The sequence below is a fragment of the Pseudodesulfovibrio halophilus DSM 5663 genome (assembly GCF_059568665.1).
In genome coordinates this window covers 1-48,344 of sequence record NZ_JCANTV010000005.1, presented here as the reverse complement: position 1 = coordinate 48,344, position 48,344 = coordinate 1, and the positions used below count along the sequence as shown (strand labels likewise).

Below are 48,344 nucleotides of genomic sequence, written 5' to 3'. Positions count from 1 at the left end.
GTCGCCTTGGAGCACCTGAGCAACCTGAAGCAGCGCAAGACTGGCAATGCGGCCAACAAGGACCGGAAAAACCTCGTCGCAGCTTGGCACTGGGGGATAAAGTACCACAATATGAACCGGGTCAACCCCTTTCAGTTGGTGGACAAGTTCCCCGAAGAGCGTCATCCAAGGTATGTCCCGCTCTTCGTCGATTTCAAGGCTGTGGTGGATCTCGCGGACGAATACGAACGCTTAGTGCTCCTGACCACCTTCTTCACCGCAGGACGCAAGTCCGAAATCTTCCGTATCAAGTGGGATGAGGTCGACTTTGACCGCAAAACCGTTGGCCTCTGGACCCGCAAGCGAAACGGCGGTGACTGGGAATATGACCTGATTCCCATGGCCGATTCGCTTCGGGTCGAGTTTGCAAAACGCAAGCTGCAAGCCGGGAAAGCGGAACATGTCTTTGACCAGACGCATAAAATGGTCAAAGACACTCACAATCGCTGGCTTGGCAGACTCTGCAAAAAAGCAGGCGTGAAGAGGTTCGGCTTCCATGGTGTCCGTCATCTTGCAGGCAGCATCGGTATTCAAGCCGGCGCGAACATTCTGGATATCCAGCAATTGCTCCGCCATGTATCCAAACGCACCACCGAGCGATACATCCACCGGCTTACCCAGAACAACCGAGCTGTGGATGCTTTGAACAAAAGCATGCAGACGCTGGCAGACGGCCAGTCCCCTTGGGACAAGGTCGAAGGCGAAGACTGACGGCTGGCGCAGGGTCCCGAGATTGAGGCTACAGCCCTGCGCATGACCTGAAGCCACAAACACGAGCCACCGAAAAGAAAAATGGTCCGAGCAGAGGGTTGCCTGACATGGTAACCATTTGATTTTAAAGAACCACACCGCACGCCTCCAGCCGGGTGCCTCCGGCGGGCAGGGGCTCCGCCCCTGCACCCCGGCAAAGGGGCGGGCCCCCTTTGCAATCCCTGGTTTGTCAGCGGGGTTGCAGCTACACGATTCATGCGGCCGCAGAACTCGCGTCACAGCTGCAACCCCGCTGACGGGGATTTTGGTGCCTTGCGTCTTGGCTGAGGGAGATTCATGTGTGAACTTCTTGGATCATCAGCTCTCCCCCTAAGCGCTTCCCGCCACTTACGACCGGCAACCGCCATTCGTCCCCGCCAAGCCGCCTACGCGCCAAGGCTTTCTGAAAGCCTCAAAGCGGCTTGGCAGGCCAAAGGTTTTTGGGAGATTCTTAAGAACCCTTTTGCAAAAGGGTTCTTAAGCCCCCGGAGGGCCCTCGAAGAGCCGCCGGAGGCACTGATCAGGCGATCATATTGATGATGTGACCGGTCATTTCTTCCTGGGCTCGGACGACGGCCGCGTTGGCTCCCACCATGTGCTCGTTGCGCATGAGTCCTATCATTTCGCGTGCGACGTTGGTGTTGGAGCCTTCGGTGCCGCCGACCATGGGACCGGGGGAGTTATCCTTTCGGATGTCGGACACCTGCACTCCTGCGCTTCGGTTTTCTTCGAAGACGGTTGAGGAGGCCTTGAATTCGTCCGTATTGACGTTGGCGAGGTTGTTTGCATTGACCTGCTGGGCCGTGGAGGCCGCAGAGATGGCCGATGCTGCGGTATCGATAGCCATGATTCGAGTTAATCACATTGACTGGTTTGATGCAAATGGACTTGCGGTGTTGCTTTGGGGCGGTTGTGGCGATACATTGCCTGCATGAAAATACAGGTAAAATGTTTTGCGACCTTGGCAAGCCGTCTGCCTGAGAATTCGGATGATTTTCCGATTGAGGCGGGTGAGACTGTTGCGTCTGTGGTGAATCGTCTGGGCATTGACGAGGATGAGGTCCACCTGATGTTCGTGAACAGCGCTCGCGAGGGGCTGGACACGGAACTCGGGGACGGCGATCGCCTCGGGCTGTTCCCGGCGGTGGGTGGTGGCTGATATGGACGAGTCCGCCATTCTCGATGCGTTGCGAACCGGTGCGCGCGAGGACGACACGCCGAACGGCCGGGCGCCTGTTGTATCGCATGAGGCTATCGCGGGGATCGCGACACGTTTCGGGACCGTAGGCTGGCAAATCGAGGCGCTTGCGCTTGAGAACGGAATGTATCCTCGGCGATATCTGCGTGGCATGAACGGTATCAGCCGTTCGGATCAGATCGGGCTGCTTCGCGGCAGGGTTTCGCAGGTGGGTCTCGGCGGGCTTGGCGGGCTGATGATGGAAACATTGGCGCGCTCCGGTGTGGGACGTATCCGCGCTGTGGATGGCGATGCGTTCGAAGAATCCAATCTCAATCGACAGGCGCTTTCCGAAATGAACATGCTCGGCAGAGACAAGGCCGAGGCCGCCGTCCGGCGTTGCCGTGACGTCAACCCTTCCGTGGAGTTCGATGCAGAAGCCGTGTTTCTGGACCGTTCGGGATTCACGGAACTGCTCCGAGACTGCGACGTGGCCGTGGACGCGCTTGGCGGACTCAGGGACCGCCCGGCGTTGCAGGAGGCCGCGTCCGATCGGGGCGTTCCGCTCGTGACGGGCGCTCTGGCGGGGTGGACCGGATACGTGGGCGTGGTCATGCCGGGACAGCTCGGCCCGGGGGACATCATGGGCACGGACGACTCGGCCGAGGACAGGCTCGGATGCCCCGCTCCGACCGTCAACCTCGTCTCCTCGGTCATGGCGCGAGAAGTCCTGCGCATTCTCGCCGGAAAGAAATCTCCGCTCGCCGGCAGCATGCTCATCATCGACATGGACGGCCCCACCTTCGAGACTGTCTCCCTTTAGCGGTGTCAGACCGTTAGTATTATGTCCGTGTTGACTTAATTCTCGCAATCAGGCAATCCTGCCCTAACTGCGAAAACTGGACGGTGACAATGAGTGCCAAGCGATCGAAACCAACGCTTCGACTTCGGGTCTGGATCGAAGAGGATCAGGAACTTTACATCGGCATCGGCAGCACCCTGCTGCTGAGAAAGATTGATGAACTCGGCTCGCTCAAGCGGGCGGCCGAGGAGCTGGGCATGAGCTATCGCCGTGCCTGGGGACGCCTCAAGAAGACCGAAAAGCGTGTTGGGACGAAGCTTGTGACCAAGACTCCCGGCCAGGGACAGCGGTTCGGACTTTCGGATGAGGGTCGGACCCTCATGGAACGCTTCACGGCCTTTTACGCGGACGTGGAGCAGTATGCCCGTAAGCGGGCGTCGGAAGTCATGGGAGAAGAGGTTCTGCCGAGCCACGAGTTCGGCCTTGATGACACGGAATGACAACCAACGAGCGGAGGTACCCTGTGAAATCCCTGAAAATCGCCCTTGTCTGCCTGATGCTGACCGCCTTCATGGCCGGTTCGGCCCTTGCGGAGAGCCTGATGATGGCCACCACCACCAGCACCGCCAACACCGGCCTGCTGGATGAACTCATCGCCCCCAAATTCCAGAAGGACACCGGCATCGAACTCAAGTTCGTGGCTGTGGGCACCGGCAAGGCGCTGAAGATGGCCGACAACTGCGACGTGGACATCGTGCTCGTGCACGCCCCGGCAGCCGAACAGAAATATGTCGACTCCGGCGCCCTCGTGGACCGCAAGGAACTGATGTACAACGACTTCGTCATCATCGGCCCCGAATCCGACCCCGCCGGCATCAAGGACATGAGCGTGGTCGATGCCATGCAGGCCATCGCCGGTGCCAAGGCCGAGTTCGCTTCCCGCGGTGACGACTCCGGCACCAACAAGAAGGAAATTTCCCTGTGGAAGGCCGCCGACATGGCCGTTCCCGACAAGCAGGACTGGTACATCCAGACCGGTCAGGGCATGCTGCCCACCATCACCGTTGCCACCGAGAAGGGCGCCTACACCATGACCGACCGCGGCACCTTCATCAAGTTCAGCGCCAACCACGACGGCAACCCGCCGCTGAAGGTGCTGGTGGAAGGTGACGAGGTGCTCTTCAACCAGTACAGCGCGCTGGCCGTGAATCCTGAAAAGTGCAAGAAGGCCGAGTACAAGCTCGCTACCAAGTTCATCGAATGGATGGCTTCCCCCGACGTGCAGAAGGCCATCGGCGACTTCCGCCTGCTCGGCAAGAAACTCTTCATCCCCAACGCCAAGTAACCGCAGAAACTCGCAACGACGCGCGGCGCAGAAAACAACTCTGCGCCGCGCTTTTTGCACGGACGGGCCATGGACTACCTGCTGAACGGGTTTATCAGAGCCTTCGGGCTGCTTTTCGGGGGCGACCCCGAGACTTTTTCCGCCATCTGGACCACCGTCGCGGTGTCCACGCTTTCCATCGCCGCATGTCTGGCCGCGGGCATCCCGCTGGGGTTTCTTCTCGGCCACAACGACTTTCGCGGCAAGAAGGCCCTGCGAACCATCGTGGATACCCTGCTCTCCTTTCCCACCGTGGTCATCGGGCTGGTGGTGTACGCCTTCCTTTCCAACCGTGGCCCGCTGGGCGATCTTGAACTGCTCTTCACCATCCCCGGCATCGCCATCGGCCAATTCATGCTGGGCATGCCCATCGTGGTGGCCATGACGGCCAACGCCGTGGAGTCTCAGGACAGGAGGCTCAAACCCACGCTCATCACCCTCGGCGCGAGCAAGCGTCAAATGCTTACGGCAACCATTCTGGAAACCCGGTACAGCCTCATGCTCGCCGCTGTTGCGGCCTACGGACGGATCGTCTCGGAGGTGGGCATCTCCATGATGGTCGGCGGCAACATCAAGTGGCATACCCGGACCATCACCACAGCCATCGCGCTGGAAACCGGCAAGGGCGAGTTCGACACCGGCATAGCGCTGGGCATGGTGTTGCTGGCAGTGGCGTTCGCCGTGAACATCGGCGTTGCCACGCTCAAGCGGAGGGCCGGACAGTGAGCCGTCCCATCTGTGAACTTTTCGAGATCCGCCAGCAGTACTGCGGGCGAGACGTGCTGGACATCCCCTACCTTTGCCTCGAACAGGGAAGCATCACCGGCCTGAGCGGTCCAAACGGCTGCGGCAAGTCCACCCTCCTGCGCATAATGGCCCAGCTCGAGGCCCCGGCCCTCGGCACGGTACTTTTGAACGGGGAGCGCACCGACGCCGCGTCCGCCCCGGGGCACCGTGATGTGTCGCTTCTTCTTCAGGAGCCGTTCCTGCTCAAGCAGAGCGTCTTCGCCAACGTGGCCTTCGGACTCCGGGCGCGAGGCATCGAAGGCGAAAAGGAACGGGTTCACGAGGCACTGCAACTGGTGGGACTCGACCCCGTCGCATTCTGTCAGCGGAAGTGGTATGAACTCTCCGGCGGAGAGGCGCAGCGCGTGGCGCTGGCGGCCCGTCTGGCGTTCCGTCCGGCCCTGCTGCTTCTGGACGAACCCACGGCAAGTCTCGACGAAGCCAGCGCCGCGACCATCCGCGAAGCCGCGCTCTCCGCAAGGTCGCGCTTCGGCACCACCCTGGTCATCGTCAGTCACGACATGAAGTGGCTGCACGCGGTGAGCGACACCGTCATCTGCATGGAGCGCGGCAGCATTGTGAAACAGAAGACCACACAGGGAGAAAACGCATGAAGGCGGTATCCATCGTCGGCCCCAAGAAAGCCGGAAAGACCACTCTCGGCCTCGCACTCTGCGCGGAACTGAAACAGCGCGGCATCCGCGTTTCCGCCGCCAAGCATTCCAATCACGGCTTCGACCGTCAGGATACGGACACCGCCCGTTACGCCGAACACTGTACCGGCGTCCTCGGCTTTGGCCCGAACGAAGCTTTTGCCCTGTGGCCCAAGGTACGTCCGCTGGCCGACCTGTTGCCCCTGATGGACGCGGAGTTCATGGTGGTCGAAGGCGGCAAATACCTCGGCTGGATGCCGCGGGTGCTGGTGCTGGACGAGGAGCCCGCCGAAGGCCTCGACTGGCTCTCCCCGGAACTGGCCGTCGCGGTCTACGGAAAGTACGAAATCCCCGGCATTCCGAACACCTCTGACCCGCGGGAACTGGTGGACATCGTGCTTGAACGCGGCTTCGTCCTGCCCGCACTGGACTGCGAGGCCTGCGGAAGGGAAAGCTGCAAGGCCCTCGCCGCGGAAATCGTTTCGGGACAGGCCTCGGTGAACGACTGCGTTTCCCTTGAAAGCGCCGCGGAGATCAGCATCAACGGCACGCCGCTCGGCACCAACCCGTTCGTGGAAAAGATGATCGCGGCAACGGTTCGCGGCATGCTCAGCACCCTCAAGGGGTTCGCCCCGGGCAAGGCCGAAATCAAGGTGGACGTCTAGCGGTTTCGCGGCTATTTTGCCGCGCATGAAGATCGTCCTTTACGAACCGGAAATTCCGCCGAACACCGGCAACATCGCGCGCCTGTGCGCCGCCACCGGCACCCCGCTGCATCTCATCGAGCCGCTGGGGTTCTCGCTGGAGGACAAATATCTCAAGCGCGCCGGGCTGGACTACTGGCCGCACGTGGACGTGACCGTGCACCCTGACCTCGACCATTTCCTCCAATCGCACGAGGGCGGCGTGGTCTGTTCAAGCGCACGCGGCGGTACCCTGCTGCACGACTTCGCCTTTGAACCGGATGACGCCATCCTGATCGGCCCGGAGACACGAGGCATTCCCGCCGAGGTGCTGGACCGCTTCACCCGTCACGTGCGAATCCCCATTCGCGACGCCGTTCGCAGCCTGAACCAGTCCACGGCCACCGGCATCCTTCTCTATCAGGCGCTTGGCCGGACCGGCCTGCTTCCGGCATAAGCGCGCTTGTCATTTTTCCGGGCTGCCTGTATTGATTGGGACGATTCCCGGCACCCAGATAAACAAGACTTCTCAGGACCGATACATGAAAATTCTCGTCACCGGCGGCTGCGGATTCATCGGCACCAACTTCATCCGCATGATGCTCCGGAAGCATCCGGACTGGCAGATCGTCAACCTCGACAAACTCACTTACGCGGGCAACCGGCTGAACCTTCTGGATCTTGAACAGAACGAGCCGCGTTACTCCTTTGTGCAGGGCGACATCTGCGACCGCGACCTGTGCATGGAACTGATGAAAGACCCGCACCTGGACGCCGTGGTCAACTTTGCTGCCGAGTCCCATGTGGACCGATCCATCAACGACCCCTCCCCGTTCGTGACCACCAACATTCAGGGCGCACAGAACCTCATGGAATGCGCCCGGCAGAACGATATTTCCCGCTTCGTGCACGTCTCCACCGACGAGGTCTACGGTACGCTGGGCCCGGAAGGAAAGTTCACGGAGGACACCCCTCTGGCTCCCAACAGCCCATACTCGGCCAGCAAAGCATCGGCAGACATGATGGCTCGGGCCTATTTCGAGACTTACGGCATGCCCATGGTGGTAACTCGCTGCTCCAACAATTACGGCCCCTATCAGTTTCCGGAAAAGCTCATCCCGCTCATCTACCTCAGGGCCAAGTCGGATCAGCCGCTGCCCGTCTACGGCGACGGCATGAACGTGCGTGACTGGATATGGGTGGAGGATCACTGCCTCGGCGTGGAACTCTCACTGCTCAAGGGCCGTGACGGGCAGGCCTACAACTTCGGCGGTGACGCGGAGGAGACCAACCTCGACGTGGTGCGCACCATCCTTTCCATCCTCGGCAAACCCGAGTCGCTGATAACCTTCGTCAAGGACCGGCCCGGGCACGACCTGCGCTACGCCATGGACTTCAAACTGGCCCGCGAGGAACTCGGCTTCGCCCCCACTACAGGATTCCGCGACGGGCTCGTGAAAACTCTCGAATGGTATGACGGTCATGGCGACTGGCTGAAACAGGTGCAAAGCGGTGCCTACCGCAATTTCATGGACCAATGGTACGAGGATCGGACGTAATGCAAACTCAGGGGATGAGAGCCGTCGTCTTCGGCGGAAGGACCGGACTGCTGGGACAGGCGCTTTCCGCGCGACTGCGGGAGGAAGGCGCCGAGGTGCTGGCGCTCTCGAGCGAGGATGTGGACGTCCTCGATCAGGCCGCAGTGGCCGGGATTCTGGGTGAATTCCGACCCGATGCGGTCTTCAACGCCGTGGCCTACACGCAGGTGGACACCGCAGAGGACGAGGAAGAGAAAGCCTTCGCGCTCAACGCGACGGTTCCGCCGCTTCTGGCCGCGCAGGCCTCTCGCTTCAATGCCCTGTTCGTACACTTCAGCACGGACTTCGTCTTCAAGGGCAACGCCAACATGCCGTACCTCGAAACGGACCGCCCCGGCGCGGTGTCCGTCTACGGCATCAGCAAGGCCGCCGGAGAGCAGGGGCTGCTCGATCTGGATTACAAGCATACGCTGATCATCCGCGTTGCATGGCTCTTCGGCCCCGGAAAAATGAATTTCGTCCAGCGAATACTGGAACTTGCCGCCGAACGCGACCAACTCAAGGTCGTGGCGGACCAGACCGGCTCCCCCTCCTACACCCCGGACCTCGCGGAAAACACGCTGCGACTCGTGGAACGTGACGCTACCGGCGTCTACCATCTCACCAACTCCGGAACCGCCACATGGCACGACCTCGCCTCCGCCGCGGTCGGCATGTCCGACATCCCGTGCGAGATAACTCCCATTTCCTCCTCCGAGTGGCCAACGCGCGCGGTTCGCCCGGCCTATTCCGTCCTCGACACCTCCCGCTTCACCGAAAAAACGGGCGTCACGCCAAGACACTGGCGCGACGCCCTGAGAGAGTACGTCGAGACACTGGACTAAATCAGCTCGCGTCCCCGTAAATTTGCGTCCGAGAGGCGGTCCGAAAGCAGGTTGATGAGATAGCGGTCAAGCGCGGTAGCCAGTTTGGGGACCTTGCGCTCCACTGCACGGAGCTTCTCGCTCGTCAAGATGTACAGCACGGTCCGCTCGGCGGCCTTGACCGTGGCCGTTCTTGGGGCCTCCGTATAGATGCCCATCTCGCCCACCACCGCGCCGGGGCCGACCTTCTTGAGCCTGAACCGCCTGCCGTCTTTCTGCAGCTCCACTTCGAGCGATCCGCTTTCCACGAAGTACATGGTGTCCGAGGGATCTCCCTGCCGGAAGAGGACGTCCCCGTCACTGGCCTCGATGCGTTTCATGACCTTGACCAGAGCCTGCGCATACCGCTCGTCGGCAAAAGCCGGTCCCAGCATCTGCACAAGGGTTCCCTGCGCCTTCGAGGTCATGCCCTCGGCTTCGAGCAGTCGCTCTTCACACCACTCCAGCGCGTAATCGAGATTGATGAAAATGCGAAATGACCCTTCCATGTCGTTGATGGCGAACCCGCTCTTGGCAAGGTACTCCTCCAACTCGAACGGGACTCGCGTAAAGATGACGTTGAGCTCCTCGTCGAGTGCGAGATTTCGCAGCATCCCGAAACCCAGATTGGAAAACGAGGCGAAGCCGGAGACTTTGCCGAAATCGACAATGAGGTACTCCACGTCCAGCTTTTCCTGATCGAGAATGCGTTCGCGGATGCGTTCCACCATGTCCTGCATGGTCCCGAGAAACACGAAGCCGCGCAGGCTCACCACGTGCACGTGCTCGCCCACCTCGCGCAAAACCCGCGCCTGAGCCGGAGAGCGGTCCACGTTGCTGTGAAACACCGAGCCGGAGAGCTCGCCCCGCACGCCGCCGTCTCGGCTGTAGCGCCGGATGCTCATGAGCGCGCCGAAAGCCACCCCGAAACCGATCCCGATGACCACTCCGAGCAGGATGGTCATGAAAAACACCAGCATCATCACGAGGGTATCGTCACGACGATAGAACGCGGAGCGCACCTTGAACATCCAGTCGCGAATCAGCGCTAGGCCAAAGAAAATCAGCATTCCCTCAAGCGCGAATCGAGGCAGAAATCCCACGGGCGCGTCTCCGGCAAGGTAGAGCCCGCCGCAGATCAAAGAGGCCAGCACACCAGCCAGCGCTCCCTTGCCGCCTATGGCGAGGCTACCGAGGCTGCGTCCCCGCGAAAAGGAAACGGGCATGCCTCCGAGCACTGCCGAGCCGAAATTTGCCAAACCCACTGACTCGAAATCGCCCACGCCTCCCTCGGAAGGCGAGACCTCGGCCTCCAGAAGCGTCCCCCGGTAGGTGACCTTGATGAACGCGATGGCCATCAGCGCGCCGATGAAATAGGCGTTGTCCAGTATGACCTGCCACTGTACACGGTCCCAGAAGCCGAGACTCAGCACTTCGGCGTGGAACGCCTCGGCATTCACCGGGATTCCGGCCGGGATCAGCAGGATGCGCGTCCAGAGGCCGCCATGCCCCCAGATCTCCAGCGCCTGCACGCCGATCAGAGTTGCCACCAGCACGCACAGCAGCCACAGGCTGTTTCGGAAGCGTCCGGACAGAATATAGAGGAAAAAGCCGAAAAGGATCGGCGGGAGCACCCGCATGGGGTCGGCCGTGGCAATGCGCTCCCAATCCATGAACTGGAAGACCGAAAGCCCCGCGTGCGGTACGCTACCATCTCCCGTCATGAGAGACAGCGCCGCGAGCACGATGAAAAATCCGATACCGCCGACCACGCCGCCGATGACCTGCACCGGCGTGTAGCGGACCCAGACGCCGGCCCCCACGCGCCCCAGGATGTAGAGCGTGAACCCTGTGCAGAGCCCGGCAGCGAGGATGCCCGCGGTCAGAGTCGGAACCACTGCATCGGCCGGACCGGACTCCAATCCGGAATACAGTGCCCCGGCATAAAGAAAGGTAACGCCGCACAGGACCGACTCGGGGCCGGCCAGCGCAAAGGGAATCCTGCTTCGCAGGGAAAAGAGAAAACCCCCGACACTGGCGGAAACGAGCGCCATGGCGGCGGCATTGGGCAGAAAAACGCCCCCGTCGGCCTGCGAGCCGACCAGGAGCGCCATGCACAGGGCCGAAATGTACCCGAGCAGGCCGGATACGATCCCGGCGAAGAGATTGGGAAACACGCCTCCGGCGAGGACTCGCCCACGCTGCTCCACGCGCGCTCCTGCCCGAACGTCCTCAAGCCCCTCCGGATCATCCGGGTGCTCGCCGGGTTCCCACGGTTTGCCGGATTCGTCCACGAGGTCGCTCAGGTCCACGGAGGTGTCATCCGGGTCGGGCAACTCCGGTTCTTCTTCATGAACGACACACACGGGGCCTCCGCACTCCGGACAAGCGCCGGGCCGATCACACACGCCCAGCGCAGCGCCGCAATCGGGGCAGATATCCTCGGGGGCGGCGATTTCATCGAACTGCCCCGCTCCCTGATCGATGTTGAGATCAAGGCTTTCCCCGGCAACCGAGACTTCGGCGCAGACAGGACACCGTACCGCCCGACCCTCGAGATCGTCGGCAACGCGTTTCTCGAAATCGCAATCGGGACACTTGAAGACCGCCACGGCATCCTCCGTCGAATTATCACAGTTGCCAACCATCCGAAGAGACAGCTTCTTTTCACTTATACGCAAACCCGCAAGGCGTGGCAACCCGCACTGCCATTTCATAAAAAGGATTTTTTTCATCCCCGCCCTAAAGAATACCCTCCCTGCGCCGATAAGACGGTCACGAAGAAGCCGAATTGCGCACATGGACGTGTCGCAGGCAAAACCCACGGAAGGGTTCGGACATGAGAGGAAGCCCCAGAGCCTCACTGATCATAACGCTCGCCGAGGAGCATGTCTTCCTGCCCCGCGCCCTACAGTCGGCCGCAATGCAGAATGAAGACTCCGGCCGTGCGGAACTGATCGTGGCCGCGCCGGAGCCCCTGCTCGAAAGCGTTGGGGTATGGGAAGTCGCCCTCGACATGCCGATCAAGACCGTCCCCACGGCTGACGAAGCCACCGTGTCCGCCATGCGAAACGCCGCGGCCGACAAGGCGGAGGCGCCGCTCCTGAGTTTCCTGCACCCTTCGCATAGGCTCGACCGTCACTATCTGGACGAGGTGCTCGACGCCAGCGAGGACGTCCCGGAAGCGGACTTCATCTACACCGACTATGTGCGCATGTCGCAAAAGAGCGGCCGGGGAGCTTCCGGGCTGATGCGACTGGCACCCTTCGACGAGGAAGCGATCCGCAGGACCGACGTTCTCGGCCCTTCGGTGGTGGTCAAGAAGGAGACCTTCGATGGACTGGAACGGTTCCGCGAGGACTTCATTTATTCGGAGTGGGATCTTCATGTGCGTGCCGCCCAGTCCGGATGCGCATTCCTTCACATCGCCTACCCGCTGCTTACCGCTGTTGAGCGCAAGATAGGATTCCGCGAACGTGCGCTCGACGGACGCGGCAAGGCACTCGTGGTCATCGCCAACCCCGCCTACTTCCATGGGCACACCCTGCGCTGGGCGCTCTCCTACCTCCGCGGCGAAGCGTGGGCCGAGGCATGGACATTCCGCACCATCCCCACCGCCGTGGAAGTCAGCCACATGCTCAACGCACACACGATCAATCAGGTGAACAGGACTGATGCGGCCGAGGAAGCCGTGCGCCAGTTCGCCGACAACGTGATCCCCTTCACTGCATGACTATTCCCGCCCCGGCTCGGCACGCAGCCGAACTCCGGCGCACTCCATATCAGCAGCAATGAATCTGCGCCTCCAGCATGTAGTCCAATAGTCCCGAATGACGAAGATTCTCGATACACTTTCGTGAACGGCCACCACGGGATCCCCGGAGAATCATAAAAACCCGGACAAACCTGTTGACAGCCGAGCCGTGCTTTGTTTAATTGAAAACGAATCTCAATATCAACACAGGGAGACCATCATGTGCGCAGCACTCGTAGGCGGAATGGACAGACTGAAAAGGGAATACATGAACGAAGCCAAGAAGCAGGGCATCAAGCTGAAGTTCTTCACCGGGAAGGAACGCAACATAAGCGGCGGCGTAGGCGGTGTCGACCTGGTGGTCATGTTCACGAACAAGATTTCCCACAAGGCCCGCAACGAAGTCATGGGCGTGGTCAAAAGCAAGGACATCCCTATGGTCATGCATCACTCCTGCGGAGTGAGCTCCCTGAGGCGCTGCCTGAACGAGAACAGGGGAATCTAGCTCAGGAACGAGCCGCTTTGTCCGGATCCCATTCCTGTATGAGCCGGATAACCCGGGAGGTCAGCTCGTCGAATTCGGGCTTGGTCACCTGATCGTCGGCCTTGACCGACTCGCCCTTGTGGCGCAGGCCCTTGGATATGAGCGACGAGAAGAGGCAGACGGGAATGACTTTGAGGACGGGGTCTTCCTTGATCTTGCGGGTCAGTGTGTACCCGTCCATCTGCGGCATCTCGATGTCGGAGACGACAACGTCGACATATTCCAACGGACTGCGGTTTTCCTGACGGCTGCGTTCCCGAATCTTCTCCAGCCGGGACCAGGCCTCTGCGCCGTCGCCCACCACCTCTGCCTCGAAATTGGCTGAGGCAAAGTTGTTGCTGAGCAGCGCCCTCACGGATGTGGAGTCATCCGCCACCAGAGCGCGGTAGCGGGTCGCTGAACGCTCCACTTCTCCCGTTCCGGTCTGGCTGCCGGAGCCGTCGAGCTCGGACAGAACCTGTTCAAGGTCCAGCATGAGCGCGAAGCGGTCCTGAATCTTGACCGTGCCGGTGATGCAGTTGGTATCGAAGCTCGCGACATAGCGCGGGGGAGGCTCAACGTCGCGCCAGTTGACGCGGTGAATCTGGGTAACGCCGGAAACACGGAACCCGGTCACGGCGTTGTTGAACTCCGTTACGATTATCGGCTCGTTTTCCTCGGCGTCTCGCTCCATGTCGAGCCAGACGCTCAAATCGATGACGGGCAGGATGAGGTCCCGAAGCGGGATTGTTCCGAGAAAGCTCGGATGCGGGGCGGCCTCCGACCCTTCCAGGCCGTCCGGAGCCTCCACCACCTCCAGAACCTTGGCGACGTTGACCCCGAAATAATGCGTGTGACGCTCTCCGTCCACACTCTCGTGAACAAAGAACTCAATTATTTCAAGTTCATTGGTACCTGTCTCAAGCAGAATATCCTGTTCCGCGCTCATGGAAGCCCTCCTGGACGCATCGGGTGCATTTGGAGAACCTTAGCGCAACAGGCGCAAAACGTGAATACGAATCAGACGGTTGACGACAAACTATAATGGTTGCCGCCTTCCCGTCACGATCCGCGTTCCCGATCTCAATACCGCGCGCTCGCCGCCTCGAGGGTTTCGCCGTCGTGCTTCTCGAGCATTTCCCACTGTACGGGCTGCTCGTGCTTCACGCTGTGGCGCAGCACGCCGCCGACCACCTCGTCCCAGTACATTGGCGACACCCCGGCGCGCGGGCAGCGAGTGGTCAGGTCCGCCGAAGTCACCACGTGACCGGCAGGCAGGTCGCGGGAAAAGACGATGCACTTGCGCAGCTTCTTGGCCGCCGACTGCTCCTCTGGGAAAACGATCTTGCCACGCACCTGCATGGCCTTCTCGGTCTCGCGGATCATGGTCACCAGCGCCTCGAGGTCTGCGGGCTCGAGGGAGACCTGATGGTCCGTTCCCTTGAGCGTCTTGTCGAGGGTGAAGTGCCGCTCCACGACGTGTGCGCCAAGGGCCGCGGCAGCCACGCTCGGTCCGAGGCCGCGTTCGTGTCCGGAGTATCCCACCGGTACGCCGAAGCGCTCGGAAAGGGTTTCCATGACGGGCAGGCCGATGCACTCCTCGGGGCACGGATACGTGCTGTTGCAGTGCAGCAGGATCAAATTGTCATGATAGGAGCGGATGACGTCCACGGCCGCTTCGATCTCCTCGAGGGAGCTCATGCCCGTGGAAAGGATGACCGGGACGTTCGCGGCCGCATATTTGGCGACCAACGGAAGGTTCACCAGTTCTGCGGAACTGATCTTGAGCAGTTCCACGTCCAGCGAGAGGATCTCGTCGAGGCTCGGGTCGTCCCATGCCGAGGCGAAGAAGACCAGCCCGAGGGACTCGGCGAGCTTCTTCAGCTCGCCCATCTCCTCAATGGAAAGCTCCAGCGCATCGCGATGCTCCCCGTAGGTGGGCCCGAAGCTGTTGCAACCGGTATAGGCCGCGGCGCGTCCCTCACGGGTGAGCAGCGATTCGGTATGCCGCTTCTGGAATTTGACCGCCTGCGCCCCGGTACGGGCGGCTTCCCTGATCATTCGCGCGGCGATTTCGGGATCGCCCTGATGGTTGTTGCCGATTTCCGCGACGACAAAGCAGGAATGACCTTCGCCGATCGTGACTCCGGACCGCAGCGTGACGCTCTTGACCTGTTCCATAATCAGAATCTCACAATGTCTATGCCCTTCTTTCGAGCCAGAGGCTCTACTTGGGCGTAAATCTCGTCCTGCCTTCCGAACGAGGTGATCACCACGGCGTCGAAATCCAACTGCTCCATGAGCACCGGGGAGGAAACAACGTAACCGTGAAACAATTGACCGTATTTATTTGAATTGTTGTCGACCAGAGCCACAACCTTGAACGGGCTGTCCTGCAGGGTGGAGAGCACCACCTCGCAGGTCTCGGATGCCCCGAACAGCGCCAGCCGCAGCAGGCCAGCCTCGCTCAGCGGGGAGAGACGTTCACGAATGAATTCCTTGACGGTGGTATAAATGCGCACCGTCTCCGAGGAATAATCGGCCAGCATCCTGCGGCGTCTGGCGACGCCCCTCTCGGTCAACTGGTACCGATAGCTCTTGCCGTTGACGGGCTCGTACTCAACCAGACCGTCGGCCTGCATCTGCCGCAGGTACTGGTTGACCATCGCACCGGAAAGACTCAGCCTTTTGCCCAGCTCAAACTGCGAAAGTCCGCAGTCGATCGAGAGCGCATCCAGCATCGCGAGGATGCGGGTATTCTTGCTCGGCTTCAGGTAGTTCCCTTCCGAGATGAGCTGTTTGACGATCCGGTTTTCACCGGCTGGTGCTTCCATACCGTTCATATACTCAACATTTCTCCGGCTCGATGGGCATTTTCACAACTCTTGCGGTTCTAGCCGCGCCTGTCCCGCATGTCAATTAAACCGCCGCCTGAAGCGCATATTCCCCTACGGTTGGGCGGAGTGCACTTGGATCAAAAACCGTCTACACAATGAATAATCGGTTAGGTAAACGATCGGCTTTACCCCGTGTCGAGATGTTGGCGGTTTTTTCCGTCTCGATTCCTTTATCAAGAACCGTGCCCATTCATCCGAACACGGCCTGAGGTTTCTGCGCGCCTCTTCGTTTAATACATATACCTCCGACAACTAGGGGATTTTCCCGGTCAGAACATGGGAGGTCCCTATTGTTTTTTACCCCTGCGTGAACCATAAGTGTTCCTGCCACGTTTTGTGGCGCCATGCTATACGTCCCGCCCGAGAGGCCCCGGTCCCGTCCGACCGGGGCCTCACTGGTTTCAGGGGGAGGCTTCCCAATGTTGACCCCCCTCGCCCCTCTGGTATACCTTCCGCCGAACCGTTTTTACCGCCAATAATCGTTTCGAAGGATATATCATGGACAGCTTCCACCGCCCCTGGGTCGAATCGTACGATGCCGAGGTGCCGCCAAATCTGGATTACGAGCGTCTGCCGATGCACGAATATCTGGATAGGGCCGCCAGAAAGTGGCCCAACCGCAAGGCCATCATCTTCCAAAACTGGTCGTGCACCTACGCCAAGCTCAAACAGCTCAGCGGCGTCTTCGCCGCCAATCTCAAGAAACAGGGGCTCAAGCGCGGCGACCGCGTCGCCCTGATGCTGCCCAACCTGCCCCAGACGCTCATAGCCTACTGGGGCACCCTGCGCGCAGGCGGCGTGGTGACCATGGTCAACCCGCTGTACATGGAAACGGAAATCGTTCACCAGTTCAACGATTCCGGCGCGCGATTCCTGGTCGCCCTGGACATGCTCTGGCCCAAGCTGGAAAAACTCATGCCCGAGCTGCCGACCGAGAAATATTTCTTCACCTCCATCGCAGACTCTCTGCGCTTTCCGTTGAACCTGCTCTACAGGGTCAAGACGGCCCGGGAAGGCAAGAAACCGGCCATCCCCTTTGACGGCAAGAAGGTCCAGCCGTTCAAGCCGCTTGTCTCCGGTCGCAAGACCTACACCTGCGACGACATCGACCCGGACGAGATGGCCATGCTCCAGTACACGGGCGGCACCACCGGCATCGCCAAGGGGTGCGTCCTCTCGCACTTCAACCTCGGGGCCAACGTCCAGCAGTGCAGCGCCATGCTCAGTGAGCTTTCCAAAAACCCGCAGATATTCCTCGGCGTGCTGCCCTATTTCCATATATACGGGCTGACCACCTGCTGCACGTGGCCCATCTCCATAGGCGCAACGCTCATCCCCTTCCCCCGCTATGTGCCGCAGGACGTACTCAAGGGCATCCACAAGCACCGACCAACGGTCTTTCCCGGAGCCCCTTCCGTTTACATTTCGCTGCTGCAACAGAAAAACGTCGCCAAATTCGACCTCAAGTCGATTCAGTACTGCGTTTCCGGCTCGGCGCCCATGCCGGTGGAGTACATCGAAAGTTTATACAAGATGGCCGGGGCGAAAATTCTTGAAGGATTCGGCCTCACCGAAGCCTCGCCGGTCACACACCTGAACCCGATCCGGGGCGAGCGCAAGAACGGCTCCATCGGCCTGCCTTTTCCGGACACCGATGCCAAGATCGTGGACATGGAGGTTGCGGGCGACCCGTTGCCCGTGGGCAAAATGGGCGAACTGGTGATCCGGGGGCCGCAGGTGATGAAAGGCTACTACAACCGGCCCGACGCCACCGCGGACGTGCTGCGCAACGGCTGGCTCTTCACCGGCGACATCGGATACATGGACGAGGACGGCTACTTTTTCATTGTCGACCGCAAGAAGGACCTCATCATCTCCGGCGGGTACAACATCTACCCGCGCGAAGTGGACGAAGTGCTCTACGCGCATCCGGACATCCGCGAGGCCGTCACCGTGGGCATCCCTCACCCCCAGCGCGGGGAAATCGTCAAGGCCTACATCGTCCTCGAGCCGAACACGAAGATGTCCAGGTCGGACGTGATCAGCTTCTGCCGTGAGAAGCTGGCCAACTACAAGGTCCCCAAACAGGTCGAGTTCCGCAAGGAGCTGCCCAAGACCATGGTCGGCAAGGTTCTCAGACGCGCCCTCCGCGAAGAGGAGATCGAAAAGGCTGAAAAAAGAAAGGAAAAAAAGTCGAAATAAAAATCGACAATTTTGCACTAAGATTCCGCATGAAGGCCCACCCCGGTGGGCCTTTTTCTATGCCTTTTTCCAAGAGCAGAACCTTGCGCCTGTGACTGCGCATCAACCTCTTTTTCGATCAAAAAATCATCAAAAATTCAAAAAACGAACTTCGGTTGGATTTTTACAAAATTAGAACACTATCAAAGGAGGCCAAACCTCTTTAAACATCATTGCAAATATAGCTGCTTTAAAAGTCCACTTTTAACCGATTCTGAAAATCACATTGTCTTTTTTGTTAAAATATGACCTCTTTTCTTTCGAGAAGCAATCGGGTAAGCCTGATCGAACTTGAGGGTTTTCCGTATTGTCTTTCACAATCTGAGGAGGAAGAAATGAGTCATTGCTTCAGCAAACTGGGCGCGCTCGTCCTGAGTCTCGCCGCCTGCCTGTGTCTGGCCACCGCTGCCGTGGCGAACGAGCCCATCAAGATCGGGTTCAACCTGCCGCTGACAGGGGACATCCCCGAAGTTGGCGAGGGGTCCAAGAACGCTGCCGAGATGTATCTCGAGGACATCAACGAGGCCGGCGGGCTTGAAGTCGGCGGCGAACAGTATCCGCTGGAATTCATCTACATGGACAACGAGTCCAAGCCGGACTCCGCGGTCAACGCCGCCCTCAAGCTCATCGAGCAGGAAAGCGTCGTCGCGGTCATCGGCCCCAACTCCTCCAACCAGGCGGTTCCCGCCGGCGGCACATGCAACGACAACCGCGTCCCCATGATCTCCCCGTGGTCCACCAACGTGAACACCACCCTTGATCGCCCGTGGGTATTCCGCGCAGCGTTCCTCGATGATTTCCAGGGCGTCGTTGCAGCCAACTTCGCGTCCTCCAAGTTCCAGGCCGCCAAGGCCGCGGTCATCTTCGACATTTCCAACCCCTATTCTGACGGTCTCGCCAACGTGTTCAGAGAAGCATGGGAAAAGAAACACGGTGAAGGCTCCGTCGTCGCGTTCGTGTCCCACGGCGCCAAGGATCAGGACTTCTCGGCACAGCTGACCAAGATAATCGCCGCCGACCCGGACTTCATCTTCGTGCCGGACAACTACAACCAGACCGCCCTGATCATTCCGCAGGCCCGGGACCTCGGCTATCAGGGTCCGTTCATGGGTGCCGACGCATGGGGCACCCCCGACCTCATCAAGCTCTGCGGAGAGGACTGCTACGGCCAGTATTTCTCCACCCACTACGCAGCGGCAGGCGCCACCGGTGCCACCAAGGAATTCATCGACCGCTACAAGGAAGCATACGGCTCCGTTCCCGCCGACTACGCGGCCCTGACCTGGGACGCCATCGGCCTCATGCTGCAGGCCATCCAGAACGCCGGAACCGTGGAGCGCAACCCCCGCAAGATGCGCAAGCTCGTGCGCGAGGGCCTCGCCTCCATCAAGTCCTTCCCCGGCATCACCGGCGACATGAAGTTCGACAAGCAGGGCGATCCCATCAAGTGCGCCGTGGTCGTCGAGATCGACGATCAGGGAGACTTCGTCTTCGCCGAGTCCGTCTGCCCGTAACCCTTACAGCCACCGGGCGGAGCCGAACGGCTCCGCCCGCTTGACGAGACACGGAAGATCCCGCGGGGCTTTTGGGTCCCGACTGAACCGACACGGAAACATTTCTCATAGGAAAGACTGCTGTGGACTTCATCATCCAGAACATACTCAACGCCCTTCAGTGGGGAAGTTTCTACGCGCTCATCGCGCTCGGCTACACCCTCGTCTACGGTGTTCTGCTGCTCATCAACTTCGCCCACGGCGACGTTTTCATGGTGGGAGCCTACATCGCCTTCGGCCTCGCCACGATGCTGCTCGGGCCGACGGTGGGCCTATCCCCGGCTCTGGCGTTCGTGATCATCATTCCCCTGACCATGATGCTCACCGCCTGCGTTGGGGTCACCCTTGAACGAATCGCCTACCGACCATTGCGAAGAAAAGGGGCGCACCGGCTCTATGTGGTCATCACGGCCCTGATGTGCGGCCTGATCCTCGAATACTCCAACCTCGCCGCGTTCGGCGCCAGCAGGCTCAAGTTCCCGACGCTGCTGGAAAAGACCGTCTGGAACATCGGCGGCGTCGCCGTGACCAACCTCAAGATACTGGTCATCTTCGCAGCCGTGACCGTATTCCTCATTCTCAACTTCATCGTGACCAAAACCAAGATCGGCATGGCCATGCGCGGCATCTCCTACGACAAGTTCGCCATCCCGCTCATGGGCATCCCCATCGACAACATCATCGTCTTCACCTTCGTGCTTGGCTCTGGCTTCGCCGGACTGGCGGGCCTGCTCTTCGCCATGTCCTACCCGATCCTCGAGCCTTTCATGGGTGCCATCATCGGCTGGAAGGCGTTCATCGCGGCCGTCGTGGGCGGCATCGGCGACATCCGGGGCGCGTTCGTCGGCGGATTCCTGCTCGGTTTCATCGAAATCGGCGTGGTCTCGGTCTTTCCGTCCACCTACCGCGACTTCTTCGCCTTCTCCATCCTGCTGTTCATCCTGTGGCTCAAACCCACGGGGCTATTCGGCGTGGCCCGCACAACCAAGATCTAAGGCGGGGCCGAATCATGACGAAATACACGTTCAACATCGCATACGCCCTGTTCTGCGTCGGGCTGCTCTTCATCGCCCACAACCAGTATGAATACGACTTCATCAACAACTACACCCTGTCGGTATTCATGTTCACCGGCATCAACATCATCATCGCCACGAGCCTGAACCTCGTTAACGGCAACATGGGCGAATTCTCGTGCGGCCACGCGGCCTTCATCTGCGTGGGCGCCTACGTCTCGTCCATCCTCTCGGTGCTGTGCTTCGGGTCCAAGTTCGGCGACCCGCTCTTCCCCGCCGAATACGCCATGTTCCTGTTCCCGGTGGTCATCATCATCGGCGGGCTGGTGGCCTCGCTGGCGGGCATCCTCGTGGCCGTGCCGTCGTTCAAGACGCGCGGCGACTACCTCGCCATCATCACCATCGCGGTGAACTACATGATCATCTCGGGCATCGAGAACATGAAGTTCATCGGCGGGCCCAGCGGCTTCATGGGCATGAAGGATACGGTATGGGCCATGGTGGACACCATCGAGCTGCCGTGGATGCTGTTCTGGGTGCTGGTATTCATGACTCTGACGGTCTGGATCATCCGGCGCTTCGTCTCTTCCACCTACGGCAAAGGCGTCAACGCCATCTGTCAGGACGAGGTGGCGGCGGAGATAATGAGCGTGAACACCAACAAGATGAAAATCGTCAACTTCATGCTCTCCTCCGGGCTGGCGGGGATCGCGGGCGGGCTGTTCGCTCACATCGTCGGTTTCATCAACCCGTCCGCCTTCGGCATCCTCAAGTCCACCGAGGCCATGGTCATGGTCTATCTCGGCGGCATGGGGTCGCTCTCCGGCGCGGTGCTGTCGGCCATCCTGTTCACGGCGCTGCTCGAAGTGCTGCGCTCGCAGTCCATCATCGACTTCATCCTGACACCGGTCACGGCCGTCATCCCCGACTGGGAGCCATCGGCCGGAGTCATCAAGTGGGTGCTCATTCCGCTGATCCTCGTACTGCTGATGCAGTTCAGGCCCGAAGGCATCATGGGCAACCGGGAACTGTCCGACTTCTTCCCCAAACTCAAGCGCTTCTACAGCTTCAAATAGGAACCAGCCATGCCACTGCTTCAAATAGACGGACTGACGCAGCGATTCGGCGGGCTACAGGCCGTTTCGGACTTCAACATCACGCTGGAGGGCGGCGAGCTGGTCGGCCTCATCGGCCCCAACGGCGCGGGCAAGACCACCATCTTCAACCTTGTCTCCGGGTTCTACCAGCCCACCGAAGGCGACATTCTGATTCAGGGAAAGGATACACGCGGCATGAGGCCGCATCAGGTCACCGCGCGCGGCGTGGCACGCACCTTCCAGAACATCCGGCTCTGGCACGACATGACCGTGCTGGACAACATCCGCATCGCCCAGCACTACCGCATGGGCTACACGGTCTGGGACTCCTTTCTGCGCACGAAACGCTACCGCAGGGGCGAGGCCAACATCGACCGAATCTCATGGGAGATGCTGGAGGCCATGAGCCTGAAGGACTATGCACATGAGTACCCGCCGAACCTGCCCTACGGCCTGCAACGGCGCGTGGAGATAGCCCGGGCCATGAGCGTGCAGCCAAAGCTGCTGCTGCTCGACGAACCCGCGGCGGGCCTCAACTCGGCGGACGTGGAAAAGCTCATCTCGCTGGTGCGCTGGATTCACGACACCTTCGACATCACCATCTGGATGATCGAGCACCAGATGAAAGTGGTCACATCCCTTTGCCAGTTCATCAAGGTCATCGACTTCGGCGCCACCATCTCGGAAGGCACCGCCGACGATATCCAGAACGACCCTACGGTTATCAAGGCCTACCTCGGAGACGACACGATATGAGCGCACCGCTTCTCGAAATCGACAACCTCTACGTCAAGTACGGCAACATCGAGGCCCTGCACGGCATCTCGTTCAGCGTGCAGCGCGGCGAAATCGTCACCCTCATCGGCGCCAATGGGGCGGGCAAATCGACCACGCTCATGTCCATCGCCCGCCTGCCGCCCCCGGAAGCGCCGAAGGTCATCTCCGGCGACATCCGGTTCGAGGGAAAGTCCATCCTCCCCATGCCGCCGGACAAGGTCGTCTCCGACCTGCATCTGGTGCTCGTGCCCGAAGGACGCCACATCTTCGGCAACCTCACCGTGGAGGAAAACCTCAAGCTCGCCACCTATGCGCGCAAGGACTCGCACGCTGACGTGGAGCGAGACTACAGGCGGGTATACTCGCTCTTCCCGCGTCTGGACGAGCGACGCAGGCAGCGCAGTGAATCCCTCTCCGGCGGGGAGCAGCAGATGCTGGCGGTGGGGCGCGCCCTCATGTCCGGCAGCACCACCATCATGCTGGACGAACCAAGCATGGGACTGGCGCCGCTTCTGATGTACGACATGTTCCGCGCGCTCAAGGACCTGAACAAGGACGGCATGACCATCCTGCTCATTGAACAGAACGCGAACCTCGCACTCAAATTCGCGCACCGCGGCTACGTCATCGACACCGGCGAAATCGTGGCCAGCGGCTCTTCCGAACAACTCATGGAGGACCCCGAAGTGAAAAAGGCCTACCTCGGAGGCTGACCGTCACGCTCGCACTTCGGGGCCGTTAAAAAGCGGCAGGCCGGTGCACCGGCCTGCCGCTTGCTCTTTTGCGCTGGTCAGCCCTAAAGGTTTGCCGCGATGGCGTCATGAATCCTTCTGGACCGGACCTTGTTGCCAAGCAGACCGACCCGGACGCTGACCTCGGTGAAGTTGTCGGCCTCCAGCGAGAGGCGAATCCAGACGTCGTCGCCCCGGTAGTCCGCGCTGATGCTGGCCGAATCGCCGTCGATCTCCTGTCCGGAGATATTCATGCCGAGGCTCCGGCAGGCCGCAAGAGAGGCGTCGTAGGTCCGTCCCAGACCGGCGCGATAATCCGCCCTGGCCTGTCCGTCCACGTAAACATAGGTACCGGTGGCCGCTGCCGTTCCCGCGATTATGGCGCCGCAACCGGCCACCGCGGTCGCGGAAACGAGTAGCATCACAGCCAGCACAAGATTCTTAACACGCATGTTCTTCTCCTCGGGCTTCGGCCCTTGATCCGTTTTGTGCATTGGGTACGCCGCTGCAACCGACCCTTATCACTTCGTGCGGTTTATTGCCAGCCTCGCCAGCGCACGCCCGGGATGCATCCCGCTGAATCAAAACGAATATCGACCGACCGGGAACAATGCCGGCCTCACTTCTCGGAGAGCGGCGTCCAGAAGGAGATCTCCGGCGCCGCGGCCATGACTTCGCCAATTTTTCTGCCGTGTTCAGCCATCCATTCCTTTTCCTGATGCTCGCTCAGGAGTTCACGGGAAGCCCAGCGCTCGAAGAGCATGAACCTCCCCGGCTGATCCGGCTTTTCGTGCATGTCGTATTGAAGGCACCCTTCGTCGCGCAGACTCTTCTGCACCAGCTCACGGAGCACCTCGCGCGCACGCTCTTCATATCCTGCCTTCGCCTCGAAAAGCACCAGTACGGTCGGCTGTTCGTTCTTCATTAGCCCTGCCATCCGTTCTTGTGCACGCGCTCCTGCCTGTAGCGGGACTCGGCGGTGGGCTGCTGTGCGGGTTCACCCATTACAATCAGTGCCAGCGGCACAACATTTTCCGGCAGGCCGAAGAGATTCCTGAATCCTTCGACGCGCTCTTCCACCGGATAAATACCGGTCCAGACCGCGCCGAGACCCTTGGCGTGAGTCGCCAGCAGGATGTTCTGGATGGCCGCGGAGCAGTCCTGCACCCAGAACCCCGGGAACTTCTCGAGGCTGGTGTCGCCGCAGACGAGGATTCCCGCCGGAGCCTTTGGAGCCATTGCCGCGTAGGGATTGAGTTCCTTGCAGGCCGCGAGTTTCTCCGGGGCGTCAACCACCACGAACTGCCACGGCTGGGCGTTGCCCGCGCTCGGGGCCATCATGCCCGCTTCGAGCACATCGCGCACGGTCTCCTCGGGCACCGGAGCGTCCGTGAATTTCCGGATGCTGCGCCTGTTCATTATTGCGTCAAAGACTTCCATTTATGTTTCCTCCTAGTATTTGATTTCAGCCAACAGGGCTTTCTTTACCTGTCTCATGTTTTGGGCTAAAGAACACCAAAACGCAAGTACGCACGGCGTTGTTCCATAGTATCCAAAAACATACCGAGGGAATCATATATGGCAGACTGCCCCATCAAGACGCTGGACGGCAGGCAATACTACTGCACCATGGAGCTGACTTTGCAGATCGTGGGCGGCAAGTGGAAGCCGATCATCCTGTACTATCTCGGCAACAAGGGCACGCTGCGCTTCAGTGAGCTCAGGCGCTCCATGCCGAGCATCACCCAGAAGATGCTTACCCAGCAGCTCCGGGAGCTGGAGGCGGACAACCTCGTCCACCGAGAGGTCTACCCGCAGGTCCCCCCCAAGGTGGAGTACTCGCTCACCGAGCTGGGCCAGTCGATCATCCCGCTGCTCCGCCAGCTCTGCGAATGGGGCAGCATGTTCGAATCCAGAAGGCTTGAGGCCCTCTCGGACGAGGACGCCGCCTGATACGAATCCACCACGCCTTCAACCGCGCCGGAGAATCCGAATGCCCGAACACGACACTCCCACACTGCATCTCACCGAGCTTCGCCGGGGCTGGCTCGATCTCGCTCTCGTCACCGCGGACAGGACCTGCGAATTCAGCGTTGCCTCGGTCTTCTCGGAGCCGCTCAAGGACCTGTGCGACTGTCTCGTTGACGCGGCGGAATATTCCGAGCGCGGCGGCGAAGGCCCGTGGCATTTCGAGTTCGAATGGCTCGGCGAAGGGTGGCTGTACGCATGGGCGGTTCGCCCGGAAGGCAGTCTGCTGCACGTCAAGACGAACTTTGCGGGCAGCAGGGTGGTCGGCGACAAACCCTCGCTCGTCTGGCATCTGGAGACGGTCTTCGAGCGCGACGAACTGGCGCTGGCGGTATGGAACCTCGGCTCCCAGATCCTGCGACGCCACGGCGTCGTGGGCTACCGCTCCCTGTGGGGGCGCGACTTTCCCCTTGCCCAGTTGCTCCAGCTTCACCAGTCTCTGAAAGGGGATATGATCCACGGCTGGTGCGACGAAATCCGCCTGCTCGGGTCCATCTGCACGGACTAAAGCATTCAGACATATAGACGGGTTCCATTCAACCTCCAACTAGGCTAGATTCACGCCTACGAGGTTCGACATGCAACGCGTTTCACTGGCCGCAGCCCTTCTTGCCGCGATTCTTCTGGCGGCCCCCTTTTCCGCATCAGCCCATCACTTGAGAATCGTCGGCGAAAACATCCCGCCCTATGCCTATTTCGAAGACGGTGAACCCTCGGGCTGCTTCGTGGGCGTCATAGCGGAAATACTCCGCAGACAAGATCGCGACCCGCATTCCGTGCGACTGCTGCCCTGGGCTCGCGGGTATCACGACCTGCAGCACAAGAAGGGGATGGTCCTGTTTCCGGTAGCCGATACACAAAAGCATCGCTCCCGTTTCTGGCTGGTAGGGCCGCTGGCGGAAATTGAGCCCATGTTCTTCCGAAACGCTCAGGAAAACATTTCCATAGCGGATTTGAATGATGCCAAGAAGGTGAACAAGATATCCGTTACCCGTGAGCATGGCGCACACAGGCGCCTTGAAGAACTGGGCTTCGACAATCTGGACCTCAGCAACGGCCACTTCTCCGACTTCGCCAAGCTCGCTGTCGGCCGGGTGTCGCTCGCGGTGATGGGACTCAGGTATTTCGAGGCATTCCTTCGGCAGCACCGTTTACTCAAGCCGGAAATGTTCGCGCCCACCGGGGTCTCACTGGGCAAGGAGTCCCTCTACATCGCTTTTTCTCCAGACGTCCCCCGTGAAGTCGTCCAGCGCTGGCAGGAGACCCTTGACGAAATGAAGCGGGATGGAACATACGACAAGATCATCAACACGTTCAGGCAGTGACCGGACAGCCGGCCCGGCAGTCCCCGAACAACAACCCCGGAGCAGCCATGAAATCCTACCGCAAGGAACTCTGGTTCGATATCCCGACGCGTCGCGCCTTCATCAACATCACCCCCGACGTGGAGCAATGCCTGAAGGAGTCGGGCATCCGTGAAGGGCTGTGCCTGGTGAACGCCATGCACATCACGGCCTCGGTCTTCATCAACGATGACGAATCCGGCCTGCATCACGACTACGAGAAGTGGCTGGAGGATCTCGCCCCGCACGAACCCGTTAGCCAGTATCGACACAACACCTACGAGGACAACGCCGACGCACACATGAAGCGCCAGATAATGGGCCGCGAGAGCGTTGTGGCCGTCACCGAAGGCAAGCTCGACTTCGGTACGTGGGAGCAGATTTTCTACGGTGAATTCGACGGCCGCAGGAAAAAGCGCGTGCTCGTGAAAATCATCGGGGAGTAGCGCGACACGGCGAACAGCGTCCGCTTATTGATTTACCCGAGCCGGAAAGTCCCACAGCGCGAGGGTTGCGTTTGTTTCATGCCCCATTTCATGCTACCGGGATACCATGACCCGAACGCTCAAGGACCACCCGTATCTCACTTACTATCTTCAGGACATCCTGTTCTGGTACCGCAACGGCTCGGCCGGCGGCAGCAAGGTCATCAACAGCCACATGAAGCATGTCCGCGTGGCGCTGAAAAAGGCCCTGAAGGACTGCCCCGACGTCGCCCTTCCCGAAGCGCAGAGCAAACCCGTCTGCTTTCATCTTGACCGCGCGGTGGACAACGGGATGCACGGCCCGGCCGCCGGACCGGTGCGGATGTTTTCGCGCATCGCGGGTTGCCTCTCCTGGGGCTACGGATATGAGCGCATGCCCAGAAAACTCAGCAGCAAGTACGCCTACAGCGAACTCATGGGGCCAAGAGGCTTGGTGCGTTTCGACAGGCTGATTCTGGGCGTCGTGCTGCTCGCCCCGGACACTGTCTATCCCGCCCACAGCCACGCGGGCATCACCGAATCCTACCTCTGCCTGAGCGGGACCCTGTCGCAGAACGACGCCGGCGTCTACGCCCCGGGGTCTCTGATCTACAATCCCCCAGAGCACAGCCATCGCATTACAACGGGAAGAACCGAGCCCTGCCTGCTCTCATACGCATGGGCCGGCTCCGAGGAAGCGCTCGCCAATCAGAACATGACCTTCCGGCGCTAGCCATCCTCCTTTCCGGGCTGCCACTGCTCATCATCGCCCATTTCAATCTTTACGCATGTCGAAATTTCTTATAGGCACAAATACACAATGCCAATCTTGCGCTGCCGCCTCGTGCGGATCGGGCAAAAGCGGCATGTTCTTTCAATACTCACAGAATCCATCGACAATGCACACTCAGAAAGACGGCCCTCGAGGGGTCGCTTCTTTCGCCCGTTGACGGAAAGCCCGGGTGAACACCGAGAATTCAAATGAAAAGAGTCATACCTGCGACACTGACGGTCCTCTGCATGCTTCTCGCGACAGGCGTCGCTCATGCCGAAGAAGACCTCGCGAATCCGGCCCCCGCCCCCTGCGCCGCGGTCGACGAATCCCTGAACCGGGAGTGCGTCATCGCGGGATTCGTGGAGACCGTGTCCATCACCATCCGCGGAATCGACGCGCCCATCACCATGGAGGCGAAGCTGGACAGCGGCGCTGACAGCTCGTCCATGCACGCCGAAGACATCGTGCTCGACGAAAACGAAAGGACGGTGACGTTCACCGTGACGGACCAACAGGGCCGCAGTCAGCGCGTCACCTGCGAATACGACCGGATCGTGCGGATCAAGAAGCGCCCGTCGGGATACCAGCGGCGGGCCGTCATCCCCGTGGTGGTGACCATCGGCAGCCGGGAGCTCGATGCGTTCATCAATCTGGCCGACAGAAGCAACTTCTCCTCCCGGATGCTCATCGGCAGAAAGGAACTCGCCCGGGGCATCCTGGTGGACTCCTCCCGCAGCAACCTTCTTCCTCTGCCCGACGGACAGTAACCGACGACGCACGCGCCGCCGATCTCTTCAAGGATCAACCGGACATGAATTCTCTGCAACTGAAGCTGTTGGTGGGCCTGCTCCTGCTGACCGGTCTCGGCATTTTCGGCTACAAGGCCTTTGTTCTGGGTTTCCCGCTGACCCCCGAAGAGCGCACCAGAATCTGGAACGTGGAAGCCCGCGTCTCGTTCGAGGCGCAGGACAATCCGGTCAAGGCCACGCTCCAGACGCTCAACCGGCTGCCGCGGTTCGTGGTCACTGACGAATACTTCATCAGCGACGACTACGGGCTCCTGCGCGGAAAGCAGGCAGAGGACGGCTCGGGCCTGACCAACGACACCGAGGCCGAAAACGCCGTCGCGGTCTGGTCCAAACGCTCCGCCAGAGGCAAGCAGGACCTGTTCTACTCCGCCCGCCTACGCCCTGAACACAACGCTGACGGCCAAAGCTGGGTGCACCCGGCGGACGTTCCCGGACTGGTGGATCCGCAATTCACGGCGGCGGAACAGGCGGCGGCCAATTCCCTGCTGACCAAGGTGGGCAGCGAGTCTGCGGACATCGAGACCTTCGTGCCCCTTCTGATGCAGCTTCTCATGCCGCCCTCGGACAATACGGACGCGGCCTACCTGCTGCGCGGCCACCCCGGTCGCCTCGGCGCGGTCAACATGGCCGTCAGGCTGTTGCATTTTTCCGGCATCCCGGCCCAGTCTGTCCACGGCATAACCCTGCGCACCTCCAACAACGCGCCGCTGAGTCATTGGCTGGAGCTCTACCACGACGGCGCGTGGCACATGTTCGACGTCACGCAGGGCACCTTCGGGACGCCGGTGAATTTCGTCCCGTGGTGGCGCGGCAACGCCCCGGTGGCGTCCCTGAAAGGCGGGGAGAATCTCGAAGTAACGCTCTCCGTGGCACCGGTGTCCGTGAGTTCGCTGAAGAACACCGTCGAACAGCTCAACAACACCGCGCCCGCAATCATGGGCTTTTCCCTTTTCAACCTGCCGGTGCAGGCGCAGGCCACCTACCGGGTGATCCTGCTGATCCCCATCGGGGCGCTGTTGCTGGTCTTTCTGCGCAACGTCATCGGCCTCTCCACCTTCGGCACCTTCATGCCCGCGCTCATCGCGCTATCGTTCCGGGAGACCGAGCTGCTGTGGGGCGTCTGCCTCTTTTCAATCGTGATCGTCCTCGGGCTCTCGGTCCGGCTGTATCTGGAGCACCTCAAGCTGCTACTCGTGCCGCGGCTCGCCTGCGTCCTCATCGTGGTGGTGCTGCTCATGGCCGGCATCAGCGTCATCAGCTTCAAGCTGGGCTTTCCGCGCGGCATCTCAGTAAGCCTGTTCCCCATGGTCATCCTGAGCATGACCATCGAGCGCGTCTCCGTCATGTGGGATGAAATGGGCGCGGGAAAGGCCATCCAGCAGATTATCGGCACCATGGCCGTGGCCGTGGTGGCCTATCTGGCCATGAGCAACCAGTTCATCGAGCATCTGACCTTCGTCTTCCCGGAGCTGTTCCTCGTGCTGCTGGCCCTGACCATGATGACGGGACGCTACACCGGCTTCCGCCTGCTCGAGCTCATCCGCTTCCGGGCGCTGCTCAGGAGGTAGAATCATGTTCGGCTGGTTCAAAAAACTCGGCTCGCTCGGCGTTGTCGGCCTCAACTCCCGCAACGCCGGCTACGTGCTGCCCCAGAATCCCCGGCAGCTCTATCCGCTTGTGGACGACAAGATCACCACGAAGCGGCTGACCGAATCCGCGGGGCTCAACGTGCCGGAGCTTTACGGCGTGTTCCGCTCCCAGCATGAACTCAAGCGGCTCCCTGAGTTGCTGGCGCGGCACGACGCCTTTGTTATCAAACCCGCACGGGGCGCGGGCGGCAACGGCATCATGGTCATTAACGGCAGGCTCGGCCGACGTTTTCGCAAACCGGATGATTCGCTGGTTTCGTCAGACACCATTTCGTTTCACATCCTGAACATTCTCAGCGGCATGTACAGCCTCGGCGGTATGCCGGACCGCGCCATGGTCGAATACTGCGTCCAGTTCTCCCCGGTCTTTCGGGACATCGCCTATCAGGGCGTCCCGGACATCCGAATCATCGTCTACAAGGGAATCCCGGTCATGGCCATGCTCCGTCTGCCCACCCGCGAATCCGACGGCAAGGCCAACCTGCACCAAGGAGCCATGGGTTGCGGCATCGACATGCGTACCGGGAAAACCACCACCGCCGTTTGGAAGAACGCCGGATGCGACACGCACCCGGACACCCTGCATCCGATCGGCGGCGTGGCCATACCGGACTGGCGGGAGCTGCTGAAACAGGCGGCGCTCGGCTATACCGTCACCGGTCTGGGCTACCTCGGGGTGGACATTGTGCTGGACAAGACGCAGGGACCGCTCATACTGGAGCTCAACGCGCGCCCGGGGCTGGCGATTCAGGTGGCCAACCGGGCCGGACTGCGGCATCGGCTGGACAGCGTGGACGCCGTTCACCAATCACTCGAAACGGAAGAACAACGGATTGACTATGCAATGGAAGCATTCGCGTCATAACAGAGGACGGCTCACTTCAGGACTGCCAGTCCTCGTCGCGGCCCTGCTGACGCTTGCCGCCTGCGTGAAGCAGCCCCCCGATGCACAGCCGCCCGCCGAACCCGCCCCGCAGGTGGAGCAAGCACCCGAGCTCGCGCCGGACGAAGTGCTCATGACAGTGGGCTTTCTGGAAAACGTCTCTCTGCGCAAAGTCCGCAAGGTACGCTCCGAAAGCCTGCCCACCGGCACCCGCAAGTCCTTCCCTGCCGGGACCGACATCCTGCGCATTCTCAAATACGACGAGGAAGTGCTGACACTGCCGAAGATGCAGGCCTCACGTGACTTCACCGTCAGGCTGCCGGGCAAGTCACCCGACGCCGCAGAGCGCACTCTTCAGGGGTACTCCAATGTTTCCTACGAAAAACTCAATACGTCCAGCGGAACCGACGTTCTCCTGATCGACTCTTATATCGTGGCCGTGGACGAAGACGGAACCCTTTCCCCCACCTTTCATCGCCCTACCGACACGCCGGGAGTCTTCCGCACCCTGTCTGCCGAGATTTCCCCGCCAGCCGTCCGGTTTCGGGACGTGGTCCGCACCCGCGTGGTCCCCTCTTCGGAGCGGCACTACGTCATCCGCTTCGCTGGGAAGCAGGGCATGAGCATTCTTTTTGAGGTGCGAAAGCTCAAGGGCGGGAGCCGCCCCAAGGTCATGAGCCGCGAGAAGGTCACCGTGCCGCTCGGAGCGCCGCTGATCGAGATCAACGGCCACCGCTTCAAGGTCCACACCGCGACCACGGAATTTCTGGATATCGAACGAATCAGCTGATGAAGCGGCGACCGCACGGGTCGCCCCGTCCGTTCTACTTTTCAATCAGTGATGCAAAGAAGAATTCGCCCAGCCCCGAGTTGATCGGCGTGGTCCAGCGAACGGTCTCGCTAGCGCCGGGATTTCTTTCAAGAAAGCCTTCGATGAGTTTCTCGTTCTCGTCGGGATTGAGCGTACAGGTGATAATGGCCAGCCTGCCGCCGGGACGAAGCGCCTCGGCTGCGGCATCCATGATATCGGTCTGCAGTTTGATGAGCGAGGCTATGTCTTTCTGACTGCGCCGCCACTTGGCGTCCGGACGTCTGGAAAGCACGCCGAGACCGGAGCACGGAAGGTCGAGCAGCACGGTGCCCATGTCCTTGAGCGGTGCGCCCGCATCGGCTCTGGCGCGAAAAGCGCCCACTTCCGGCATTCCCTCGCGCAGGGCCTTGAGCCGCCCCATGTGTACGTCGCTGGCATAAAGCGGGGCAATCCCTTTCTCCAGCAAAACGCGGGTCTTGCCGCCGCGCCCGGAGCAGGCATCCCACACCGGCGTGGGCCACTGCTCGGGAAGCAGCGCCTCCAGCGCCTGACGGGAGGCGAAACTGCGGCGTTCCAGCGGCGGCGAAACTTGCTGCAGGGACACGCCCGGACGGAAGGCAAATGAATATCCCTCAATGTCCAGCAGGTCCTCCCGCCCCGCAAGCACTCCGAACAACTCGTCCGCGTCCTCGCGTCCCCAGAGAGTGATCCCGAGCGCGGGGGGCTGCACCTGCGCAGCAAGGTATTTCTGCGCCTTCTTCTCGCCATACGCATCGAGCCACATGCGCACGATCCAACTGGGGCAGGAATAATAGCGACTCCAGACTTCGACAAGCTCGGAGCCGTCGTCATAAAAGGAAATATCGTGCACATCCGCACCCAGTTCCGAAACCCGACGCAGCACGGCATTGAACAACCCCGAAAGCCTCGCCCCGGGCTTGCTTTTGGCAAACTCCACCGCCCAGTCCACGGACGCGTATGTAGGCACGCGGTCAAGGTAAAGAATCTCGTAGGCCGCCACGCCCAGAGCCATGAGGAAGCGGTCCGGTATCCGGTCCAGCTCTTTGACGAACCCGGAAAGCACGTACTCAACGCGCCCTTTGAGCCGCAGGTAACCATAGGCCAGCTCGGTGGCGAGCGCCGCATCGCGCGGGTCGAGGTTCTTGCCCTTGAGGGCTTCGTCGAGCGCGGCCTGAATGTCGCATCCCTGCCCCAGACAACGCTGTAACGCTTCCAGCGCCGCAGCACGCGCGGGCGGCAGCGGCCTGTTCTTCACCTTGGACTTATGAGCGGCTTTGGACACCGGATCTCCTTTTCCTGAAACAATATCACCAAATTCTGGTTAGGCCCGGGCGAGTGTCAGCGCAGCGACACGAACCCGTCCGTTCTGAAACAATCAGAGGTTGACGGCCTGCCCCGTTCCGATGGCCGAACCGCGCGGGCCTTCGACCCCGGCGAGGGCATCTTCCCTGAGAAAGCGCTGCAGGGCCTCCTCCACCCGGTCCAGCGCCACGGTGGTGTCGAGGCACGGGCCGTGCGGACGCTCGTTTAACACGCCGAACACCGGCAGCGGATACGTGTCCTGAATCCCGCTGGCCAAATCGCGCTGGCAGGCCACTGCGATTATCAACTTTGGCCTGAGCTGCACCACGATGCGCCGGGCGATGGTGCCGCCGGTGGCGATGGCGAGGTGCACGCCGTAGCGGTCATGGATATCCAGCAGCCCGGCAATGGGGCATTCCCCGCAACGCTTGCAGTTGTTGACGTCGTAGGTCAGCCGCCGGGAGCAGCGGCTGGACTGCAGGCAATGCGGCATCAGCAGCAGGACGCGGTCCGGGTCGTATCGTTCGGCCTCCGCAAGCACCAGCTCGTTGTTGACGCTGATGAAGGACAGCAGGATCGACTTCTTCTCTATGCCCAGCATTCGGCCGATGAGCACCATCAGCGGCAGGAACAGCTTGACCGTCAGCCCCCGGAAACGTCGGGAACCCGGCAGGGGCCGTTTGAGCACGATGTTCAGGAACAGCCCCCAGTAAGCCACGCAGACCATGCCGCCCAGCAGCACCACGAGCGCTCCGAGAATCCACTTCGCCGCCGGGTGGATGTTGTCCAGCCCGATGTAGGGCACCACCCACAGCGCGGCAAGCAACAGACACACCACGAAACATGCGCCGCTGATAAGCGCGATGAAAAGCCGTTTGCGGGCATGGCGGATATGTTTAGGAGGAACTACCATCAATTTCCATGAACAGTTTATAATGGTCTAAGAGGTAACACGCGCAACCGCGCTCTGACAAACGCCAAATACATCCGGAGGCCACTTCGCGCCGATTTCCGGAACACACGGGAATAATTCCCTAAAGGCTCCGGGATGACTCGCGGGCGCCTCCGGCGTCCGCAACGGTCCGCAACCGCAGGGTGAAGAGAAACGGGCCGGGGCGCTGGAGAGCGTCCCGGCCCGGAGTAGGCTACTTGTCGTCCAGTATGGACTGTACCAGTCCCGGAATGGTGTAGTCTTCCGGCTGGATGTCCGGTGTCAGCCCGTAATCACGCAGCGTCTTCGCCGTGACGGGGCCGATGCAGGCCATCTTGACGTGCGGGCAGTCCTGCACTTTTTCAGCCTTCACGAGCTGGAAGAAATTTTCCACCGTACTCGACGAGGTGAAGGTGACGTATTGAATCCTGCCTTCATCCAGCGCCTTTTCGATTTCGGAGCCGCTCTCTTCCGCGAGCGAGGTCTCGTAAACCGGCAGGACCTTCACGTCGCACTTGGCGCGGGTCAACTCGGCGGGCAGGATTTCCCGCGCCACGCGGGCACGGGGTATGAGCACCTTCTTGCCCGCGATGTCCAGATCCAGCAGCCCCTTGACCACGTGCTCGGCCACGTACTTCTTGGGCACGAAGTCCGGGTTGATGCCGCGGTCGCGCAGGGCGTTGGCCGTGGCCGGGCCGATGGCCGCCACGTTGATGCCCCCGAACTGGCGAGCGTCAAGCCCCGCATTGCGCAGGTGCCGCCAGAAATGCTTCACGCCGTTGACCGAAGTGAAAATCACCCAGTCCCAACGGCCGAGCTGGAGCGCGTGCTCCTCGACCTCGTCGGCGTTTTCAAGCGGATTGATGGAAATGGTCGGGAACTCGTACACACAGGCGCCAAGGTCACGCATGGTCTTGACCATGCCGCTGGCCTGCTCGCGGGCCCGGGTGACAACCACGCCCTGCCCGAGAAGCGGTTTCTTCTCAAACCAGCCCAGCTTGTCATGCAGGGAGCAGACGCCGCCGACCACGATGATGGAGGGAGCCTTGAATCCGCGCTCCGCGGCATCCTCAGCCACATTCTCCAGCGTGGAAACCATGGAAGTCTGTTCACAGCGGGTACCCCAGCGAACCAGCGCCACCGGCGTGTCGGCCGCGCGCCCGTTCTTCATGAGATTCTCCGCGATCATGGGCAGATTCTTCACGCCCATGTAGAAGACCAGCGTGGAATTGGACTGACCGTAGACCGACCAGTTATGGCCGGATTTCTCCTTGGTCGGGTCCTCGTGTCCGGTGATAAAGCACACGCTGGTGGTATGATCCCGGTGCGTCACCGGAATGCCCGCATACGCCGGAGCGGCAACCCCGGCAGTGATGCCCGGCACCACCTCGAAATCGATACCGGCCTCGACCAGCTCCTCGGCTTCCTCACCGCCGCGACCGAAGACATACGGATCACCACCCTTGAGACGGCAGATGGTCTTGCCGGTCCGGGCCTTCTCAATGATCAGCTCGTTGATCTTATCCTGCGGCAGGGTGTGATCCCCACCCTTCTTGCCGACATAGAGGATTTCGCAGTCCTCCTTGCACCACTTCAGAAAATCGGCGTTGGCAAGGTAGTCGTAAATCATGACGTCGCACGTCTCGATCACTTCCTTGGCCTTCAGAGTAAGCATTCCGGGATCGCCCGGTCCGGCACCGACAAGATACACTGTGGACATCGCTTATTGCCTCCGGGAGCTCGAAAGCCCCTTTCAAAAAAGCTCTTGAATATATTTGAAAGACACCCCGCCCCCCTCAGTACCGGGCGAAGCACCTTCCAAAATGTTGATCACCGGGCTCCCTCAAGACCCCGGCCTGTAACCTTGTACCAGTCGGACAAACCGCAAGCTCCCAACGGCAGTCCCTCTCGTCGCCGGCAATGCCTCCGGCGGCTCAAGGACCTTTTCCAAAAGGTCCTTGAGAATCCCCAAAACGTCTTGTCTTGCGCCGCTGCATACCGCCCGGGAAAGCGGATACCGGCCAAGCGGCACACGGGGATTCGCAGATATCAAACCATCTCTATGCCCCAACCCGTTTCGGGAAGGTGCACGGGCGGGGACGGACGCGAAGCAACGGCCCTGCCCGGGTGCCTTGCCGAAACAAGACAGGGATTGCAAAGGGGGACCGCCCCTTTGTCGGGAGCAGGGCAGCGCCCTGCTCGCCGAAGGCATCCATAGCCTCCGGCGGCTCAAGGACCTTTTCCAAAAGGTCCTTGAGAATCCCCAAAACGTCTTGTCTTGCGCCGCTGCATACCGCCCGGGAAAGCCGGTACCGGCCAAGCGGCGCACGGGGATTCATAAATATCAAACCATCGCTCTGCCCCAACCCGTTTCGGGAGGGTGCGCGGGCAGGGACAGACGCGAAGCAACGACCCTGCCCGGGTGCCCTGCCGAAACAAGACAGGGATTGCAAAGGGGGCCCGCCCCTTTGCCGGGTGCAGGGCAGCGCCCGGCTCGCCGAAGGCACCAATGCCTCCGGTCGCGACTCGCCCGTTCCTAGCAGGTCCAACCCACTTTTCACAAGCCGCAAATATGGGTCTTCATGCACAGTCGCGCACCTGATAGACCCGAATCTGTCAGTGACTAAGGGGAAAAATCGCTGAGGCCTCCGCACCGGAGGCCCCAGTCGATCTCGTTGCTATCCTGCGATGGAGCTCAGGCGCTCCTTGAGCTCTGCGAGCTTGGCGAGATCTTCTTCCATCTCGGCCAGCTTTTCCTTTTCCTTCTCGACGACCTCGGCGGGCGCGTTGTTGGTGAAGCCCGGATTGGAGAGCTTCTTGGCCACGCCGCCCTTGGTCTTTTCGATCTTGGCGATATTCTTGTCCAGCCTTGCGAGTTCGGCGTCGAAATCCACCACGCCTTCGAGGGGGACGTAGATTTCGTTGCCCTGAACCACGGTGGAGCCGGAAGCCTTGGGACCTTCCACGTCCGGGCCGATGGTGATGTTCTCCAGACGTGCGAGGGAGCGGATAAGCTCGATGTTGGCTTCGAGCAGCTCACGGTCCTCATCGGACACGGTCCTGACCTGCAGGTCGAGCTTTTTGGCGGGTTCGATGACCAGTTCGGTGCGGATGTTGCGCACGCCGGACACCACGCCCATGAAGAGTTCCATGCGGGCCTCGGCCTGCTCGTCGCGCAGTTCAGGGCGCATTTCCGGGTAGGCGAGCGTGGCGATATCGTCGCTGCGGTCGTCGCCTTCTGGGCGCGGGAGAACGGACCAGATTTCCTGAGTGATGAACGGCGTCACCGGGTGCAGCAGAATGAGCACTTCGGAAAGAACGGTCCAGAGCACGCGCTGGGTTCTGGCCTTTGCGGCCTCGTCTTCGCCGTAGAGGGCGGGTTTGACCATTTCGAGATACCAGTCGCAGAACTCGCTCCAGATGAACCTGTAGAGGGTCTGGGCGATTTCGTTGAAGCGATAGGTCTCGGTGGCCTCCTTGACGGTAACCTTGAGTTCTTCGAGACGGCTGAGAATCCACTTATCGGCGAGGCTGTCGCTTTCGGACAGTTCCACGGCCGGAATGGTCTCGGGCAGATTCATGAGGCTGAAGCGCGCCGCGTTCCAGATCTTGTTCATGAAATGCTTGTAGCCTTCGATGCGCTTTTCGCTGAGCTTGATATCGCGGCCCATGGCGGCAAAGGAGGTCAGCGTGAAGCGCAGCGCATCGGCGCCATAGGTCTGGATCATGTCCAGCGGGTCGATGACGTTGCCGGTGGACTTGGACATCTTCTTGCCCTTTTCGTCACGGACCAGCGCGTGGATGTAGACGTCGTGGAACGGCACCCTGTCCATGAACTCCAGTCCCATCATCATCATTCTGGCGACCCAGAAGAAGAGGATGTCGAAGCCGGTGACGAGGCAGGAGGTCGGGTAATACTTTTCCAGATCTCTGGTCTGTTCCGGCCAGCCGAGTGTGGAGAACGGCCAGAGCGCGGAGGAGAACCAGGTGTCGAGCACATCCTCGTCCTGAGCGAGGTTTTCGCTGCCGCACGCGCAGGTGGTGGGGTCTTCCTTGGACACGATGAGCTCGCCGCAGTCGCCGCAGGTCCATGCCGGGATGCGATGGCCCCACCAGATCTGACGGGAGATGCACCAGTCGCGGATTTCGTCCAGCCAGTTGTAGTAGGTCTTGCTCCAGTTCTCCGGATGGATTTTGGTCTGATCCGGGACGGCGGCGCGGGCCTTTTTCGCCAGCGGCTTCATGGACACGAACCACTGGGTGGAGACGTGCGGCTCAATGACGGATTTGCAGCGGTAGCAGACGCCGACCTTGTGCTCGTGGTCCTCGATGCTGTCCAGATGGCCTGCGGCTTCGAGGTCCTTGACGATCACGTCGCGGGCGTCGTCCTTGTAAATTCCCTGATACTTTTCGGGCGCGTGCTCGTTCACGTAGCCAGCGTCGTCGAACACGGAGAGCACTTCGAGGTCATGCTTGCGGCCGAGCTCCCAGTCGTTCATGTCATGGGCCGGGGTGACCTTGAGGCAGCCGGTGCCGAATTCCGTGTCAACGTAGGTGTCGCCGATGATGGGCAGTTCGCGCCCCACCAGCGGAAGGATGGCTTTTTTGCCGATGAGGTGGCTGAACCGCTCGTCCTCGGGGTTCACCGCGATGGCGGTATCACCGAGCATGGTTTCGGGGCGGGTGGTGGCGATGGTCAGTTCGCCGGAGCCGTCGGCAATGGCGTAACGGATGTGCCACAGCTTGCCGGGCTTGGACTCGTGTTCCACTTCGTCGTCGGCGAGCGCGGTGTGGCAGCGGTTGCACCAGTTAATGATGTAGTCGCCCTTGTAGACCAGCCCCTTGTGGTACAGCTCGACAAAGACCTCGCGCACGGCCTTGGCGCGGTCGTCGTCAAAAGTGAAGGCCTCGCGGGTCCAGTCCACGGATGCGCCCATGCGGCGAATCTGGTTCAGGATGTGGTCGCCCTTCTCGCGCTTCCATTCCCACACGCGCTCGACAAAGGCTTCGCGGCCGAGGTCATCGCGGGTCTTGCCTTCCTGCTTGAGCTGGCGTTCCACCACATTCTGGGTGGCGATGCCCGCGTGGTCGGTACCGGGAACCCAGAGCACGTCGCGACCCTGCTGGCGGTGAAAGCGGCAAAGGATGTCCTGCAGGGTCAGGTTCAGGGCGTGCCCCATGTGCAGTACGCCGGTTACGTTCGGAGGCGGGATGACGATGGAATACGGGTCGCCTTCGGCGTCCGCACGGGGGGTGAAGGTGTTCTCCTTCTCCCAGTGGCTCTCCCACTTGTCCTCGACGTCCCAGGGCTCGTAGCCCTTGGCAAGCGTAGGTCTGCTCATGGTAGGTTTTCTCCTTGCGTATGAAAAGGGACGCCTCGGCGTCCTTGAAATTCAAGCGGTTGTGCTTGCCAGAAAGCAACGCCCCCTGATAAGCGTGCGGTAAGACTCGTCAAGGGACCGCTACATGTCAAGCATATACGTATATTGGGATGAATCCCATTTCTGGGGCCTTCTGCTCATCCGCGCACTGCGCGCATGGGGTGTTCCCCATCGGTTGGTGCGCGCAAAGGCAATATCCCAAGGAGCGCTGGACCGCAAGCCCGCAGCGCTGATGGTCCCCGGCGGGTATGCTCGCGGCAAGGCCGCACACCTCGGCCCCGAAGGCATGGACGCCATCCGGCGCTACGTCGACGAGGGCGGGACCTACATCGGGTTCTGCGGCGGCGCCGGGCTGGCACTTTCGGAGAGCAAGGGGCTGGGGCTTTCTCCGTGGAAACGGCGCCGCTTCAAGAATCGCCTCCAGCATTTTCTCTCCGGGCACATGCACGTCCGGCTCGCCGACCACCAGCTGATACCGAAGGAACTCGGCGGCGAGGCCCTCATTCCGGTCTGGTGGCCGGGCCAGTTCGACGACAGCGCCCCCGGCCCCGAGCCGCTGGCGGTGTTCGACACACCGGGTCCCGACGTGTGGATGGCCGACATGCATCTCAAATCTCTTCCCGAAGGCACGGTGGGCGACTGGGAGAATCTTTACGGCATCAGCCTGCGGCCGGACTTCATCAAGGGTCGCCCCGGCATCGCCGCCAACGCGTACGGACAGGGGCGCGTCATCCTGAGCTATGCGCACCTCGAGACGCCGGCCTCCCCGCAGGCCAACTACTGGCTCGGCAGCATGCTGGCCGACATTCTCGGCATTGAACCGAACCGCGCCCCTCTTCCGGCCTGGGATCTGGCCTCGCGTCCTGTACGCTGGCACCACCCGGTTCTGGAGCAGGCCGCACAGGCCATGGACGAGATCATCGAGACCGGCAACCGCCACTTTCTTCTTTTCTGGAGAACGCCGTGGCTCCTCGGCTGGCGTCGCGGCATCCCCGGCTCCGGCATCAACGCCCTGTACGCGCTCATTCACGAGATAATGGCCTCCGAGCCAAACGCCGAGGCCGAGCAGTATCTTCTGGAAAACGGCGGCAGAACGGGCGAACTCGTTGACCTGTTCCGCAAGGGCGTCACAGGCTATCTGCTGGCGGAACGGCTCGGCATGACCGTACTGCACTCTGGGCCGGACGCCATCACGCCGGAAACCCTGCGCAACCAGCGCAACTCTCTTTTCGGAAAGCCCCCCGCGCCCGGCGGACTGTACGAGGAACTGCTGCGGTTGCTGGAGGACCTGTACTTCCTGCTCTCGCGCGGTGTTTCCGCCACTCCCTAGAGGGGTTTCCTCCCTGCATCTAAGGGGGGTTACATTGATTCCAAAGCCATGTATGGTCGGGATGCCGTCACTGTCCGACTGAACCGCATAGTACACGGAGCATGTGGGCCATGGCCGACGAGAACTATACCTGCACCCCCATGGAAGACCCTCCCAAGAAGAAGCCGAAGGAGAAAGGGTCTTCCGACGCGCGGTTCCGCTTCTGTCTTTCCGAAGACAAGATGAAGCTGGGAATCAGCCAGTACACCCCTCCCTCCAAGCTCGGAGCCGAGGCCACGGTCGACAGCCTGTGCCGCCAGATCGCGGAAGCGGGCGTCAAGCTCGATCCCGACCGCGCGGCCGCCAAGCGCGTCATCGGCATTCTGCAGAACGGCGGAGGCATTGATGAAATAAGCGGCATCACGCTGGTGCGCGGGGTCGAGGTTCAGGAACCGGAAGACGCCTCCATCGAGCCTCAGGGCGACCTTAGCAGACCCGTCTTTCCCGGCGATCGCTTCGCCGAATACTCCCCCCCGAAGCTGGCCCGCAACGGCGAGACCATCAACGGCGTCATCACCAAGCCCAAGGACAACCGCAAGGCCGAAGACTTAAAGGCCGAGGCGGGCGAGAACTGCGACTTCGACGCACGCGACGGCGGCTTCACCGCGACCGCGCACGGCATGGCCCGCATCGAGGGCGGTCGCGTCAGCGTTGCTCCCTGCCTGCGCGTGACTTCCGACGAGATCAAGGTTCTGGGCGACCTGTACGACAAGGATTTTCGCGGGCTCGCCATTACGCCCGACCGCATCGTCAAGGTGCTCCATGACATGGAGATCGGCCTCGAGCCCGATCTGGACTGGTTGGACAAGGAGCTTGAGCGCGCCGCCAAGAGCCGCCAGCCACGGCTGAAAAAGACCGTGATAAGGGGCAAGCGTCCCATCGATGGTCGCGACGGCTGGCTCGAATACCTCGTGGCCACCCGCGAGGAGGCCGGTACCGAAGACGACCAGGGTCGCGTCGACTACCGCAACCGGGGACTATATCCCTCGGTGACCCCTGACCAGACCGTGGCGCGCCTGCATCCGCCGACGCAGGGAGAGGCGGGCGTGGACGTCTACGGCAAGACCATCCCGGCCAACGCGGGCCGCGAGCTGACGCTGCACGCGGGCGAGAACATTGAAGTCTCGGCCGACGGCATCACGTTCACCGCCAAGGATACGGGCATACTGGTTGTCGAAAAGAACACCGTTTCCGTGACCCAGTGTCTGGTCATCCACGGCGACGTGAACCTCGGGACCGGCAACGTTCGCACCGACGAGGGCTCGGTGAAGGTCACCGGGAACGTGCTCTCCGGCTTCAAGGTCGAAGCACCCAAGCACATCATCGTGGAAGGCTCGGTGGAGAGCGCCGACATCAAGGCGGGGGGAGATGTCTCCGTCAAGGGCGGCATCCTCCAGCCGGACGGCGGAACGGTCTTCGCCGGGGGCGAGGTTGTCACGGGCTTCGCCGCAAACGCCACCATCCGCGCCGGCAGGAGCCTCGTCATCAAGAACGAGTGCAGCAACTGCAAGGTGCAGACGCCATATCTGCTGGCGGCCAAGGGCAAGGGTGTGGTGCAGGGCGGCATGCTGGTGATCACCAAGGGAATGGAAGTGAACGAACTCGGCTCCGAGCTGGGCGTACCGACCACGGTTTCCGTCGGCATCGGCAGCGAAAAGGACTCCGAGCTGCTTGCCGAACGCGCCAAGCTCAAGAAGGAGCTCCAGAAGATAGACCACGCGCTGGGCGGGGCCGACCCCAAGGATATTCTCCGGCGGACTCCCGAAGACAAACGGCCTCAGGTGGCAAAGATCATCAAGCACCGGATGAGCGTTGCCAAACGCTTCGAGGACACCGCCGCTCGCGCCGCCGAGATGACGAAACAGCGCATCAGTCAGCTCAGCAGCGTAAAAATCAAGGTACGCAAGCAGATTCACCCCGGCGTTCTGATCAAGATGGGCGGCAAGACCTTGAAAGTGAAGAACACGCTGGAGCGTTCCATGGTCTTCTGGCACCCCGGCAAGGACGACATCGAAACCGGGAACCTCTAGCAATCGAACTGCATGAAAAAGCCCCCGCTCCAAAACCGGAGCGGGGGCTTGCTTTTCCAAGGCGCAAAAAAATCAGTGCACGCCGCGCTCGTTGAGGAACTTGCTGTAGCGCTGGTCCGTGCCCTTGATGTGGCCAAGCAGCCAGTCCTTCAGGAAACGCATGACTTCCATGGTCACAGAGGCCTTGCCTGAGCGAAGCTCCTCGCCGAATTCCGAGACCTTTTCCACGAACTTGCGGTGTACTTCCTTGTGGGCTGCCGTCTCCGGATAACCGTGCTTGTCGAAGAGCTTCTCCTCGGTGCCGAAGTGCTCCACGGCGTAGTTCGCCAGCCGGTCCACCACTTCCATCATGATCTTCTGCGAGCGGCGCTGGCGCATGGCGTCGTTGAGTTCGTTTATGAGGTCGATGAGCACCTTGTGCTGGTCGTCGATCTGCTTGATGCCCACGGAGAGGCTGTCATCCCAGACGAACAGCTTGCCGTCGGCGCGCAGGCCGGAGCGGTCCGCCTCCACAAGGCCGTGGACGATGTTGTCCAGATTCTCCACGAGGCCGGATATCTCGTTGAGAGCATCCGTGGCGTGTCCCATGCCGTCGGCGGTCTCGCCCGCCACATGGTTCACCTCCGACACCGCGCGGTTGATCTCCTCGCTGGCTGCGGATTGCTCTTCGCTGGCAGCGGCTATGGACTGCACCTGAAGCGCGGTCTCGTCCACGATGTGCACGATCCTTTCCATGAACTCGCCGGAGCGGTTGGCTTCCTCGGTGCTGTGGTCGATGTCTTCGGCAGCCTGCTCCACGGCCACCACGTTCTCCCGCGCGTGCTCCTGTATCTGCTTGACCGTGCTGCCCACCTCCTTGGTGGCCTGCATGGTCTTCTCCGCGAGCTTGCGCACTTCGTCCGCCACCACGGAGAACCCTCGCCCCGCCTCGCCCGCACGGGCAGCCTCAATGGCCGCGTTGAGCGCCAACAGGTTGGTCTGATCCGCGATGTCGGTGATGACGTTCATGATACGGCCGATGTTCTCGGCTTCCTGCCCGAGTCCGGTCATGGACTCCTTGAGGCGCATGATGCGGCCGTGCATGTTCTGTATGGACGCCACCGCGGTGTGGACGCCCTCGGCGCCGGTGGTGGCGTTTTCCTTGGAATTGACGGCGCTCTCGGCCGCGCTGCCGGCGTTGCGGGCCACCTCGATGACAGTGCTCGTCATCTCCTCCATGGCCGTGGCGGTTTCGGTCATGCGATCGCGCTGGACCTCCACCCCGGAGTTGACGCGGTCCACCTGCGAACTCAGCTCGCCGATGGCCTTGAAAATCTGCTCGGAGAGCCCCTCCGCGCGTGATGCGGCGCTCTGCATCGCCTCAACGAGTTCGCGGCTTTCCCGCTCGGATGCACGAACCTTCTCCATTTCGGCTTCCAGTTGAGCACCCTTGTCACGGGCGGCATCGGCATCGCGACGGGCGGTACGCGCCTGCTCGAAAAGCCCCTCCCTGTCCGAATCAAGGGCCATGCGGACGCGGCGCAGTTCCGCGGCTCCGCCCTTCTCCTCCGGCAGCTCCTGCCCTTTTTCCAGTTGTGATGCCAACCGTTGCAAAGGACCGGTAATGCCGCCGAGCACGGTCCGCAGACCGATGGCGAGACATATCACGATGACAAGGCTCAAGGCAGCCTGCGTCGCAAGCAGCGCAGATCCGGAGAGCAGCCACGCTGCAACCGGCTGAGAGAGCGAGGCGGCAGCAGCGACAGCGAAAAGGATTGCGAACAATTTTGCTGTGGACACTCGGATACTCCGATGTAAGATTGACGGGTAACAGGTCTGGTTCAAGGACACTACCCTTCTTGCCAGCAAAGGACAAGAGCCTCACCTGCACGAAATGTCGCAGCCTATCGACAGAACTGGAAATATTCGGAGGCCGGTAATGAAACGCTTACTCTTTCTCACCGCAGTCGCGCTCTTGGCGGGGACACTTTGCGCCTGCGTCCCCACCCTCAGGGTCGCGGACGGCAACTTTCAGAAAGCGAGACATCTCAGGCTCGCGGGGCTGGATGAAGAGGCGGCCCCGAAATATGCCGAAGCCGCATCCGCCTACAGCAACGAGTTCACCCGCCGTTCCGAAGACGGACGCGCGCCGTTTCTCTCCTCACGACTCAAGGCTGGCATGAGCATGTACTGGAGCGGACGCCACAAGGACGCCTTCGAGCTGTTCAACGGCCTTTTCGACGCAGGCGGACGCTCTCTGGAGACCATCGTCTACGGCGGCCTCTCCGCTGCCGCGCTCGACAGGCGCGAGGACGCCGTGAAGATGTGGTCCGCCATGGACGCCACCTACGGCATGTACATTCTCCAGCAGGGCATTGAAGACGCCCTTGAAAAACTGGAAGGCGGCTCCATCACACTCCCCCGGGCTGCGGAGCAGGTACGCGACGCCCTCTGGAGACAGGACAGGAAGAACGTGCGCACCAACCTCAAGCCACAGACGCAGCTTGATCCTCCCGAACACTGCGCAGGACGCTTCTGGTGGCGCTACAGCGCTAGCCCGTGCTCCACTCCGCCGAGGTTCCTCGACGATTAATGAACTTGACCTTTTTGTACATCCCGGTATACCGCAATCCGGGCCGCTTCGGTGGCCCGGATTTTTTTTGAGGAAAAGGAGACCATGGAAGCGCAACTCAAGAAAGAGGTGGAACGCCGCCGCACGTTCGGCATCATCAGCCACCCCGACGCAGGCAAGACGACCCTCACCGAGAAACTGCTGCTCTTCGGCGGAGCCATTCAAACCGCCGGAAGCGTCAAGGCCAAGCGGGCCGCGCGCCACGCCACCAGCGACTGGATGGCCATGGAACAGCAGCGCGGCATCTCCGTGACGACCTCCGTGATGCGGTTCAATTACAATGATCACGAGATCAACCTGCTTGACACCCCCGGTCACCAGGACTTTTCCGAAGACACCTACCGCACCCTCACCGCGGTGGACTCGGCGCTCATGGTCATCGACTCCGCAAAAGGCGTCGAACGCCAGACCCGCAAACTCATGGAGGTCTGCCGACTGCGCGACACGCCGATCATGACCTTCATCAACAAGCTCGACCGCGAAGGCCGGGACCCGTTCGAACTGCTCTCCGATATCGAGGAGACCCTGAACATCGAATGTGCCCCCATGTCATGGCCCATCGGCATGGGCAAGGACTTCAAGGGCGTCTACTCCCTGCACCAGAAGAAGCTGCACCTGTTCTCCCCGACCCACGGCGGCGGCATTCAGGAAGGCATCGTCATCGAAGACATCAACGACCCCAGACTCGACGAAGAGCTCGGCGATCAGGCCGACAAGCTGCGCGAGGACGTTGAGCTGCTCGAAGGCGCGGGCTACCCCTTTGACCCGCAGCGTTATCTGGCCGGAAAACAGACCCCGGTCTTCTTCGGCTCGGCCATCAACAACTTCGGCGTGCAGGAAATGCTCGACACCTTCGTGGACCTCGCACCCTGCCCGCGCGAACGCCCCGCCGTGGAACGCGACGTATCCCCGGAGGAGACCTCCTTCTCCGCCGTATGCTTCAAGATTCAGGCGAACATGGACCCGGCGCACCGCGACCGTATCGCCTTCATGCGCATCAACTCCGGCCGCTTCACCAAAGGCATGAAGGTCAAGCACCACCGCCTCGGCAAGAGCGTCACCGTGTCCAAGGCCACCATCTTCATGGCGCAGGACCGCGAAGGCGTCGAGGAGGCATGGCCCGGCGACATCATCGGCGTGCACAACCACGGCACCATCCGCATCGGCGACACCTTCACAGACAAGGAACCCCTGACCTTCACCGGCATCCCCAACTTCGCCCCGGAAATGTTCCGCCGCGTGATCCTCAAGTCGCCCCTGAAAGCCAAACAGCTCGGCAAGGGCCTGACACAGCTGGCCGAAGAAGGCGCCGTCCAGCTCTTCCGCCCGCTGGTCAACAACGACTACATCCTCGGCGCGGTCGGCATGCTCCAGTTCGACGTGATTCAGGCCCGCCTGCGCGACGAATACGGCGTCGACGCCATATACGAGCCTGTGGAACTCTACACCGCACGCTGGGTCAACGGGTCCGAATCCGAACTCAAACGCTTCTCCCGTTCCATGCAACGCTATCTGGCACTGGACGGCGACGGCAATCTGACATACCTTGCCCCGAGCCGCTGGCGACTCGATGACGCCGCCGAGAATTGGCCCGAGATATCTTTCCACGCCACGCGCGAACAGACCAACAGCAATTGATCATGCCCATAGTGGAACTGCCAGAACAATACACAAGAGCGTTCACCAAGGAAGAAATCAACGCCCTGCCCCTGAAACGCTGGAACGGACCCGTCGAAATCGTCAGGACCGAAGCCCAGCGCGACAAGGCAGTAAAGGAACTCAGGAGCGAGCCGCTACTCGGCTTCGACACCGAGACGCGACCGGTCTTCAAGAAAGGCCGCAAACCGAACCTCCCCTCACTCCTTCAACTCGCCACGGCGGAATGCGTCTACCTCTTCCAGCTCAACCTCCTGCCCATGAACAACGGGCTCCTCGACCTGCTCGCCGACTCCGACGTCATCAAAACCGGCGTGGCCGTCAGAGACGACATCTGCGGCCTGCGTAAACTCACCGAGTTCACCCCCGGCGGCTTCGTGGACCTCTCCGACATCTCCGCCAGCACCGGCATGCAGACCCACGGCCTGCGCAACATGGCCGCCAACCTGCTTGGCTTCCGCATCTCCAAAACAGCACAGTGCTCCAACTGGGCCAAAGACAACCTCGCCCGAGCACAAGTCGCCTACGCAGCCACTGACGCGTGGGTCAGCCGCGAACTCTACCTCGCCATGAAAGAACTGGAACTGCTGTAACCGCAGCATTTCCGGACAACACTCCCGGCATTTTCATATGCCTCCGGCGGCTCTCCGAGGGCCCTCCGGGGGCTTAAGAACCCTTTTGCAAAAGGGTTCTTAAGAATCTCCCAAAAACATTTGGCTTGCCAAGCCGCGTTGGGGCTTTCCGACAGCTGAGGCTTTCAGGCGGCTTGGCGGCTATGCTGACGGCGGTTTCAGCTGGCGAGGAATATTACAGCCTAGGGAGTTTTAAGCTTTTCAGCTAAGAACCACAGAACCATAATTCCCCGTCAGCGGGGTTGCAGCAGGGACGCGGGTTGTGCGGCCGCATGGCCCTGACAGCTGCAACCCCGCTGACAACCCAGGGATTCCAAAGGGGGCCCGCCCCTTTGGTCCGCCTGAA

General features: G+C 61.0%; 46 protein-coding genes. 33 read left to right on the top strand and 13 right to left on the bottom strand.

The window, feature by feature from the left end; translation table 11 throughout:
* A partial coding sequence (locus BR24_RS02015) for a site-specific integrase (protein ID WP_496539846.1) occupies nucleotides 1-750 on the top strand: 750 nt, incomplete at its 5' end.
* Between the two features lie 559 nt (nucleotides 751-1,309).
* Here BR24_RS02015 and BR24_RS02010 read toward each other — a convergent pair.
* Entirely contained in the window at nucleotides 1,310-1,636 is a 327-nt protein-coding gene (locus BR24_RS02010; protein WP_496539845.1) for a flagellar basal body protein, read from the bottom strand.
* A gap of 84 nt (nucleotides 1,637-1,720) precedes the next feature.
* Here BR24_RS02010 and BR24_RS02005 point away from each other — a divergent pair, with 84 nt between their 5' ends.
* The 10 genes from BR24_RS02005 (at nucleotide 1,721) to rfbD (ending at nucleotide 8,696) form a co-directional block, all read left to right on the top strand.
* Nucleotides 1,721-1,948 (top strand): MoaD/ThiS family protein, encoded by a 228-nt coding sequence (locus BR24_RS02005; protein WP_496539844.1) that lies wholly within the window; start codon nucleotides 1,721-1,723, stop codon nucleotides 1,946-1,948.
* A gap of 1 nt (nucleotide 1,949) precedes the next feature.
* Nucleotides 1,950-2,789: a HesA/MoeB/ThiF family protein gene (locus tag BR24_RS02000; RefSeq protein WP_496539847.1), complete on the top strand. Its 840-nt coding sequence runs from the start codon at nucleotides 1,950-1,952 to the stop codon at nucleotides 2,787-2,789.
* 89 nt (nucleotides 2,790-2,878) lie between these two features.
* The gene (locus BR24_RS01995) at nucleotides 2,879-3,268 is read left to right on the top strand and encodes a winged helix-turn-helix domain-containing protein (RefSeq protein WP_496539843.1); all 390 of its coding nucleotides are present in this window, start codon (nucleotides 2,879-2,881) and stop codon (nucleotides 3,266-3,268) included.
* 23 nt (nucleotides 3,269-3,291) lie between these two features.
* Nucleotides 3,292-4,113, top strand: a complete 822-nt coding sequence (locus BR24_RS01990) for an ABC transporter substrate-binding protein (RefSeq protein ID WP_496539842.1) — start codon at nucleotides 3,292-3,294, stop codon at nucleotides 4,111-4,113.
* A gap of 69 nt (nucleotides 4,114-4,182) precedes the next feature.
* Nucleotides 4,183-4,878: an ABC transporter permease gene (locus tag BR24_RS01985; RefSeq protein ID WP_496539841.1), complete on the top strand. Its 696-nt coding sequence runs from the start codon at nucleotides 4,183-4,185 to the stop codon at nucleotides 4,876-4,878.
* Complete coding sequence (locus BR24_RS01980; RefSeq protein WP_496539840.1) at nucleotides 4,875-5,552, top strand: energy-coupling factor ABC transporter ATP-binding protein; 678 nt, start codon at nucleotides 4,875-4,877, stop codon at nucleotides 5,550-5,552. Before BR24_RS01985 ends, BR24_RS01980 begins: the two co-directional genes overlap by 4 nt.
* Nucleotides 5,549-6,256, top strand: a complete 708-nt coding sequence (locus tag BR24_RS01975; protein WP_496539839.1) for a molybdopterin-guanine dinucleotide biosynthesis protein MobB — start codon at nucleotides 5,549-5,551, stop codon at nucleotides 6,254-6,256. Before BR24_RS01980 ends, BR24_RS01975 begins: the two co-directional genes overlap by 4 nt.
* A 25-nt stretch (nucleotides 6,257-6,281) precedes the next feature.
* Nucleotides 6,282-6,731: a tRNA (cytidine(34)-2'-O)-methyltransferase gene (locus tag BR24_RS01970; protein WP_496539838.1), complete on the top strand. Its 450-nt coding sequence runs from the start codon at nucleotides 6,282-6,284 to the stop codon at nucleotides 6,729-6,731.
* A gap of 85 nt (nucleotides 6,732-6,816) precedes the next feature.
* Nucleotides 6,817-7,833, top strand: coding sequence for a dTDP-glucose 4,6-dehydratase (rfbB, locus tag BR24_RS01965; RefSeq protein WP_496539837.1), 1,017 nt, complete (start codon nucleotides 6,817-6,819; stop codon nucleotides 7,831-7,833).
* Entirely contained in the window at nucleotides 7,833-8,696 is an 864-nt protein-coding gene (gene rfbD, locus BR24_RS01960) for a dTDP-4-dehydrorhamnose reductase (protein WP_496539836.1), read from the top strand. Before rfbB ends, rfbD begins: the two co-directional genes overlap by 1 nt.
* Here rfbD and BR24_RS01955 read toward each other — a convergent pair.
* A complete protein-coding gene (locus BR24_RS01955) occupies nucleotides 8,693-11,326 on the bottom strand; it encodes a cyclic nucleotide-binding domain-containing protein (RefSeq protein WP_496539835.1) in 2,634 nt (877 codons plus the stop codon). The two genes, rfbD and BR24_RS01955, sit on opposite strands and share 4 nt — an antisense overlap.
* A 227-nt stretch (nucleotides 11,327-11,553) precedes the next feature.
* Between BR24_RS01955 and BR24_RS01950 the strand changes: the two genes are divergently transcribed.
* Nucleotides 11,554-12,447, top strand: a complete 894-nt coding sequence (locus BR24_RS01950; protein ID WP_496539834.1) for a glycosyltransferase family protein — start codon at nucleotides 11,554-11,556, stop codon at nucleotides 12,445-12,447.
* A gap of 241 nt (nucleotides 12,448-12,688) precedes the next feature.
* On the top strand, nucleotides 12,689-12,973 hold the full coding sequence (locus BR24_RS01945) for a DUF2325 domain-containing protein (protein ID WP_496539833.1): 285 nt from the start codon (nucleotides 12,689-12,691) through the stop codon (nucleotides 12,971-12,973).
* Between the two features lies 1 nt (nucleotide 12,974).
* On the opposite strand, the gene BR24_RS01940 is transcribed toward BR24_RS01945, so the two are convergent.
* From BR24_RS01940 to BR24_RS01930, 3 genes are all read right to left on the bottom strand, one after another.
* The gene (locus BR24_RS01940; RefSeq protein ID WP_496539832.1) at nucleotides 12,975-13,940 is read right to left on the bottom strand and encodes a chemotaxis protein; all 966 of its coding nucleotides are present in this window, start codon (nucleotides 13,938-13,940) and stop codon (nucleotides 12,975-12,977) included.
* Between the two features lie 134 nt (nucleotides 13,941-14,074).
* Nucleotides 14,075-15,172 (bottom strand): N-acetylneuraminate synthase family protein, encoded by a 1,098-nt coding sequence (locus tag BR24_RS01935; RefSeq protein ID WP_496539831.1) that lies wholly within the window; start codon nucleotides 15,170-15,172, stop codon nucleotides 14,075-14,077.
* Between the two features lie 2 nt (nucleotides 15,173-15,174).
* Nucleotides 15,175-15,825, bottom strand: a complete 651-nt coding sequence (locus BR24_RS01930; protein ID WP_496539830.1) for a winged helix-turn-helix transcriptional regulator — start codon at nucleotides 15,823-15,825, stop codon at nucleotides 15,175-15,177.
* 561 nt (nucleotides 15,826-16,386) lie between these two features.
* Between BR24_RS01930 and BR24_RS01925 the strand changes: the two genes are divergently transcribed.
* The 6 genes from BR24_RS01925 to BR24_RS01900 all read left to right on the top strand — a co-directional run bounded on the left by BR24_RS01925 (nucleotide 16,387) and on the right by BR24_RS01900 (nucleotide 23,285).
* Nucleotides 16,387-18,090 (top strand): long-chain-fatty-acid--CoA ligase, encoded by a 1,704-nt coding sequence (locus BR24_RS01925; protein ID WP_496539829.1) that lies wholly within the window; start codon nucleotides 16,387-16,389, stop codon nucleotides 18,088-18,090.
* Between the two features lie 374 nt (nucleotides 18,091-18,464).
* Complete coding sequence (locus BR24_RS01920) at nucleotides 18,465-19,643, top strand: ABC transporter substrate-binding protein (RefSeq protein WP_496539828.1); 1,179 nt, start codon at nucleotides 18,465-18,467, stop codon at nucleotides 19,641-19,643.
* A gap of 122 nt (nucleotides 19,644-19,765) precedes the next feature.
* Complete coding sequence (locus BR24_RS01915; RefSeq protein WP_496539827.1) at nucleotides 19,766-20,677, top strand: branched-chain amino acid ABC transporter permease; 912 nt, start codon at nucleotides 19,766-19,768, stop codon at nucleotides 20,675-20,677.
* A gap of 14 nt (nucleotides 20,678-20,691) precedes the next feature.
* Nucleotides 20,692-21,774: a branched-chain amino acid ABC transporter permease gene (locus tag BR24_RS01910; protein ID WP_496539826.1), complete on the top strand. Its 1,083-nt coding sequence runs from the start codon at nucleotides 20,692-20,694 to the stop codon at nucleotides 21,772-21,774.
* Between the two features lie 9 nt (nucleotides 21,775-21,783).
* On the top strand, nucleotides 21,784-22,551 hold the full coding sequence (locus BR24_RS01905; RefSeq protein ID WP_496539825.1) for an ABC transporter ATP-binding protein: 768 nt from the start codon (nucleotides 21,784-21,786) through the stop codon (nucleotides 22,549-22,551).
* Nucleotides 22,548-23,285, top strand: a complete 738-nt coding sequence (locus tag BR24_RS01900) for an ABC transporter ATP-binding protein (RefSeq protein WP_496539824.1) — start codon at nucleotides 22,548-22,550, stop codon at nucleotides 23,283-23,285. The genes BR24_RS01905 and BR24_RS01900 overlap by 4 nt, the downstream gene beginning before the upstream one ends.
* A gap of 83 nt (nucleotides 23,286-23,368) precedes the next feature.
* Here the strand turns inward: BR24_RS01900 and BR24_RS01895 are convergent, their stop codons facing one another.
* The 3 genes from BR24_RS01895 to BR24_RS01885 form a co-directional block, all read right to left on the bottom strand.
* Nucleotides 23,369-23,755 carry a DUF3568 family protein gene (locus BR24_RS01895; RefSeq protein WP_496539823.1) on the bottom strand — a complete coding sequence of 129 codons (387 nt, stop codon included), beginning with the start codon at nucleotides 23,753-23,755 and terminating at the stop codon, nucleotides 23,369-23,371.
* Between the two features lie 167 nt (nucleotides 23,756-23,922).
* Nucleotides 23,923-24,228, bottom strand: a complete 306-nt coding sequence (locus BR24_RS01890; RefSeq protein WP_496539822.1) for a putative quinol monooxygenase — start codon at nucleotides 24,226-24,228, stop codon at nucleotides 23,923-23,925.
* Nucleotides 24,228-24,743 carry a nitroreductase family protein gene (locus tag BR24_RS01885; protein ID WP_496539821.1) on the bottom strand — a complete coding sequence of 172 codons (516 nt, stop codon included), beginning with the start codon at nucleotides 24,741-24,743 and terminating at the stop codon, nucleotides 24,228-24,230. Before BR24_RS01885 ends, BR24_RS01890 begins: the two co-directional genes overlap by 1 nt.
* A 138-nt stretch (nucleotides 24,744-24,881) precedes the next feature.
* Between BR24_RS01885 and BR24_RS01880 the strand changes: the two genes are divergently transcribed.
* The 9 genes from BR24_RS01880 to BR24_RS01840 all read left to right on the top strand — a co-directional run bounded on the left by BR24_RS01880 (nucleotide 24,882) and on the right by BR24_RS01840 (nucleotide 32,044).
* A complete protein-coding gene (locus BR24_RS01880; RefSeq protein WP_496539820.1) occupies nucleotides 24,882-25,256 on the top strand; it encodes a winged helix-turn-helix transcriptional regulator in 375 nt (124 codons plus the stop codon).
* 40 nt (nucleotides 25,257-25,296) lie between these two features.
* A complete protein-coding gene (locus tag BR24_RS01875; protein ID WP_496539819.1) occupies nucleotides 25,297-25,839 on the top strand; it encodes a hypothetical protein in 543 nt (180 codons plus the stop codon).
* A 70-nt stretch (nucleotides 25,840-25,909) separates the two neighbouring features.
* Nucleotides 25,910-26,656, top strand: a complete 747-nt coding sequence (locus BR24_RS01870) for a substrate-binding periplasmic protein (RefSeq protein WP_496539818.1) — start codon at nucleotides 25,910-25,912, stop codon at nucleotides 26,654-26,656.
* A 47-nt stretch (nucleotides 26,657-26,703) separates the two neighbouring features.
* A complete protein-coding gene (locus BR24_RS01865; RefSeq protein ID WP_496539817.1) occupies nucleotides 26,704-27,120 on the top strand; it encodes a secondary thiamine-phosphate synthase enzyme YjbQ in 417 nt (138 codons plus the stop codon).
* A gap of 106 nt (nucleotides 27,121-27,226) precedes the next feature.
* Nucleotides 27,227-27,871, top strand: a complete 645-nt coding sequence (locus BR24_RS01860; protein WP_496539816.1) for a dimethylsulfonioproprionate lyase family protein — start codon at nucleotides 27,227-27,229, stop codon at nucleotides 27,869-27,871.
* A 248-nt stretch (nucleotides 27,872-28,119) separates the two neighbouring features.
* On the top strand, nucleotides 28,120-28,680 hold the full coding sequence (locus tag BR24_RS01855; RefSeq protein WP_496539815.1) for a putative ATP-dependent zinc protease: 561 nt from the start codon (nucleotides 28,120-28,122) through the stop codon (nucleotides 28,678-28,680).
* 44 nt (nucleotides 28,681-28,724) lie between these two features.
* Complete coding sequence (locus BR24_RS01850) at nucleotides 28,725-30,290, top strand: inactive transglutaminase family protein (RefSeq protein ID WP_496539814.1); 1,566 nt, start codon at nucleotides 28,725-28,727, stop codon at nucleotides 30,288-30,290.
* Nucleotides 30,291-30,294: 4 nt separating this feature from the next.
* Nucleotides 30,295-31,236: an alpha-L-glutamate ligase-like protein gene (locus BR24_RS01845; RefSeq protein ID WP_496539813.1), complete on the top strand. Its 942-nt coding sequence runs from the start codon at nucleotides 30,295-30,297 to the stop codon at nucleotides 31,234-31,236.
* Complete coding sequence (locus BR24_RS01840) at nucleotides 31,211-32,044, top strand: hypothetical protein (RefSeq protein ID WP_496539812.1); 834 nt, start codon at nucleotides 31,211-31,213, stop codon at nucleotides 32,042-32,044. Before BR24_RS01845 ends, BR24_RS01840 begins: the two co-directional genes overlap by 26 nt.
* Nucleotides 32,045-32,078: 34 nt before the next feature.
* Here BR24_RS01840 and BR24_RS01835 read toward each other — a convergent pair whose 3' ends face one another.
* The 4 genes from BR24_RS01835 to BR24_RS01820 all read right to left on the bottom strand — a co-directional run bounded on the left by BR24_RS01835 (nucleotide 32,079) and on the right by BR24_RS01820 (nucleotide 39,661).
* Nucleotides 32,079-33,368 (bottom strand): transcription antitermination factor NusB, encoded by a 1,290-nt coding sequence (locus BR24_RS01835; RefSeq protein ID WP_496539811.1) that lies wholly within the window; start codon nucleotides 33,366-33,368, stop codon nucleotides 32,079-32,081.
* A 93-nt stretch (nucleotides 33,369-33,461) separates the two neighbouring features.
* Complete coding sequence (locus BR24_RS01830; RefSeq protein WP_496539810.1) at nucleotides 33,462-34,301, bottom strand: DUF116 domain-containing protein; 840 nt, start codon at nucleotides 34,299-34,301, stop codon at nucleotides 33,462-33,464.
* A 232-nt stretch (nucleotides 34,302-34,533) separates the two neighbouring features.
* Nucleotides 34,534-36,039: a uroporphyrinogen-III C-methyltransferase gene (gene cobA / locus BR24_RS01825; protein WP_496539809.1), complete on the bottom strand. Its 1,506-nt coding sequence runs from the start codon at nucleotides 36,037-36,039 to the stop codon at nucleotides 34,534-34,536.
* A 958-nt stretch (nucleotides 36,040-36,997) separates the two neighbouring features.
* A complete protein-coding gene (locus BR24_RS01820) occupies nucleotides 36,998-39,661 on the bottom strand; it encodes a valine--tRNA ligase (RefSeq protein WP_496539808.1) in 2,664 nt (887 codons plus the stop codon).
* A gap of 124 nt (nucleotides 39,662-39,785) precedes the next feature.
* Here BR24_RS01820 and BR24_RS01815 point away from each other — a divergent pair, with 124 nt between their 5' ends.
* Nucleotides 39,786-41,030, top strand: a complete 1,245-nt coding sequence (locus tag BR24_RS01815; RefSeq protein ID WP_496539807.1) for a BPL-N domain-containing protein — start codon at nucleotides 39,786-39,788, stop codon at nucleotides 41,028-41,030.
* A 110-nt stretch (nucleotides 41,031-41,140) separates the two neighbouring features.
* The gene (locus tag BR24_RS01810) at nucleotides 41,141-43,099 is read left to right on the top strand and encodes a flagellar assembly protein A (protein WP_496539806.1); all 1,959 of its coding nucleotides are present in this window, start codon (nucleotides 41,141-41,143) and stop codon (nucleotides 43,097-43,099) included.
* A gap of 72 nt (nucleotides 43,100-43,171) precedes the next feature.
* Here BR24_RS01810 and BR24_RS01805 read toward each other — a convergent pair whose 3' ends face one another.
* Complete coding sequence (locus BR24_RS01805) at nucleotides 43,172-44,878, bottom strand: bacteriohemerythrin (RefSeq protein WP_496539805.1); 1,707 nt, start codon at nucleotides 44,876-44,878, stop codon at nucleotides 43,172-43,174.
* A 139-nt stretch (nucleotides 44,879-45,017) separates the two neighbouring features.
* Between BR24_RS01805 and BR24_RS01800 the strand changes: the two genes are divergently transcribed.
* The 3 genes from BR24_RS01800 (at nucleotide 45,018) to BR24_RS01790 (ending at nucleotide 47,959) form a co-directional block, all read left to right on the top strand.
* Nucleotides 45,018-45,671 (top strand): hypothetical protein, encoded by a 654-nt coding sequence (locus tag BR24_RS01800; protein WP_496539804.1) that lies wholly within the window; start codon nucleotides 45,018-45,020, stop codon nucleotides 45,669-45,671.
* Nucleotides 45,672-45,755: 84 nt separating this feature from the next.
* Nucleotides 45,756-47,348, top strand: coding sequence for a peptide chain release factor 3 (locus BR24_RS01795; RefSeq protein WP_496539803.1), 1,593 nt, complete (start codon nucleotides 45,756-45,758; stop codon nucleotides 47,346-47,348).
* A gap of 2 nt (nucleotides 47,349-47,350) precedes the next feature.
* Nucleotides 47,351-47,959, top strand: a complete 609-nt coding sequence (locus BR24_RS01790) for a 3'-5' exonuclease (RefSeq protein ID WP_496539802.1) — start codon at nucleotides 47,351-47,353, stop codon at nucleotides 47,957-47,959.
* Nucleotides 47,960-48,344 lie beyond the last annotated feature (385 nt).

Excerpts from the sequence above, each read along its gene's own strand:
- BR24_RS02010 (WP_496539845.1), bottom strand. The coding sequence starts at position 1,636 with ATGGCTATCGATACCGCAGCATCGGCCATCTCTGCGGCCTCCACGGCC.
- BR24_RS02005 (WP_496539844.1), top strand. The coding sequence starts at position 1,721 with ATGAAAATACAGGTAAAATGTTTTGCGACCTTGGCAAGCCGTCTGCCT.
- BR24_RS02000 (WP_496539847.1), top strand. The coding sequence starts at position 1,950 with ATGGACGAGTCCGCCATTCTCGATGCGTTGCGAACCGGTGCGCGCGAG.
- BR24_RS01995 (WP_496539843.1), top strand. The coding sequence starts at position 2,879 with ATGAGTGCCAAGCGATCGAAACCAACGCTTCGACTTCGGGTCTGGATC.
- BR24_RS01985 (WP_496539841.1), top strand. The coding sequence starts at position 4,183 with ATGGACTACCTGCTGAACGGGTTTATCAGAGCCTTCGGGCTGCTTTTC.
- BR24_RS01975 (WP_496539839.1), top strand. The coding sequence starts at position 5,549 with ATGAAGGCGGTATCCATCGTCGGCCCCAAGAAAGCCGGAAAGACCACT.
- BR24_RS01970 (WP_496539838.1), top strand. The coding sequence starts at position 6,282 with ATGAAGATCGTCCTTTACGAACCGGAAATTCCGCCGAACACCGGCAAC.
- rfbB (WP_496539837.1), top strand. The coding sequence starts at position 6,817 with ATGAAAATTCTCGTCACCGGCGGCTGCGGATTCATCGGCACCAACTTC.
- rfbD (WP_496539836.1), top strand. The coding sequence starts at position 7,833 with ATGCAAACTCAGGGGATGAGAGCCGTCGTCTTCGGCGGAAGGACCGGA.
- BR24_RS01950 (WP_496539834.1), top strand. The coding sequence starts at position 11,554 with ATGAGAGGAAGCCCCAGAGCCTCACTGATCATAACGCTCGCCGAGGAG.
- BR24_RS01945 (WP_496539833.1), top strand. The coding sequence starts at position 12,689 with ATGTGCGCAGCACTCGTAGGCGGAATGGACAGACTGAAAAGGGAATAC.
- BR24_RS01940 (WP_496539832.1), bottom strand. The coding sequence starts at position 13,940 with ATGAGCGCGGAACAGGATATTCTGCTTGAGACAGGTACCAATGAACTT.
- BR24_RS01935 (WP_496539831.1), bottom strand. The coding sequence starts at position 15,172 with ATGGAACAGGTCAAGAGCGTCACGCTGCGGTCCGGAGTCACGATCGGC.
- BR24_RS01930 (WP_496539830.1), bottom strand. The coding sequence starts at position 15,825 with ATGGAAGCACCAGCCGGTGAAAACCGGATCGTCAAACAGCTCATCTCG.
- BR24_RS01925 (WP_496539829.1), top strand. The coding sequence starts at position 16,387 with ATGGACAGCTTCCACCGCCCCTGGGTCGAATCGTACGATGCCGAGGTG.
- BR24_RS01920 (WP_496539828.1), top strand. The coding sequence starts at position 18,465 with ATGAGTCATTGCTTCAGCAAACTGGGCGCGCTCGTCCTGAGTCTCGCC.
- BR24_RS01910 (WP_496539826.1), top strand. The coding sequence starts at position 20,692 with ATGACGAAATACACGTTCAACATCGCATACGCCCTGTTCTGCGTCGGG.
- BR24_RS01905 (WP_496539825.1), top strand. The coding sequence starts at position 21,784 with ATGCCACTGCTTCAAATAGACGGACTGACGCAGCGATTCGGCGGGCTA.
- BR24_RS01900 (WP_496539824.1), top strand. The coding sequence starts at position 22,548 with ATGAGCGCACCGCTTCTCGAAATCGACAACCTCTACGTCAAGTACGGC.
- BR24_RS01895 (WP_496539823.1), bottom strand. The coding sequence starts at position 23,755 with ATGCGTGTTAAGAATCTTGTGCTGGCTGTGATGCTACTCGTTTCCGCG.
- BR24_RS01890 (WP_496539822.1), bottom strand. The coding sequence starts at position 24,228 with ATGAAGAACGAACAGCCGACCGTACTGGTGCTTTTCGAGGCGAAGGCA.
- BR24_RS01885 (WP_496539821.1), bottom strand. The coding sequence starts at position 24,743 with ATGGAAGTCTTTGACGCAATAATGAACAGGCGCAGCATCCGGAAATTC.
- BR24_RS01880 (WP_496539820.1), top strand. The coding sequence starts at position 24,882 with ATGGCAGACTGCCCCATCAAGACGCTGGACGGCAGGCAATACTACTGC.
- BR24_RS01875 (WP_496539819.1), top strand. The coding sequence starts at position 25,297 with ATGCCCGAACACGACACTCCCACACTGCATCTCACCGAGCTTCGCCGG.
- BR24_RS01870 (WP_496539818.1), top strand. The coding sequence starts at position 25,910 with ATGCAACGCGTTTCACTGGCCGCAGCCCTTCTTGCCGCGATTCTTCTG.
- BR24_RS01865 (WP_496539817.1), top strand. The coding sequence starts at position 26,704 with ATGAAATCCTACCGCAAGGAACTCTGGTTCGATATCCCGACGCGTCGC.
- BR24_RS01860 (WP_496539816.1), top strand. The coding sequence starts at position 27,227 with ATGACCCGAACGCTCAAGGACCACCCGTATCTCACTTACTATCTTCAG.
- BR24_RS01855 (WP_496539815.1), top strand. The coding sequence starts at position 28,120 with ATGAAAAGAGTCATACCTGCGACACTGACGGTCCTCTGCATGCTTCTC.
- BR24_RS01850 (WP_496539814.1), top strand. The coding sequence starts at position 28,725 with ATGAATTCTCTGCAACTGAAGCTGTTGGTGGGCCTGCTCCTGCTGACC.
- BR24_RS01845 (WP_496539813.1), top strand. The coding sequence starts at position 30,295 with ATGTTCGGCTGGTTCAAAAAACTCGGCTCGCTCGGCGTTGTCGGCCTC.
- BR24_RS01840 (WP_496539812.1), top strand. The coding sequence starts at position 31,211 with ATGCAATGGAAGCATTCGCGTCATAACAGAGGACGGCTCACTTCAGGA.
- BR24_RS01830 (WP_496539810.1), bottom strand. The coding sequence starts at position 34,301 with ATGGTAGTTCCTCCTAAACATATCCGCCATGCCCGCAAACGGCTTTTC.
- cobA (WP_496539809.1), bottom strand. The coding sequence starts at position 36,039 with ATGTCCACAGTGTATCTTGTCGGTGCCGGACCGGGCGATCCCGGAATG.
- BR24_RS01820 (WP_496539808.1), bottom strand. The coding sequence starts at position 39,661 with ATGAGCAGACCTACGCTTGCCAAGGGCTACGAGCCCTGGGACGTCGAG.
- BR24_RS01815 (WP_496539807.1), top strand. The coding sequence starts at position 39,786 with ATGTCAAGCATATACGTATATTGGGATGAATCCCATTTCTGGGGCCTT.
- BR24_RS01810 (WP_496539806.1), top strand. The coding sequence starts at position 41,141 with ATGGCCGACGAGAACTATACCTGCACCCCCATGGAAGACCCTCCCAAG.
- BR24_RS01800 (WP_496539804.1), top strand. The coding sequence starts at position 45,018 with ATGAAACGCTTACTCTTTCTCACCGCAGTCGCGCTCTTGGCGGGGACA.
- BR24_RS01795 (WP_496539803.1), top strand. The coding sequence starts at position 45,756 with ATGGAAGCGCAACTCAAGAAAGAGGTGGAACGCCGCCGCACGTTCGGC.
- BR24_RS01790 (WP_496539802.1), top strand. The coding sequence starts at position 47,351 with ATGCCCATAGTGGAACTGCCAGAACAATACACAAGAGCGTTCACCAAG.